The sequence below is a fragment of the Streptomyces sp. NPDC020965 genome, assembly GCF_044333555.1.
In the GTDB taxonomy this organism is placed as follows: domain Bacteria; phylum Actinomycetota; class Actinomycetes; order Streptomycetales; family Streptomycetaceae; genus Streptomyces.
Genome location: NZ_JBIRRE010000001.1, coordinates 343,318 through 400,988, shown reverse-complemented (window position 1 = coordinate 400,988; position 57,671 = coordinate 343,318). Strand labels below are relative to the sequence as shown.

Sequence of the window (57,671 nt, the reverse complement as noted above, 5' to 3'; positions counted from 1 at the left end):
TGTACGTCGGGCGGGGCGTCGGCGGCGGATCGCTGGTCAACGGGGGGATGGCGGTCACTCCGCCCCGTACGTACTTCACCGAGGTCCTCCCCGGGGTCGACGCCGACGCGATGTACGGGACCTACTTCCCGCGCGCCCGCCGGATGCTCGGCGTCAATGACATCGACCCCGCCTGGTTCGAGTCGACCGAGTGGTACCGCTTCTCCCGGATCTCCCGCAAGCACGCCCACAAGGCCGGGCTGCGCACCGTCTTCGTCCCCAATGTCTACGACTTCGGCCATATGCGGCGCGAGGCCGCCGGGCAGGCGCCCAAGTCGGCGCTGGCCGGGGAGGTCATCTACGGCAACAACCACGGCAAGCTCAGCCTCGACCGGACCTATCTCGCCGCCGCGCTCGCCACCGGCCATGTCACCATCGAGACGATGAGCCGGGCCCGCGCCATCCGGCGGGACGCCGACGGCTATGTCGTCACCGTCGACCGCTCCGACCTCAGCGGCCGGATCACCGACACCCGGGAGATCGGCTGCGCCCGGCTCTTCCTCGGCGCGGGCAGCCTCGGCAGCACCGAACTCCTGCTGCGCGCCCGGGAGACGGGCACCCTGCCCGAGCTGCACCCCGAGGTCGGCCGGGGCTGGGGCCCCAACGGCAATGTGATGACCGCCCGCGCCAACCACCTCTGGGACACGGTCGGCGCCCGCCAGTCGACCATGCCGGTGCTGGGGATCGACGACTGGAACAACCGCGACCACCCCGTCTTCGCCGAGATAGCGCCGCTGCCGATGGGGCTTGAGCACTGGATCAGCCTCTATCTGGCGATCACCAAGAACCCGGAGCGGGGCACCTTCCGCTATGACGCCGCCACCGACTCCGCGCGGCTGAACTGGACCCGCTCGCAGAACCGGCCGTCCGTCACCGCGGCGAAGTCCCTCTTTGACCGGATCAACCGGGCCAACGCCACCATCTACCGCTACGACCTCTTCGGCGGCAACCGGACCTTCGCCGACGACTTCACCTACCACCCGCTGGGCGGCTGTGTCCTGGGCCGCGCGACCGACGACTTCGGCCGGGCCAAGGGGTATGCGGGGCTGTATGTGGTCGACGGCTCGCTGGTGCCCGGCTCGATCGGGGTCAATCCGTTCGTCACCATCACGGCGCTCGCCGAGCGCTCCCTGGAGCGGATCATCCAGCAGGACATCATCGGCAACGCCGATACCGCCGGCATCGCCGGTTGACCGGGCACCCCGTCCGGCCCGCGGTCTCCGACCGGGCGGGGGACGCCCCCGAAGCGCCGTGCCCGGCCGGAAATCCGGGGCGGGCGTGATCACGCTCGCGTAGGGTGGCGGGATGATTTGATGCCTGCCCGCGAGCCGGGCACCGCCGTGCGCTCCGCCGTTCCCCGTCGAACCCGGAGCCCACGAAGGAGACACCCGAATTGAATCCGTCGATTCCCCCGCACCCCGCCGGCGTACCCGCCGCGTCCGCTGTTCCCGCCCCTCCTGCCGTACCCGCCGCGTCCGCTGTCCCCGCCGTACCCGAGGCGTTCGCCGCTTCCTGCCGCGAGCACCACGCGTCCGGCCCCGCCTGGATCGCCGCGCTGCCGCAACTGGTCGCGGAGTTCCTGGACCGCTGGGCACTGCGGCCGGACGGCCCCCCGGGACACGGCATGGCCGCGCTCGTGCTACCGGTGACCCGGGCGGACGGCACCCCCGCCGTCCTCAGGCTCCAGCAGGCCGCCCCGGAGAACGCCGGCACCGTGCTCGGTCTGCGGACCTGGCGCGGCCACGGCGTGGTGCGGCTGCTCGAACACGACCCGGAATCCGGCACCACCCTCCTGGAGCGGCTGGCGGCGGACCGGCCGCTGTCGTCGGTGGCCGATGACACCGCCGCCACCCAGATCCTCGCGGAACTGCTGGCCCGGCTGGTCGCGGTCCCCGCCCCCGAGGGTCTGCGCCGCCTGTCCGATATCGCCGCCGCCATGCTGGACGAGGTGCCGCGCGCCCTGCCGTCCCTGCGCGACCCGGCCGAACGACGACTCGTGCGCACCTGCGCCTCCGCCGTGGCCGAGCTGATCGGCGAATCCGGCGACCGGCTGCTCCACTGGGACCTGCACTACGACAACGTCCTCGCCGGGCAGCGGGAGCCCTGGCTGGCCATCGACCCCGAACCGCTCGCCGGTGACCCCGGGTTCGACCTGTGGCCCGCGCTGGACAGCCGCTGGGCCGACGTGGTGGCGACCGGCGATCCGACCCGTACGGTGCTCCGCCGCTTCGACCAGCTGACCGAAGTGGTCGGCGTGGACCGGGGGCGGGCGACCGGCTGGACGCTCGGCCGGGTGCTACAGAACGCCCTCTGGGACATCGAGGACGGCAAGACCGCGCTGGAACCCGCCCAGGTCACGCTGGCCGGGATCCTACTGCGGCGCGAAGCGATCACCCCGTAAGCCAGGTGCACCAGATGGCCGGCACCCCGGCCATCTGGTGCACCCGCCCGTTCGGGGCGTGCGATCAGCCGCGGTAGATCGCCTCGATCTCATCGGCGAAGTCCTTCGCCACCACATTCCGCTTCAGCTTCATCGACGGCGTGATGTGCCCCGCCGCCTCGGTGAACTGGGCGCCGAGGATACGGAACTTCCGTACCGACTCCGCCTTGGAGACGGCGGCGTTGCCGTCGTCCACGGCGCCCTGGATCTCGGCCAACAGCTCCGGGTCGTCGCGCAGCGAGACCGCCGTCGAATCGGCCGGCTTGCCGTGCTCCACGGCCCACCGGCTGACGAAGTCCTCGTCCAGGGTGATCAACGCGCCCACGAAGGGCCGTCCGTCACCCACCACCATGCACTCCGCGACCAGGGCGTGGGCGCGGATGCGGTCCTCGATGACCGCGGGCGCGACGTTCTTGCCGCCCGCCGTGACCAGGATCTCCTTCTTGCGGCCCGTGATGGTGAGGAAGCCGTCCTCGTCCAGGGCGCCGATATCGCCCGTGTGGAACCAGCCGTCGGCCAGCGCCTCCGCCGTCGCCGCCTCGTTGTTCCAGTAGCCCTGGAAGAGGTGCTCACCGTAGAGCAGCACCTCGCCGTCGTCGGCGATCCGTACGACCGAGCCGGGCAGCGGCTGGCCGACCGTGCCGATCTTCTGCCGGTCCGGGGGGTTGAAGGTGGTGGCGGCGCAGGACTCGGTGAGGCCGTACCCCTCCAGCACCGTGAAGCCGGTGCCCCGGAAGAAGTGCCCCAGCCGCTCGCCGAGCGGCGCGCCGCCGGAGATGGCGTGCTCGACCCGGCCGCCCAGCACCGCCCGCAGCTTGGCGTAGACGAGCTTGTCGAAGATCGTGTGCTTCAGCCGCAGCCCCAGGGACGGGCCCTGCGGGGTGTCCAGCGCACGGCTGTAGCTGATCGCCGTCTGCGCGGCCCGGTCGAAGATCTTGCCCTTGCCATCGGCCTGCGCCTTGGCGCGTGCGCCGTTGTACACCTTCTCGAAGACCCGGGGCACCCCGAGGATCAGGGTCGGGCGGAAGGCGGCCATCTCGTCGGTGAGGTTCTTGATGTCGGCGACACAGCCCAGCTTGATCGGCGCCATGATGGCGGCGACCTCGACCAGCCGCCCGAAGACATGCGCGGCGGGCAGGAACAACAGGACGGAGCACTCGCCGGTACGGAAGAGGGGCTTCAGCCGCTCGACCGCGTTCCCGCACTCCGCGAAGAAGCTGCGGTGCGTCAGCACACAGCCCTTGGGGCGGCCGGTGGTGCCGGAGGTGTAGACGATCGTCGCCGGGTCGTCCGCCTTCGCCGTGGCGCTGCGCTCGTCCACGGTGCTGTCGGGGATGTCGGCACCCGATGTGACCAGCTCGTCGACGGCCCCCGCCTCGATCTGCCACAGCTCGCGGAGGGCCGGCAGCCGGTCCCGTACGGACGCCACGGCGGCGACGTGCGCCGCGCTCTCCACGATCGCTGCGACGGCGCCCGAGTCGGAGAGGATCCAGGAGACCTGCTCGGCCGAACTGGTCTCGTACACCGGAACGGTCACCGCGCCCGCGCTCCAGATCGCGAAGTCCAGCAGCACCCACTCGTACCGGGTGCGCGACATCAGGGCGACCCGGTCACCGGGGTTGACCCCGGCGGCGATCAGGCCCTTGGCGGCGGCCCGCACCTCGGCGAGGAACTGGGTGGCGGTGACGTCCGCCCAGGCGTCCCCCACCTTTCTGCCCATCACGACGACATCGGGGTGCTGCGCGGCGTTGCGGCGGATCAGATCCGTCAGGTTGCCGTCCGCGGGGACCTCGTACAGGGCCGGAAGGCTGAACTCGCGCAAGACTGCTGCTCCTCATCGGGCGCCGGTACCACGGCTCTGTGGGAATACCGGCTGCGGTCCAAGATCGGGCAGGTGCTCCCGGGGGTGAGCACGACTGGACTGCCCGGACGTTACCGATCGGTACGCTGATCCGGATAGGGGGTTCCAGCCAGATGTTCCCTGCGTCACACATGCATGACAGTGCTCCGCGCAGAGTAGTCCACCCTCCCGCCCCGTCGGAAGAACGACTGGTCCGACCCCTCTGTCCAGCCCGCAAGGGTTCGCCCTAGGGTTGATGACCATGGGTGGCGTCCGGGTCAATGTGGTCAGTGATGTGCACGGCAACGCGAGGGATCTCGCCAAGGCGGGGGACGGCGCGGACGCGCTGATCTGCCTCGGCGACCTCGTGCTCTTCCTTGACTACGCCGATCACTCGCGCGGCATCTTCCCCGATCTCTTCGGTGTCGAGAACGCCGATCTGATCGTCTCCCTGCGCACCGCCCGCCGCTTCGAGGAGGCTCGTGAGCTGGGACGGAGGCTCTGGTCCGAGCTGGCCGTCGACCGGGACAGCGCCATCGAGGGGGCCGTGCGCCGTCAGTACGCCGAGCTGTTCGCCGCCTTCCCCAGCCCCACGTACGCCACCTACGGGAATGTCGACATCCCGGCCCTCTGGCCGGAGTACGCCCGGCCGGGCACCACCGTCCTGGACGGCGAACGCGTCGAGATCGGCGGCCGGGTCTTCGGGTTCGTCGGCGGCGGACTGCGCACCCCCATGCGCACGCCGTACGAGATCTCGGACGACGAGTACGCGGCCAAGGTCGAGGCGCTCGGCGAGGTCGACGTGCTCTGCTCGCACATCCCGCCCGAGGTGCCCGAGCTGATGTACGACACCGTCGCGCGGCGCTTCGAGCGCGGCAGCCGGGCCCTGCTGGACGCGATCCGCCGCACCCGGCCCCGGTACGCCCTCTTCGGCCACGTCCACCAGCCGTTGGCGTCCCGGATGCGGGTCGGCGCGACGGAGTGCGTGAATGTCGGGCACTTCGCCTCGACGGGCCGGCCCTGGACCCTGACCTGGTGACCTGGTGACCTGGTGACCTGGTGGCCTGGTGGCCTGGTGGCCTGGTGACTCCGGCGCCCGGTTCGTCACCCGGTGATCGGGCCGTTCCCCATCCGGTGATCACCCGGGCCACGGGCGGCCCGCCGGCGTGGGCGCGATAGCCTGCACAGCGACCACCCCAGGCCCGTACCGCATGTTGAGGAGCCGCAGCGATGGCGGAACACACCAGCTCAAGCATCACCATCGAGGCGGCACCGGACGAGGTGATGGCGGTGATCTCCGACTTCGACCGTTACCCCGAGTGGACCGGCGAGGTGAAGCAGGCCGAGGTCATCTCCCGCGACGAGCAGGGCCGCGCCGAACAGGTCCGGCTCGTCCTGGACGCCGGGGCGATCAAGGACGATCACACTCTCGCGTACACCTGGACCGGCCCGGACCAGGTCAGTTGGACCCTCGTGAAGTCCCAGATGCTGCGCGCCATCGACGGCTCGTACACCCTCGCGCCCGTCGGCGGCGGCGAGCGCACCGAGGTGACCTACCGGCTCACCGTGGACGTCAAGATCCCCATGCTCGGCATGATCAAGCGCAAGGCCGAGAAGGTCATCATCGACCGCGCACTGGACGGACTGAAGAAGCGCGTCGAGAGCGGACCCACCGTCTGATGCGTACGGTCCTCGTCACCGGCCTGGGCGGCGCGGGCCGTACGACCGTCGCGGTGGCGACCGCGCTCGCCGCCGCCCGCACCGCCCCGGGGCGGGTCCTCCTCCTCTCCGCCGAACCCGGGGACGTCCTCGGCACCGCGCTCACCACCACCCCGGCGCCGGTCGCCGACGGGCTCTCGGCCGCCCGGATCGACACCGCGGCCGACTTCCGGGCCGAGTTCCTCAACCTCCAGGACCGCGCCGGGACCGTGCTCGACCTGCTGGGGGCCGCCCGGCTCGCGGCGGAGGAACTGACCGAACTCCCCGGTAGCTCGGACTTCGCCCTGCTCAAGGCGGTCACCACCGCCCAGGCCGGTGACTGGGACCTGGTCGTCGTCGATATGCCCCCGGTCCGCGAGGCGATCGCCCTGCTCGCCCTGCCCGAGCAGCTCCGCCGCTATCTGCGCCGGCTGCTGCCCCCCGAACGGCAGGCCGCCCGCGCCCTGCGGCCCGTACTCGCCCAGCTCGCCGGCGTCCCGATGCCCGCGCACTGGCTGTACGAGGCGGTCGCGCGCTGGGACACGGAGCTGGCGGCCGTCCAGAGCCTGCTGGAATCCCCGGGACTGACCGTGCGCGTGGTGGCCGAACCCGGGCCGTCCGCCGCCGACGCCCTGCGCACCGCACGGACCGGACTCGCGCTGCACGAGGTCCGCGTCGACACCCTGATCGCCAACCGCGTCCTGCCCCGGCACTCCGCCGACACCTGGCTCGCGGGTCTCGCCGCACAGCAGGAGAAGACCCTGCACGAGTGGTACGGGGAGTGGGCGCCCGCCACCACCGTCCGCGAGATCCCCCACGCGGGCCGCGACCCGCAGACCCTCGCCGACCTGGCCCCGCTCGGTGTCGACGCCGAAGTCGACGCTGGTGTCGGTGTCGGTGTCGGTGTCGGGGGCACCGAACCGCCGCGGGCGGCGACACCCTGGCCGATCGAGGACCTGCGCGCGGTGGACGGCACCTTCACCTGGGCGATTCCGTTGCCGGGCGCGGTCAAGGAGGAGACCGGTCTGGTGCGCCGGGGCGACGAGCTGCTGCTCACGGTGGGACCGTTCCGCAGGATCGTTCCGCTGCCGTCCGCGCTGCGCCGCTGTTCGGTCTCCGGCGCGGCGCTCACGGAGGGGACGCTACGGGTCCGCTTCACCCCCGACCCCGGCCTGTGGCCCCGCGAGGACTGAAACCGGACTCCGGGGCCTCCGGACCTCGGTGGCCGACGAGGCCGGAGCGTGTCTGACGGATCACGCGAGCCCAGCAAGATCCATCAGACATGGCCTCAACGGTTCGCGTCCGTTCGGGTACCTTCGAGAGTGCGAGACCACCCGCCGACCAACGCCCCCGTGCAGGAGTACGCCATGAGCGATGCCACCCAGCGCCCCGACGCGGACGCCGACGCCTGGGCCGACGCCTGCGCCGAGGACCTCGCTGAGGAGAAGGCCCGACGCCGCGCCGAGTACGGCGTACCGCCCGGCTCCGCCGCCGATGAGCTGCGCAAGCTGTTCGGTGCGGTCGCGGACAAGGTCTCCGAGTTCCAGACGTCCCTGCCCGGGATGGCCGCGCAGAGCGCCGTACAGCAGTTGGTGAACCAGGCGAAGTCCGCGGTGGAGCCGGTCATCGAGCGCAACCCCCAGGTCTTCGACCACCTCGCCGCCGCGGGCGGGGAGCTGCTCGCCGCCTACCGGTCCGCCGTCGAGGACCAGGAGCGGCGCTGGACCCAGCGGCCCACCACGTCTTCCGGTACCGGGACCGGGAAGCCCGCGTCCCCCGCTTCGGGCACCCCGGACGACCCGCGTGACGAGGGGCCGGGGCCGGGCGAGCGCATCGATCTGGACTGACCTGCACTGATCAATAAGGTGCCCCCCTCGGGTACGGTTGGCCCCAGGGCTTGACCGAAAATCGAGGGACAAATGGGATTCACCATCGGTGTCGACATTGGCGGTACCAAGATCGCGGCGGGCGTGGTCGACGAAGCGGGCGCCATCCTGGAGACACACACCGTGCCCACGCCGTCGACCCCCGAGGGCATCGTCGACGCGATCTGTGCCGCCGTCGGCGGAGCCGGCAAGGGCCACGACATCGAGGCCGTCGGCATCGGTGCGGCCGGCTACGTCGACGACAAGCGCGCGACCGTGCTGTTCGCACCGAACATCGACTGGCGCCACGAGCCCCTCAAGGACAAGGTCGAGCAGCGCGTCGGCCTGCCGGTGGTCGTCGAGAACGACGCCAACGCCGCCGCCTGGGGCGAATACCGCTTCGGCGCGGGCCAGGGTCATGAGGACGTCATCTGCATCACCCTCGGCACCGGACTCGGCGGCGGCATCATCATCGGCAACAAGCTGCGCCGTGGCCGCTTCGGTGTGGCGGCGGAATTCGGCCATATTCGGGTGGTTCCGGACGGCCTGCTCTGCGGCTGCGGCAGCCAGGGCTGCTGGGAGCAGTACGCCTCCGGCCGCGCCCTCGTCCGCTACGCCCGCCAGCGCGCCAACGCCACCCCGGAGAACGCGGAGATCCTGCTGAGCTTCGGCGACGGCACCCCGGACGGCATCGAGGGCAAGCACATCAGCGCGGCGGCCCGGCAGGGCGACCCGGTGGCGATCGACTCCTTCCGTGAACTGGCCCGCTGGGCGGGTGCCGGTCTGGCGGACCTGGCTTCGCTGTTCGACCCATCGGCGTTCATCGTCGGCGGTGGCGTCTCCGACGAGGGCGAGCTGGTGCTCGACCCGATCCGCAAGTCCTTCCGCCGCTGGCTGATCGGCGGCCAGTGGCGTCCGCACGCGCAGGTCCTCGCCGCGCAGTTGGGCAACAGGGCCGGTCTGGTGGGCGCGGCCGACCTGGCCCGCCAGGGCTGACGGCTCCGCCCGGGGCCACCGCTGCTTCCGCCCGGACCCTTACCCATGAGCCCAGTGGCTCCGGCCGACCGGCCGACCGGCCAACTGACTGACCGACCACCGTCCGCCGCCGCCCACGCCTTGAGCCGGGCGGCGAAGGGGCGGTGGTCGTTGCGGGTGCGGGTGCGGGTGCGGGTGCGGGTGCGGTTGGCGTTGCGGGTGCCGGGGAGGGGCCGGGCCGGGCGCCGATGCGGTGCTACGGGGTGACCCTCGCGCCTGATTCGGCCGGGAGTCCGCCTTCGACGGGCGCGGTACCCGGGTCCGAGCCCCCGGGAAACCGTAGGCTGCGGGCATGGTGACCCCGCTCCCCAACTCCCGTACCGAAGGCGACGGTTCCGTCGTCGTCCGCGCCCTCAGCTACAACGTCCGTTCCCTGCGGGACGACGAATCCGCCCTGGTCCGCGTCATCCGCGCCTGCGAACCGGATCTCGTCTTCATCCAGGAGGCCCCGCGCTTCTTCCGCTGGCGCAAGCACGCCGCCCGGCTCGCCGCCAAGACCGATCTCGTCGTCCTGAGCGGCGGCGCCACGGCTGCTGGCCCGCTGCTGCTCTGCTCGCTGCGCGCGACGGTCGAACGCACGGAGGACGTGTTGCTGCCCCTCACCCCCGGTCTCCACCGCCGTGGGTTCGCGACGGCGGTCGTACGGTTCGGGGCAGCCCGGATCGGTGTGCTCAGCTGTCATCTGAGCCTCCGGTCGGACGAGCGGTACGCCCAGGCCGGGATGGCCCTCGACCGGCTGTCGGCGCTGGACGCCCCGTACACCATCGCGGCCGGCGACCTCAACGACCGACCCACCGGGCGGGCATTCCAGCGGCTGGCGGGGGAGCTTCAGGACTGCTGGGCGGTCGCGCCGTGGGGCGGCGAACACACCTTCCCGCCGGGGGAGCCACGCAGCCGCATCGACGCGATCTTCGCGGGCAAGGGGGTCGAGGTGCTGGGCTGCGGGGTGCCGTGGGACCTGCCCGGGATCACCCGGGCGGACCTGAGCGCGGCCACCGACCATCTTCCGGTGCTGGCCGCGCTCCGCATGCCCGCCCTTCGGGACGACGCGCTCCGGGGCGAGGTCTAGGGCGTTTCTGACGGCGGGGCCTTTGATCACCGGGCCCTCAGACCACCGCGCCGCGCCCCGGGTCGTCGTTCTCCTCGTCGTCCCCGGTCGCCATCCGCGCGACCAGGGTCGCGAAACCGCCCAGGAAGCCGCCGACGCAGAGCGTCGTGAGCCACCAGGTCATCTCCCACTGCAACAGCACCGCGATCAGCATCAGCACGGGGCCGCCGACCACCGCGAGCCAGGCGAACTTGGCCGTCACATCCGCCTCCGGCAGCGGCGGCGGCTCCGGTGGCACGAAGTGGCCCTCGTCACTCTCGTCGAGGTCCTCCTCCTTGGGCTCCGCAAGGCCGTAGTCCCGGGGCCCGGCGCCGCCGACGCCCGGTGCGAAAGTGATGGAGCTGCCCAGCGCGGGTCTGTCCCCGTCGGGCTTCGGCTCTGGCTCCGACTCGGGCTCCGCTTCTGGTCCCGGCGTGGTCTCGGCGGACCGCTTCTTCGGCGACTCGTTGAGATCGCCTTCGAGCAGGGCCAGATCCTCGACCGATTTGAACGGTTTGGCGCCCGGCGGGTCGGCCGGCTCCTCCCCGTACCCCGCGACGATGGCGGCCCAGGCAGCCTCCTCGTCGATGGGCTGCGGTTCACGTTCCGCGTCGTGCTCAGCCACCGGTGGTACTCCCTCCCCTGGTCGTGACAGTCGGAGCGAGGCGATCCACAAACGCGTGACTCTCTTCGAAGATCCGCTCCGCGTCATGGTCCAACGTCGCGACGTGGTAGCTCTGTTCCAGCAGAACCTCCCGGACATCGGTGGAGGAGACCCGGCTGAGCACCCGGGCCGAGTCTGCCGGCGGCACCACATGGTCCTGCGGGCTGTGCATCAGCAGCAACGGCTGGGTGACCTGCGGCAGCTCGCCGTCGACCAGCCGGAGGAACTTCCGCAGCGAGTGCGCGGCGTGCAGGGGGACCCGGTCGTACCCCAGCTCCGTCACACCCTCCTTGGCGATGTCGTCGGTCAGCCCCCGGGTGGTGCGGACGAGGTGGCGGACGACGGGGAGGGCGGGCGCCGCGGCGCCGTGGACCTTGTTGGCGGGGTTGACCACGACGATGCCCCGCACCGCGTCCCCGTGCTTCGCGGCGAGCCGGAGGGTGAGCGCCCCGCCCATCGAGAGGCCGAAGACGAAGACGTGCTCACAGCGCGCGATCAGCTCGCGCAGCTCGCGGTCGACCTCGGCGTACCAGTCCTGCCAGCCGGTGATCTGCATGTCCTGCCACCGGGTGCCGTGTCCGGGCAGCAGCGGCAGCGACACGGTCAGTCCGCGCGCCGCCAGGTACTCGGCCCAGGGGCGCAGGGACTGGGGGGAGCCGGTGAAGCCGTGACAGAGAAGGACGCCGACCTCTCCGCCCTCATGGCGGTACGGCTCGGCTCCGGGAAGGACCGGCACCGGGGTCTCCTGTTCTGTTCATGAAGCGCGAGGCTGTTGACGAGGGTGTACCTCACGGTACGCGACCGGACTGACACCGACCAGATCCGTAGGTCCCTCGGGGCGGGGATGGCAGGTCACCTCGGGTTAAGGTCTGTTCGACAGTAATAGGAGGCATTCGAGTTGATCTACGGCGCAATGAAGTTCTCCATCGGAGGCTCGCTGAAGCTTGCCTTCAGGCCCTGGGTGGAGGGTCTGGAGAACGTTCCCGCCGCCGGGCCGGCGATCCTCGCGAGCAACCACCTCTCGTTCTCCGACTCGTTCTTCCTCCCCGCGGTCCTCGACCGCAAGGTCACCTTTATCGCCAAGGCGGAGTACTTCACCTCCCCGGGCGTCAAGGGCAGGCTCACGGCCGCCTTCTTCAAGGGCGTCGGGCAGCTTCCGGTGGACCGCTCGGGGGCGCGCGGTGCCGGTGAGGCGGCGATCAAGGCCGGTATCGACGTGGTGGAGCGCGGCGGTCTCTTCGGGATCTACCCCGAGGGCACCCGCTCCCCGGACGGCCGGCTCTACCGGGGCAAGCCGGGCGGTCTCGCCCGGGTGGCGCTCTCCACGGGCGCTCCAGTGATCCCGGTCGCCATGATCGACACCGAGAAGATCCAGCCGCCCGGCAAGGTGGTGCCCAGGCTGATGCGTCCCGGCATCCGGATCGGCAGGCCGCTCGACTTCAGCCGCTACCACGGCATGGAGAACGACCGTTACATCCTGCGCGCGGTGACCGACGAGGTCATGTACGAGATCATGAAGCTCTCCGGCCAGGAGTACGTCGACATCTACGCCACGGTCGCCAAGCGGGAGATCGCCGACGCGGAGAAGGCGGCCAAGGCGGCGGCGAAGGCGGACCCGGCCGCGCGGGCGGACAGCGGTCCCGACGCGGTGAGCGGTACGGACAAGGCGGGCGACGCGAGCGGTACGGACAAGGCGGGCGACGCGAGCGGTAAGGACGAGGCGAGCGGTACGGACGAGGCAGGCGAGACGGGCACGAGCCGCCGGTCGGCCGCTTAGCCGCACATCGGTCGTCGTCTCGGTCGTCGTCTCGGTCATCGCGTCGTGTGGCACAGCGTTCGTCGCGTCGGTCGTCGCGTCGTTCGTCGGGGGAGCAGGGTCGTTTCGGGGGTGGGGGACATGGCGAAACGCGAACGGGTCGTACGGATGTCGGTGGAGCTGCCGCTGTGGCGCGCGCTCACCGCCTACCGGGTCCTGACCATGGTCTACGCGCTCCTTCTCTTCGGCTACACCTCGGAGAAGTTCGAGCGCCCCTGGGTGGCCATCGGTTTTCTCGCCGTGATGGCGGTCTGGACCCTGGCCACCCTGCCCCGGGTGGCCAACGCCGCCCGCTGCACCAAGCCGTTCCTCGGCGCCGATCTCACGATCGCGCTGACCGGCATCCTGCTGACACCGCTCGCCGACATCCATGCCCAGGAGGTCAACGGCGCGACCCTGCCGACCATATGGACGGCGGGCTCCGTGCTCGCGTTCGCCATCAAGGGCGGCTGGCGCTGGGCCGCCTTCGCCTCCTCCCTCGTCGCGATAGCCCACATCATCGAACGCGGCGAGCCCAACCGGGACACCTTCCACAATGTGCTGCTGGTGTGGATCGCCTCCATCGCCATCGGTTACGTGGTCGAGGTCGCCCGCGCCTCTGAACGCACCCTCGCCCGCGCCCTGGAGATCGATGCGGCGACCCGGGAGCGGGAGCGGCTGGCCCGCGATATCCATGACAGCGTCCTCCAGGTGCTGGCGATGGTGCAGCGGCGCGGCACCGCGATCGGCGGTGAGGCGGCGGAGCTGGGACGGCTGGCGGGGGAGCAGGAGATCGCGCTGCGGACCCTGGTCTCAAGCGGTCTCGTGCCCACCACCCGTACCTCCGAGGACACCGCGCTGGGCGCGGTGGTCCGCGCGGTCGACGACGACGAACCGGACGGCGGGGCCGGTCCCTGCGATCTCCGGTCGCTGCTGGCCCGGCACGCCGGCCCCACCGTGACGTTCTCGGAGCCGGGCGCGCCCGTACTGCTGCCGCCCGCCGCCGCAACCGAGCTGGCCGCCGCCGTCAGTGCCGCCCTGGACAATGTGGCCCGGCACGCCGGGAGTGGGGCGCGGGCGTGGATTCTGGTCGAGGAGTGGCCCGAGGAGGTCATCGTGACGGTCCGGGACGACGGCCCCGGCATTCCGGACGGCCGGCTCGCCCAGGCGGAGGGGGAGGGCAGGCTCGGGGTCGCGCTCTCGATCCGGGGCCGGCTGCGGGAGCTGGGCGGCACGGCCGAGCTGATCTCGGTGCCGGGTCAGGGGACCGAGGTCGAGCTGAAGGTTCCCCGCGTCCCGTCCACATCATGAGCACCCCCCGCGTCACCGGCGCCGGCGCGAGCGGTGGGAACGGCGCGAACACCACCCGCGTCACCGTCACTGAGACCACCGGCACCCCGGGCGGCCCGGTCACCACAGCGGTCACCGGCACCGGCACCGGCACCGGCACCGGCACCGGCGCAGGCACAGAGACAGACACCGACACCGACACAGGGACAGGCACCATGAGTTCAACGGGGCTCAGCGGCCCTCGGGGGGAAGGCGGACAGCAGATGACGGACCAGCAGACGATCACCGTGATGGTCGTGGACGACCATCCGATGTGGCGGGACGCGGTCGCCCGCGATCTGACCGCCGCCGGTTTCGACGTGGTGGCGACGGCGGGCGACGGCCAGCAGGCCGTGCGCCGCGCCAAGGCGGTCACACCGGACGTCCTCGTCCTCGACCTCAACCTGCCCGCGCTGCCGGGCGTCCAGGTCTGCAAGGAACTGGTCGGCACGCTGCCCGGACTGCGGGTCCTGGTGCTCTCCGCCAGTGGTGAGCACGCCGATGTGCTGGAGGCGGTGAAATCCGGCGCGACCGGATATCTCCTCAAGTCCGCGAGCACGGAGGAGTTGACCGACGCCGTCCGCCGCACCGCCGTCGGTGATCCGGTCTTCACCCCCGGCCTCGCCGGACTGGTGCTGGGGGAGTACCGCAGACTCGCCTCCGAGCCCACCCCCGTCGCCGGGGGCGCGGAGCCGAAGGCGCCGCGGCTGACCGAGCGGGAGACCGAGGTGCTGCGCCTGGTCGCCAAGGGGCTGTCGTACAAGCAGATCGCCGAGCGGCTGGTGATATCGCACCGCACCGTCCAGAACCATGTCCAGAACACCCTCGGCAAGCTCCAACTGCACAACCGGGTGGAGCTGGTGCGCTACGCGATAGAGCGCGGTCTGGACGACGACGGCTGAGTGCTCTTACACCCGAAGGGGTACCGGTGGTCTCACGCCACCCCGCTCGTACGGGTGAATTCGCTCCGTCGCAAGGGAGTCAAAGGCCGCTTCTCGCACAGGAATTGACCTTCCCCGCCATCCCGGAGTGACCTGGATCACCATTAGCGTGACGGTCACAGGGCCCATTAGGCGAAGGGAAGTATCCATGCGCGTCGGAGTACTGACCGGGGGCGGCGACTGCCCCGGCCTCAACGCTGTCATCCGCGGCGTCGTCCGCAAGGGCGTCCAGGAGTACGCGTACGATTTCGTCGGCTACCGCGACGGATGGCGCGGACCGCTCGAAGGTGACACGGTCCCGCTCGACATCCCGGCCGTCCGCGGCATCCTGCCCCGCGGCGGCACCATCCTCGGCTCATCGCGCACCAACCCCCTCAAGGTTGAGGACGGCATCCGCCGCATCAAGGAGAACCTCGCCAAGGGCGAGGTCGACGCGCTGATCGCGATCGGCGGCGAGGACACCCTCGGGGTCGCCGCGCGCCTGCACGACGAGTACGGCGTCAAATGCGTCGGCGTCCCCAAGACCATCGACAACGACCTCTCCGCCACCGACTACACCTTCGGCTTCGACACGGCCGTCGGCATCGCCACCGAGGCGATCGACCGGCTGCACACCACCGCCGAATCGCATATGCGGGTCCTGGTCGTGGAGGTGATGGGGCGGCACGCGGGCTGGATCGCCCTGCACTCGGGCCTCGCCGGCGGTGCCAATGTCATCCTCATCCCGGAGCAGCGCTTCGACGTCGACCAGGTATGCGCCTGGGTGACCTCGCGTTTCAAAGCCACCTACGCGCCGATCGTCGTGGTCGCCGAGGGCGCGATGCCCAAGGACGGCGACGCGGTGCTCAAGGACGGCACCCTCGACTCGTTCGGGCACGTCCGGCTCTCCGGCGTCGGCGAGTGGCTGGCGAAGGAGATCGAGCGCCGCACCGGCAAGGAGGCCCGCACCACGGTCCTCGGCCATGTCCAGCGCGGCGGGACACCGAGCGCCTTCGACCGCTGGCTGGCGACCCGCTTCGGGCTGCACGCGATCGACGCGGTACGGGACGGCGACTTCGGCAAGATGGTCTCCCTGAAGGGCACCGACATCGTGCGGGTGCCGATCTCGGAGGCGACGGCCCGGCTGAAGACCGTCGACCCCGCGCTCTACGACGAGGTCGGGGTGTTCTTCGGCTGACGGGTCGCACCCCGGCCGGGGGAAGCTCCCGACCGGCGCACCCGGGCCGCGGGCCGTATATTCGCGATGTCCGGTATCTGTGATCTCCGGTCCGTCCGCGACATCCGGCCCGCGGCCCGCTGCTCCCGGCCGACCGGGACCGTCCGGGGTGCGCCTGGACGGACCAGCGGATCCAACAGCCTCGGGAGACGGTGTGGAGATCCTTGCCTTCGGCGTCCAGGCCGATGAGAGGCCGCTGATCGAGCGGGCCTTCGCGGGGCTCCACGACATCCACTGTGTGCATGTCTTCCTGACCGAGGACACCGCGCCCATGGCGGCCGGCTACGAGGCGATCTCCACCAGCGTGAACGCCAATCTGAGCGGGCGGGTGCTCCAGACCCTGGCCGTCGGCGGGACCTCGATGATCGCCCAGCGCTCGACCGGCTTCAACAACATCGATCTCGACGTGGCCGAGCGGCTCGGCATCAGCATCGCCCGGGTCTCGTACTACTCGCCCTACTCGGTGGCGGAGTTCGCCTGGACCCTGGCGATGGCCGTCAACCGCCGGATCGTCCGTGCCTCCGCCCGCACCCGTGACTTCGACTTCCGGCTCGACGGGCTGATGGGCCGCGATCTGCGGGGCCGTACGGTCGGGGTGCTCGGCACCGGCAAGATCGGCGAGGCGTTCACCCGGATCGCCCACGGCTTCGGTATGCGGTTGCTGGGCTGGGACGTCGCCGAGAACCCCGCCTGCGCCGCGCTGGGCATGACCTATGTCGACAAGGACGAACTGCTCGCCGCGGCCGATCTGGTCAGCCTCCATGTGCCGCTGCTGCCCGCGACCCACCATCTGATCGGTGCGGCCGAACTACGGGCCATGAAGGACGACGCCATTCTGGTGAACTCCAGCCGTGGCGGGCTGATCGATACGGACGCGCTGGTCACGGAGTTGCGTCGGGGCCGGTTCAGCGGGGTGGGGCTCGATGTGTACGAGGCGGAGGCCGGGCTCTTCTTCCTCGACAAGTCCCTGGAGGCGATCCAGGACGACACCCTGGCCCGGCTGGTCACCTTCCCCCATGTGCTGGTCACTTCGCACCAGGCGTACTACACGGAGGACGCGGTCGGCCAGATCGTCGCGGCGACCGTCCAGAACGTCGACGACTACGTGGCCGGCCGCCGCACCGAGAACTTCCTGGTGTCGCCGGCCGGCCCCGCCTCCTGACGTACGCGCTCACCAAGCCCCGGGCCGCACGGTCACGGAGCTACGCCCCGCTCACGGTCACCGAGCTACGCCCCGCGCGGCCCACCAAGGGGCCCCGCCCCCTTCCGCGCCGCCCCCGGTCCCGCGCCGCCGTGCCCTCAGGACCGGCTGAGCAGTGCGCCGGCGAGCAGTTCGGCGACCACTCCCGGGCCGTCCAGCGTCAGCACCGACTCCGGATGGAACTGCACCGAGGCGAAGCCCGCGGCCCGCAGGGCGTGCACTTCACCCGTCGCCGGATCGCGCGCCACCTCCACTCCCCGCGCCGCCAGCCCGGTCAGCGCCCCGTCGTCGCAGCGCGCGGTGAAGCTGTTGTAGAAGCCGACCGTCTCCGGCCGCCCGAAGAAGTCGATCCGCTCCTGCGCCCCCTGGTACGGCGTCGCCTTCCGTACGATCTCCAGCCCCAGCTCCGCCGCCAGCAGCTCATGGCCCAGGCAGATCCCCAGCACTCCGTGACGGTGCCCACGCAGGAGATCGTGGGCGAGCCCGCGCAGCAGGCGCATCTTGGGATCGGTGGCGTCGGAGGGATCGCCGGGCCCCGGCCCCAGCACCACCGGACCCGGGTGCGCCAGTGCCGCGTCCCGCAGGCCCGGCTCGTCGAAGCGCCGTACCGTCACCGCCAGACCCGTCGACCGCAGCAGATGCGCCAGCATCGCGGTGAAGGTGTCCTCCCCGTCGACCATCAGCGCGTGGCCCGAGAGCGTGCTGGACCGCTCCTGCATCCGCAGCCAGAACGGCGCGAGGCCCGCCCGGCGCGCGTCCAGCGCGGCCCGCACCCGGGGGTCGTCGCCGAGCCGGGGCCGCTCGGCCTGCCCGGCCGGCCGGCCGGGCCGTACTCCCAGCGCGGCCAGTACCCCGGCCGCCTTGGCGTGGGTCTCGGCGACCTCGCTCGCGGGGTCGGAGTGCCGCACCAAGGTGGCACCGACCGGTACCCGCAGCCCGCCGTCGGCGTCGATGTCCGCGGTACGGATCAGAATGGGCGAGTCCAGGGTCTGCGCGCCGTCCGCGTCCGTGCCGAGCAGCGCGAGCGCGCCCCCGTAGTAGCCGCGCCCGGAGGATTCGTACCGCTCGATCACCCGGCACGCGTTCTGTACGGGGGATCCGGTGACCGTCGCCGCGAACATGGTCTCCCGCAGCACCTCCCGCACGTCGAGGGAGGAACGGCCCCGCAGCTCGTACTCGGTGTGCGCGAGGTGGGCCATCTCCTTCAGCCGGGGACCGACGACGACGCCCCCCATGTCACCGACGGTGCACATCATCTTCAGCTCCTCGTCCACGACCATGGAGAGCTCGTCGCGCTCCTTGGGGTCGGCGAGGAAGCCGAGCAGCGCCTCCGGGGTCGGGCCGTCGGGCGGATAGCGGAAGGTCCCGCTGATGGGGTTCATCACGACCGTCCCCGAGCGACTCCCCGTACTGCTGGATCCCGGTGCGGCCCCAGGTGCGGATCCCGGTGCGGACCCGGGTGCAGGTGGGGAGACGGCGTGGGAGGCGGGGACACCGCCGCTCATCCGGACGTGCACCTCGGGGCTGGCGCCGACCAGGGTGCGCTCACCGGTGTGCACCACGAAGGTCCAGTAGGCGCCCCGCTCGCTCGCCAGCAGCCGTCGGAACAGGGCGAGCGCGTCCGCACGGCCGAAGCCGGGGATGCGGCCGGTGTAGGTGCGACGGACGACGAAGTTCGCGCCCTCGCCCCGGCCGATCTCGTCCTCGATGACGCGTCGGACGACGTCGGCGTACTCCTCGTCCCCGACGTCGAAGGCCCCGGCCTCGACCCGTACGTCATGGGCGGGCAGCGCGGCCAGGGCGTCCGCCAGCGGCAGGGTGGCGGTCTCCTCCGCGACCAGCACGCTCAGGGGGGTGGCGTCGTCGCGGACGTCGAATCCGCGCTCCCTGATCTGCCGGAACGGGATCAGGGCCAGCGAGGGGCGGTCCAGGACGGGCAGCTCGGCGAGGGTCGCGACCTCCCGGACCGGGCCGGTCAGCACCTCGACGGTGTCGTGATCACGGCCGGGGGTGCGTCTGCGCAGCAGGGCGAAGGGGCGATCGTCGTGGAGAAGCCGGGCGATGGGCATCCGGTGGGTTCCTTCCAGGGGTCCATGGAGGCCATGGAGTACGGGGGAGGAACGGCCGGTTTCCCTGCGGAAACACCGAAGGCCGCCCCTCGGGGCGGCCTTCGCGTGTCAGTGGGTACGCGCAGTCAGTGGGCCGCCGAGTGAGCGGTCCACCACCAGTTCTGGGTCGGCTGAGGCCGACGTGAGTGCGCGATCATGCCGCGAACCCTACCCCACGGCCGGCCCGTGGGCGCTGACCGTCGGTCCGGAATGATGGACAGACTGTCTCATTCAGTGGGCGGCCGAAGGTGTGTGCGGAGTGACCCCGTACTGTTGGCGATGTGACCGTGAACGCTAAGACCACCCCCGCCGGTGGCAACACCTGGCGAGACCTGCCCGCGGCGCAGCAGCCCGAGTACCCGGATGCCGAGGCTCTGCGCGATGTGATCGCGGAGCTGGAGAGCTATCCGCCACTCGTCTTCGCGGGCGAGTGCGACCAGCTGCGCGCCCGGATGGGAGCCGTCGCCAGGGGCGAGGCGTTCCTGCTCCAGGGCGGCGACTGCGCCGAGTCCTTCGACGCCGTCGGCGCCGACGACATCCGCGCCAAGCTCAAGACCCTGCTCCAGATGGGCGCCGTCCTCACCTACGCGGCGTCCGTGCCCGTGGTGAAGGTCGGCCGGATCGCCGGCCAGTACTCCAAGCCGCGCTCCAAGCCGACCGAGACCCGTGACGGACTGACCCTCCCCACCTACCGGGGCGACTCCGTCAACGGCTTCGACTTCACCGAGAAGGCCCGGATCCCGGACCCCGAGCGGCTGAAGCGGATGTACAACGCCTCCGCGGCGACGCTCAACCTGGTGCGCGCCTTCACCACCGGTGGCTACGCCGACCTGCGCCAGGTGCACGCCTGGAACCAGGACTTCGTGAAGTCGTCGCCCTCCGGCCAGCGCTACGAGCAGCTCGCCCGCGAGATCGACAACGCGCTGAACTTCATGGAGGCATGCGGCACCGACCCCGCGGAGTTCCGTACGGTCGAGTTCTTCGCCTCCCACGAGGCCCTGCTGCTCGACTACGAGTCGGCGCTCACCCGCGTCGACTCCCGTACGGGCCATCTGTACGACGTCTCGGGCCATATGGTCTGGATCGGCGAGCGCACCCGCCAGCTCGACGGGGCGCACATCGAGTTCGCCTCGAAGATCCGCAACCCGATCGGCATCAAGCTGGGCCCGACGACCACGGTCGACGAGGCGCTGACGTACATCGACCGGCTGGACCCGGACCGCGAGCCCGGCCGGCTCACCTTCGTCGTCCGGATGGGCGCCGACAAGGTCCGGGACAAGCTCCCGGAGCTGGTCGAGAAGGTCACCGCCTCCGGCGCGACCGTGGCGTGGGTGACCGACCCGATGCACGGCAACACCTTCGAGGCGGCATCGGGGCACAAGACCCGTCGCTTCGACGACGTCCTGGACGAGGTCAAGGGCTTCTTCGAGGTCCACAAGGCGCTCGGCACGCACCCCGGCGGCATCCATGTGGAGCTGACCGGCGACGATGTCACCGAGTGTGTGGGCGGCGGCGACGAGATCTTCGTCGACGATCTCCACCAGCGCTACGAGACGGCCTGTGACCCCAGGCTGAACCGCAGCCAGTCGCTGGACCTGGCGTTCCTGGTCGCCGAGATGTACCGCGACCAGTGATCTTCTGACGTACGGCTCAGGGGGCGCGGATCCATGTGATCCGCGCCCCCTTTGTCATGCGAAGGCTTTTACCGTCGCCGGTTGCCGGGTAAGGTTAGGTTTGCCTCACCGATTAATCGGGGCGATCCGCCGGATCGGCCGCGATGATGAAGCGCACCGGATGACGGACCACCACGGTGATCCACCGTCCGGGTGATCGATCGGCACGGGCAGGACCTGTTGATCCCGGTCGGGGAGGTGAACCCGCGTGTACGTCTGCTCTTGCTTCGGCATCACTGAGCAGCAGGTGAAGGACCACGCGGACGCCGGTGCCTGCACCCCCCGCCAGATCGCTTCCGTCAGCAAGGCGGGCACGGACTGCGGGTCGTGCGTCCGGCAGATCCAGTCCCTCTTGGGCCGGGGCGGCTGCCCCCGCCGCGAGCTGCTCGACCAGGGCAGGCCCGCGCTGGCGAGCGCCACCGTCCCGGAGCCGCGCGAGCGCGCCGTGACGGACCGTCGCGAGGCCGCCTTCGCGGATCGCGGTGAGACGGCCATCGGCGATCGTGGCGCGGTGACCGGCATCGACCGCGGCCAGGCCGCCGTCCCGGGCTTGAGCGAAGCGGCCTAGGGTCTTTCCTTCGGCGTCACCCCGTTGTCACCCCTCCGTGCCCGGCTTCCCATCGGTGGGTCAGGCGTTGGGCTGTTTGATCTGCTGCGCGAGGTACAGCGGCTCGGTGAGCTGCTCGATCAGATCGAGCTGTGTGTCGAGATAGTCGATGTGGTGCTCCTCGTCCGCGAGGATCTCCTCGAAGAGGTTCGCCGAGGTCACATCGTGCTTGGCGCGCATGAGGTCGATACCGCGCCGGAGGCGGTCGATGGCCTCCACCTCGACCTGCCGGTCCGCCTTGAACATCTCGGTCACCGTCTGGCCGATCCGGACGTGGAACAGCCGCTGGTAGTTCGGCAGCGCGTCGAGGAACAGAATGCGTTCCGTCAGTTTGTCCGCGTGCTTCATCTCGTCGATGGACTCGGCACGGGTGTACTCGGCCAGCTTCGTCCAGCCCTTGTTCTCCTGGATGCGGTAGTGGAGCCAGTACTGATTGATCGCGGTCAGCTCGCCGGTCAGCTGCTCATTCAGAAATTCGATGACCTCGGGGTCGCCCTGCATCGCAGAGGCTCCTTCCACGCGTGGTGCTCGGGGAACAGGTGCGCGCATCCTCGCATCGCGACCGGGGGCCGTCCAGTAAGTGCCTCCTTAGTAGGAGTTGCCCGAATCGGGCCAGACCTGGTCATGACCACCCCTCCCGGTCTGTCACCATGGAAGACATGGGTCAGCCGGAGAGCCGGGAATACCGCGCACCAGAGGAGTCGGCGCTTCCACCGGGACAGCGGTTGCAGCGTGGCTGGCCCGTCACCCATTACGGACCGGTGCCCAAGTTCAAACCGGAGCGCTGGGAGTTCAGGGTTTTCGGTGCCACCGCCGACGGGGACAAGCACTGCTGGAACCACGAGGAGTTCTCGGCGCTGCCCTACTCCACGGTCGTCGCGGATCTGCACTGCGTGACGAAGTTCAGCATGTTGGGGGCCGAATGGGGCGGGGTGCCCGCCCGGACGATCGTCGATCTCGCGCCGCCCGCGCCGTCGGTCACCCATGTCATGGTCTGGGCGGAGTACGGATTCAGCGCCAATATGCGGCTCGCCGACTTCGCCTCCGAACGCGCGATCTTCGCCACCCACAAGGACGGTGAACTGCTCACCGCCGAGCACGGTTTCCCGCTGCGTCTGGTGGTGCCCGGGCTGTACGCCTGGAAGGGGCCCAAGTGGGTCCGGGGCGTGGAGTACATGACCGCCGACCGCCGCGGCTTCTGGGAGGAGCGCGGCTACCATAATCTCGGCGATCCCTGGCGGGAGCAGCGGTACTCGTACCAGGAGGAGCCCGGGGACGGCCCCGAGCTCTGAAGCCACCGCGCCGGCTCCCTCGTGGCCGTGTGCTCCCCGGCGGGGCTCAGTGGAACCGGTGCATCACCGCGTGGCCCTTGCCCCGGCCGATCAGCCACTTGTTCACCGGCGTGGTGATCACGAAGGCGACCGCGAAGGCGATGGCGAGGGCGTACCAGAAGAGCCCGTCCGACAGTTCGGCGTGCAGGGCGCCCGGCCAGAGCGCCAGCACGCTGTTGTCGGTGATCTCCATGACGGTGATGGAGAGGGTGTCGGCGGCGAGCGCCACCTTGACCGCGGCCTTGAAGGCGAGACCGGCCCGCAGGACGGTGACCATGGTGAACGAGTAGCCGAAGATAAAGGCGAGGAAGATCGCCAGAGCCATCGTGGGCACGTTGTGCCAGCCGAGGGCGGTGCCGATCGCCATGCCCAGGACCTCGCCGATGGCGCAGCCGATGAGACAGTGCAGGGTCGCCCTGGCCGCCATGGACCAGCTCACCCCGCCGCCGTGCTCCCCTGCGTGTTCGCCGGAGCCCTTGCCGTGTCCCGGGTGGCCGCCGTCGGCCGTGCCGCCGTGGTGGCTGTGGCTGTCCGCGCCTCCCGGATGACCGGCCTGCCCCGCCTGACCGTCGTGACCGGCCTGACGGTTGTGACCCGGCTGACCGTCATGGCCGTCGTGGTTCGTATGAGTGCCGTGCCCGGCGGGTGTGCCGTGGTTCTCGTCCGGATGCTGGGCGCCGTGCCGCATGAGAGATCCCCAAGGTCAGGTGTACGGTTCCTGCCAACAGCGGAACCATATACCCCCCTAGGGTACTAGGCTATATGCGCAGGTCCTTCAGGCGCGCCACATCCGCCGCATGGCCGTCGGGGCCCCCGGGGGTCTCGATGATCAGCGGTATACCGTCCGTCGCCGGATGGCGCAGTAGTTCGCCGAACGCCTCCGTACCGATGTGACCGGCGCCGATGTTCTCGTGCCGGTCCTTGTGCGCGCCCACGGTCTCCTTGGAGTCATTGGCGTGGATCAGCCCGAGCCGCCCCTCGCCGACCGTCTCCACCAGCAGGTCCAGGGCCTCCGTCATCCCTCCGGGCGCGGCGAGATCATGACCGGCCGCGTAGACATGACAGGTGTCCAGACAGATGCCGAGCCCGGGGTGGGAGTCCAGCGCCGCGAAGTACGGCCCGAAGTCCTCGACCCGGGAGCAGAGCGAGGAGCCCTGTCCGGCCGTCGACTCCAGCAGCAGCGTCGGATCGTCGTCCCGGGTCAGCTCGTCCAGCAGGGGCAGCACCAGCTCCCGCAACTGCGCGAGCGCCACCTCACGGGGCCGGCCCCCGGTCGCCGAACCGGTGTGGACGACCACGCCCAGGGCCCCGATCTCCCGGCCCCGGCGCAGTGAGTGCCGGAGCGACTCCACCGACCTCTCGGCGGTCGCCTCCGTGTGCGAGCCGAAGTTGATCAGATACGGGGCGTGGACGTACACGGGCAGCCCGGCCTCGGCACAGCCGGCGCGGAACGCCTCGTCCTGTGCGGGGTTTCCCGGGGGCGTCGCCCAGCCGCGCGGGTTGGCGACGAAGACCTGGAGGGTCTCCGCCTTCAGCTCACGGGCGTAGCCGAGACCGGTCCTGGCGAGGCCACCCGCCACGGGTACATGGCCGCCGACGGGGTTGCGCATAGGTGTTCACGGTTCCTTGGGTGTGCTGGTGCGTGCGGGCCGGCGCCGCTCACAGTCTCTTGATCCTGATGGTGATCGTGCTGTCCTCCGGGGCCCGGTCGTCCGCCGCGGGGGACTGGCTCTCCACCGTGTTGCCCAGGAACGGGAACGCCTGCTCGACCTTCACCCGGAAGCCCGCCGCCTCCAGCTCACTCTTGGCCTCGGCCTCGGAGCCGCCGACGACATCGGGGACCGCGACCATCCGCGGGCCCTTGGAGACCGTCAGGGTGATCGTGTCGCCGGTGGCCAGCCGGGCGTCCTCGGCGGCCGACTGTCGGGCGACCGTGCCCGCGTCCTGCGGGGAGTTGATCCGCTCGGCCGCGATCCGGACCCGGAAACCGGCGCCCTCCAGCTCCTCGGTCGCGTCCTCCGCCGAGTCCCCGAGCACTCCGGGGACCTCGATCGGGGCACCCTTGCTCACCACCACGGCCACCGCGGAGTCCGGACTGCGCCCGGTGCCCGCCGCCGGATCCGTACTGATGACCGAGCCCTGTGGGACCTCCGCGCTGAACGCCCGGGTGACCACTCCGGGCGCGAGGCCGAGGTCGGTCAGTCTGCGCTCGGCGGTGGCGAGCGGATCGCCCCGCACATCGGGCACCCGCACGATCTCCGGGCCGCGCGACACGATCAGCGTCACCGAACCATTGCCGCGGATGCGCTCCCGGGGCGCCGGATCGCTGGTGACGACCGTCCCGCGGGTCACCGACTCGCTGAACTCCCGCCGTACCTCCCTGACGTCGAGACCGGCGCCGTCCAGAGCGCGCCCGGCCTCGCTCTCGGTCTTCCCGATCAGCGCCGGCACCCGGGTGAACTGGCCGGAGTTGATGTACCAGACACCGGCGCCCACGCCGAGCGCGATCAGGACGGCCGCCAGGATCGCGAGCATCCCCCGCCTGGGCAGCGCCGGAGGTCGGGGCAGCCGGGAGGTGCGGGACGGCGGGGCGGGCGGCATGGTCAGCCGGGCCGTGGGGTTCGCCTCCTCGCGCGGGAGGGGGCGCGCGAGCACGTCCGTACGCTCGTCGCTCCCGTCGGTCCGGCCCCTGGCGTCCGCCTCGCCCTCGGCGATCGCGCCCGGAGGCACCAGGTCGAGCTGCTCGGCCGTGAGGGCCGCGCGGGCCAGGCGCGCCCGGGCCAGCAACGCGACCGCGTCATGCGGGCGGACCTCGGGATTGCGGGCGGTGGCGCTCGCCACCAGCTCGTCCAGCTCGACGGCGAGCCCCGGCACCAGGGCGGAGGGCGGCGGGACGTCGTCGTGCAGATGCCGGTAGAGGATCTGCGCCGGGGTGTCCCCGGAGTGCGGTTTGGCGCCGGTCAGCATCTCGTGGAGGACCACTCCGCAGGCGTACACATCGGTACGGGTGTCGGATGTGCCGTCCTCGATCTGCTCCGGCGCGAGGTAGGAGATGGTGCCGAGGACGGTGCCGGTGGTGTTGGTGACCGAGCCGACCGCCCGCACCAGGCCGAAGTCGGCGACCTTCACCCGGCCGTCGTCCCCGATGAGCACATTCTCCGGCTTGATGTCCCGGTGGACGAAACCGGCCCGGTGCGCCGCCCCGAGCGCGGCGAGCACCGGCTCCAGGATGTCGAGCGCCGCTCTCGGCCGGAGCGCGCCGCGCTCGCGCAGCACATCACGCAGGGTGACGCCGGCGACGTACTCCATGGCGAGATAGACATAGGCGCCCTCGGCGCCCTGGTCGAAGACGCCCACCACATTGGGGTGGGCCAGCCGGGCCACGGATTTGGCCTCGCGGATGAAGCGCTCCACGAAGGAGACGTCGGTGGCGAGGGCCGGATGCATCACCTTGAGCGCCAGCTCGCGGTCGAGACGGGTGTCGACGGCCCGGTAGACCGTGGCCATACCGCCGACGGCGATGAGCGCCTCGACGCGGTAGCGGCCGTCGAGCACATGCCCGACGAGAGGGTCCTGGAGGGTGTCCACAGAGCGATTCTACGAGCCGCCACCGACAGACCCGCCGCGCCGGGGCGGGACCGGGTCCGGATCGGAGCCGTCCTGTGACAGCGCCGACCTCCCCCGCCCTCCGGGCGGACGACGCTACTTTGAAGACACTCCCTAGGCCCTGTCCGGTCGGCGGGCGCTCACCGGAAGGCCGGGCGCTCCGGGTCCAGTGCCGCCCGGCCCGCGAACGGGGAGGACGCCTCGGCGAAGTGCCTGCGCGGGATCCGGCCGGCCCGGTGCGCGAGCCGGCCCGCCTCGACCGCGTGCCGCATCGCCTCCGCCATCAGCACCGGCTCCTGGGCGCGGGTCACCGCGGAGGCCAGCATCACGGCCGCGCACCCCAGCTCCATGGCGAGCGCGGCGTCGGACGCGGTGCCCGCGCCGGCGTCCAGCACCACCGGTACGTTCGCGTGCTCCACGATCAGTTGGAAATTGTGCGGATTGCGGATGCCGAGCCCCGAGCCGATCGGTGAGCCCAGGGGCATGATCGCCGCGCAGCCCACGTCCTCCAGCTTCCGCGCCAGCACCGGATCGTCACTGGTGTACGGGAGGACCGTGAAACCGTCGTCCACCAGGGTCTCCGCCGCGTCCAGCAGCTCGATCGGGTCGGGCAGCAGGGTCCGCTCGTCCGCGACGACCTCCACCTTGATCCAGTCGGTGCCCAGGGCCTCCCGCGCCAGCCGGGCGGTGAGCACCGCCTCCCCGGCCGTGAAGCAGCCCGCCGTGTTGGGCAGGACGCGGATGCCGAGCCGCTTCAGGACGGAGAGCACCGAGCCCTGGACGCTCGGGTCGAGGCGGCGCATCGCGACGGTGGTGAGTTCGGTACCGCTGGCGACGAGGGCGCGCTCCAGCGCGTCGAGGCTCGCCGCACCCCCCGTACCCATGATCAATCGGGAGTCGAAGGAGGTGTCGCCGATGGTGAGCCGGTCGTCGGACATAGCGGTTCAGCCTCCCTGGACGGCGGTGAGGACTTCCACCCGGTCGCCGTCACCGAGCTGGGTGCCTGCCCACTGACTGCGCGGTACGACCGCCTCGTTGACGGCGGCGGCGACTCCGGACGGTGCGGTGGAGAGATCCGCGACCAGGCGGTCCAGGGTCGTTCCGGTGGCGAGTTCACGCCGTTCGCCGTTGACGGAGACCACCATGGGAAGAGTGTTCATACGGGCTGCTCCTGGGGGGCCTGGGAGAGGAGGTCTGGGGCGGCCGGCGAGCCTGCTGAGGCCGGTGTGACCGGTGTGACCGGAGCGAGGGGCGAGCCTGCCGCGACCGGGGCGAGGGGCGGGAAGCGGCGTGGGCTGAAGGGGCGGGCCTCCTCCGGCAAGGCGCCTTCGGTCAGCGCGGTCGCCATGGCGTCGCCGGTGACCGGGGTCAGCAGCACTCCGTTGCGATGGTGTCCGGTGGCCAGTTGCAGCCCCGGCAGGGCGGTCGGTCCGAGCAGCGGGGCGTTGTCGGGAGAGGCGGGGCGCAGCCCCGCGCGCGTCTCGGTCAGCGGGAGTTCGGTGATGCCCGGCACCAGTTCATGGGCGTCGCGCAGCAGCTCGTACACCCCGCCAGCGGTGACGGTGGTGTCCCAGCCCATCTCCTCGCTGGTCGCGCCGATGACCAGCTCGCCGTTCTCGCGCGGCACCAGATACACATGACCGCCGCGCACCACGGCGCGGACGGTCCGGGAGAGGAAGGGGGCGTACGCCGTGGGCACGGCCAGCCGCAGTACCTGGCCCTTCACCGGGCGCACCGGGGGCAGCACCTCATCGGGCACTCCGCCGAGCCGTCCGCTCAGACTGCCGCCCGCGAGCACCACCTGGTCCGCGCCGAGTGCGGTTCCGTCCGCGAGGACGGCTCCGACCGCCCGGCCGCGCGCGACCGACAGCCGTTCCACCCAGTCGCGGCGGAACGCCACCCCGGCCCGCTCGCAGGCCGTGACCAGGGCGGACGCCAGTCGTCTGGGGTCGACCTGGTGGTCACCGTCGACCCGTAGCCCGCCACGGACACCCGGGGCGAGCATCGGCTCCAGTCGGCGGCACTCCCGGCCCGTCAGCCACTCCGAGTCCAGTCCGCAGCGCTGGTGGAGGGCGTGGAGTTCGCGGAGATGGGCCCGGTCGTCGGCGTCGAGGGCGACGGCGAGGGTGCCACAGGCCCGATAGCCGACGCCCGCACCGCTCGTCTCCTCCAGTTCGGCGACGAAGTCGGCGTAGCGGCGGGCGGATTCGAGGCCGAGGGCGAGCAGGGTCTCCTCGCCGTAGTGCAGTTCGGTGACGGCCGCGAGCATTCCAGCGGCGACCTGCGCGGCCCCGCCGCCCGGTGCCGGATCGGCGACGGTGACGGTCAGTCCGCGCTGCGCCGCGCGCCAGGCCGTGACCAGACCGATGACACCACCGCCGATGACGAGCACGTCCGACGACCGACCGGTCGTGGTCGGCGGACCGGCGCCGGTGTCGGGCGGCCAGGGATCGGCCGGACGGGTTGTCCGGCGCGCCGTGGGGAGTGTCTCGGGGGTGCGCTTCTCGGGAATCGGCGGCATGGGCGGTCGGCCCCTCCCTTCGCCGGCATGACCCGGATCAGGTTCGTACGGTCGGAGGCCGTCCAGCCTCCCTCTCAGCCCGGTGCGTCCGGGCTCCCGCGAGTGTTTTACGGTGGCCACCCTAACCCCAGGCCCCACAGCGCGGTAAGGCGCGGTGGGAGCCGACGGGACTTCGGCGCAAGGGAGCAGTGCCATGGCAAGGTCACTCGACGGGCTCGTCCTCTCACCGGTGGCGGATCAGGCCCCGGGGCAGGTGGGTACCCTCACCCGTTTCCGGTACCACGAGCGGCACGGCCAGATCTGGGCCGAGTACGAGGGCGGCGATGTCGCCCGCGGTCATCTGGTGGGCACCCGGGCCGGCGACCGGCTGGACTTCCGCTACGTGCAGTTGAGGACGGACGGCAGCACCGCGTCGGGGCACTGTGTCTCGGTCGTGGTGGAACTGCCCGACGGCCGGCTGCGGCTGGAGGAGTCCTGGGAGTGGGAGTCCAGCGAGGGCAGCGGGACGAGTGTGGTCGAGGAGGTGCCCCGGGAGCCCGGTGACCCGTCCTGGTCGGGACTCTTTTCTGACGGTTCGTCAGATGCGTAAGGTGGGCATGTGAGCGAGCAGCGGAACGAGCAGCGGACGCGGCGCGTGGTCGTCGCCGGAGCGGGGATGGCCGGCGTGCAGACCGCCGTCGCCCTGCGCGAACAGGGCTTCACCGGTTCCATCACCCTGATCGGCGCCGAACCCCATCAGCCGTACGACCGGCCACCCCTCTCCAAGGCGATCCTCCTCGGTGCGGCCGAGGGGTCCGCCTTCGAGATCGACTTCGAGGCCCTCGATATCGACCTCCACCTCGGCCGTGAGGTGACCGGCGTACGCCCCGCGGAGCATCTGCTGGACACCGAGGCCGGGCCCGTCCCGTACGACACCCTCGTGATCGCCACCGGGGCGGAGCCGCTCCACCTCCCCGGCACCGGGACCGTCCCCGGCGTCCATCTGCTGCGCACCCTGGACGACGCCGCCCGGCTGCGGCCCGTCCTCGCCGAGCGGCACGACATCGTCGTCATCGGCGCGGGCTGGATCGGCGCCGAATTCGCGACGGCCGCCCGCGAGGCGGGCTGTGCCGTCACCGTCGTCGAGGCCGCCGACCGCCCCCTGGCCGGCGCGCTGCCCGCCGAGGTCACCGCCCCGATGGCCGATTGGTACGCGGCGCTCGGTGTCGAACTGATCACCCATGCGCGCGTGGCGGGCATCGAAGCGGGAGCCGTCCTGCTCGCCGGGGGGCGGCGGATCGCGGCGGACGCCGTCGTCGTCGGCATCGGCGCACGCCCCGCCACCGACTGGCTCGCGGGCTCGGGCATCGAGACCGATGCCGCGGGCGCCGTCGTCGCCGACGCGAGTCTGCGCACCTCGCGGCCCGATGTGTACGCCGTCGGCGACTGCGCGTCCTTCCCCTCCGCCCGCTACGGCCGGCGCCTGCTCGTGCACCACTGGGACAACGCCCTCCAGGGCCCTCGGACGATCGCCGCCAACGTGCTCGCCGAGGAGCGGGGCGAACCACCGCTGAGTTACGACCCGGTCCCGTACTTCTGGTCCGAGCAGTTCGGGCGGTTCGTCCAGTACGCCGGGGACCACGCGGACGCGGACACCACCCTGTGGCGCGGCGGCCCGGCGGACGACGCCTGGTCGGTGCTGTGGCTGCGGGACGGCGCCCTCGTCGCGCTGCTTGCCGTCGGCAGGCCCCGCGATCTGGCCCAGGGCCGCAAGCTCATCCTGTCGGGCGCGCGACTGGATCCGGGGCGGGCCGCCGATGCCTCGGTCCCCCTGAAGGCCGCGTCGGGCTGAGCCGTCCCGGAGCCGGTCAAACGCCTCTGACCAGGAATCCCGCCCCGATTCCGACCGTGGGGGACGCGCTGGACCGAGGGCCCGACTACCGACTGTCAGTCCCAGATGGCAGGCTTGTCCCGTGACCGAGATTGACGCAAAGATCGATGCACTCGTCCCCGACTGGCTCACCCTCCCCGATATCGCCGAAATGTTCGATGTCCAGGTGACGCGCGTCCGGCAGTTGGTGAAGGACGGCCAGCTCATCGCCGTGCGCCGGGGGGAGAACCGGGTGCTGATGGTTCCCGCCGCCTTCATCAGCGATGACCGGGTGGTCAAGGGCCTCGCCGGCACCTTGACGCTCCTGCGGGACGACGGCTTCTCCGACGCGGAGATGCTGGAGTGGCTCTTCACTCCCGACCCGAGCCTGCCGGGCACCCCCGCGCAGGCCCTCAGCGAGAACCGCGGCACGGAAGTGAAGCGCCGCGCCCAGGCGCTCGCTGTCTGACGCACCCGCTCGCCCGACCGACGCCCCCGGCGGGCGTCACCGACCCCGGAGTCCACCGGCGGACGGTGGCGCCGGCCGCGGCCGACTCAGCGCTGCGCGGGCGACGGGACCCTGTTCCCCCGCCCGCGCACCGTCGTACCCACAGGGGGGATTCACCATGTCCACGATCCGTGCGCGGTTGTCCGACGCCCGGCTCTATCTCTGCACGGACGCCCGCGACGCCCAGGGTGACCTCCCCGAGTTCCTGGACGCCGTCCTCGGCTCCGGGGTGGACATCGTGCAGTTGCGCGACAAGGGCATGGAGGCCGCCGATGAGCTGGACCGGCTCCGGATATTCGCCGACGCCTGCCGGCGCCACGGCGCCCTGCTCGCCGTGAATGACCGCGCGGACGTCGCCCACGCCATCGGCGCGGACGTGCTCCATCTGGGCCAGGGCGATCTGCCGGTGCCCGCCGCCCGCGCCATCCTCGGCGACGACGTCCTGGTCGGCCGCTCCACCCACGCCGAGTCCGAGGTGGCCACCGCCGCCGTCGCCCCCGGCGTCGACTACTTCTGTACGGGGCCCTGCTGGCCCACCCCCACCAAGCCCGGACGGCACGCCCCCGGGCTCGATCTGGTGCGGTACGCGGCTGCGCTGGGGACCGCCCGGCCCTGGTTCGCGATCGGCGGCATCGACGCGGCCAACCTCGACCAGGTGCTGGACGCGGGCGCGCGGCGGGTCGTCGTCGTCCGGGCGATCACCGAGGCCGATGATCCGGCCGCGGCGGCGGCCGACCTCGCCCGGCGGATCCGCGAGCGCGCCGAGTGACCCGTCCCGTCGGTGGCTGAGCGCGCCAGGCCCCCGGCCGGGGGTGACCGTCCCCGACGGCGGTGCCCCCGGCCGGTGACGTCCCCGATGAGGGGCCGGCGTTTCCGGGCGGCGGATGTGGTCCCGGCGGGAAGGTGATGTTCCGCACCGGACGCGAGGGCGTTCCCGGTTCCTGCGCCGGTGTCGGCCATCCGTTCGGGTCGCGGAATCGCGCCGCGGAACGCTGGGTTCCGAGGGCATCGTGCCTGGTCCCGGGGGTGTTCGGGCTGTCTGGTGGGGAGCGGGTGGGCCATGCCCCCGGCGGTCTCCCACCAGGTTTCGGCCACAGGTGTGGTGATCAAGCCGATTGCGGACAGTCCGTGTCCGATTGCTGGACTCCGGTTGGGTGACCCTCTGGCCACGATTAACCTGCCAGTATGGCCCTCGGAACAGCTTCGACCAGGACGGATCGCGCACGGACGGTGCGCGAGATGCTGGCGACAGGTAGAACGACCTACTCCTTCGAGTTCTGGGCGCCCAAGACCGAGAAGGGCGAGCGGAATCTCTGGAACGCCCTCCGCCGCGTCGAGGCGGTGGCCCCCAGCTTCGTCTCCGTGACCTACGGCGCCGGGGGATCGACCCGCGCGGGCACGGTCAGGGCCACCGAACAGATCGCCGCCGACACCACGCTCACCCCGGTCGCGCATCTCACCGCGGTCAACCACTCCATCGCCGAACTGCGCAATATGGTCGGCCAGTACGCGGACGCCGGTATCCGCAACATCCTCGCCGTCCGGGGCGACCCGCCGGGTGACCCCATGGCCGAGTGGGTCGAGCACCCCGAAGGCGTACGGTATGCGGCCGATCTCGTCCGACTGATCAAGGAGTCCGGGGACTTCTGCGTCGGGGTCGCCGCCTTCCCCGAGATGCATCCGCGTTCCGAGGACTGGGACACGGACATCCGGCACTTCGTCGACAAGTGCCGGGCCGGGGCCGACTACGCCATCACGCAGATGTTCTTCCGGCCCGAGGACTATCTGCGGCTGCGGGACCGGGTGGTGGCGGCGGGCTGTGACACCCCGATCATCCCGGAGATCATGCCGATCACCAGTGTCAAACAGCTCGAACGCTTTGCCCAGCTCAGCAACGCGGTCATCCCGTCGGAGTTGAAAGAGCGGATCCTCTCCGTCAAGGACGACCCCGCCGCTGTACGCTCCATGGGAATCGAGTTCGCGACGGAGTTCTGCGCGGAACTGCTCTCCGAGGATGTCCCCGGACTGCACTTCATCACGCTCAACAACTCGACCGCGACACTGGAGATCTACGAGAATCTCGGACTGCACGAGCAGTCGTGATCGGCCGTACCCGCCCTCAGCCGGGGCGGCGGCCGAAGGAGAGGGGCGGGCATGGGCTGGACGGTCCTCTATATCGCTTTCGGAGTCGTCGCGCTGTGGCTGCTGGGTGAGGTGCTGCTGCAGTACAAGGCGCGCCTGCAATGGCGCCTGCTCGCCTTCGGCGGCTTCCTGGGCGTCGTCCTCGGTGTGCTGATCCCTTCCGTGGTGGTGATCGCGATCGGTGCCATCGCCTTCGCGACCGGGCAGACCTATGTGACGCTCTCCTTCCGCCGGGGGTACGCCACCGGCTGGGCGATCGGCGGGCGCGCGGACGCCGACAGCGGTGCCGCCGAGGCCGGTGCCACCGAGGCCGGCGCCGCCCCCAGCGCGAGCCGTCGCCGCAAGGCGGGCGCCAAGAAGGCCGGGCGGGAACCCGCCCTGGAGGTCTCCGCCCTGGAGGAGAACGCTCCCGCGTACGACCCCGTCCCCGCTTACGACAACGCTCCCGCGTACGACACCGCCGCCTTCCCGGCGATGGATCCCCAGGCCCGGGAGACCGACGCCGATCCCGTCTACGCCCCGCTGCCGATGCCGGACGACACCGCCGGATACGGCGTCTACAGCGATACCGCCTATGACGCCCTGCACCAGGGACAGCACCCCGGCCCGGACCACGACCGCGAGCGGGTCCAGGCCGAGGGCGACCCGAACCACGTCGCCTACGACGGCCCGTACGACCCGTACTACGGCGACCGGCAGCCGGCCGGCCAGGACGGCGCGTACGACTACAACGACGGCCAGCAGTACGCGGCGTACTCCGACCCCTATGTCGGCGGCCACGGCCAGCAGTACGAGCCGTACGGCGGATACGACAACACCACCGACCGCGACGGCCACGACAGCTTCGGAAATCAGCAGCAGTACAACCCGGATCCGTACTACGCGCAGCAGCCGTACACCGACACACCGCCCGGCGGTGTCTGGGTGCCGCAGCAGCGGGACGACGAGCGGCCCCCGGACCCCGCCGCCGAACAGCCACCGTACGGCTACGACACCGGCTACAACGAACAGCAGCACTACCGCTACTGACACCCCCGGCCCCGCCACGCCCCGCACCGGGCGGCGGGGCCGCCCCATGTCCCGGGGCGCTCGTGGCGGAGGCCCCGCACCGCACGGGCGGCCCCAGACGGGGGCCTCACCGCGAGCCGCGGAACTCCGCCCCCTCCACAATCAGACCCGCCACCAGCGCACCCGACATCCCCACCTGGGCCAGCCCGCCGCCGGGGTGCGCGTGGGCACCCACCAGGAAGAGCCCCGGCAGCCGGGTGCTGTTGGCCGGATGGAGCTGCCGGCCACCGGCACCGGCCAGTGCGGGTGCGGTGAGGGGTCCCGTCTCCGCCGGCGTCAGGATCTCGCGCCGGAGTAGACGCTCCCGTATCCCTTCCGCGCCGCCGACCGCCGCGCCCGCGGCGGCTATCAGGGTCTCCGCGCAGCGTTCGCGCAACACCGGGTCGGTCCAGTCGAGCGGACCGCCGTGGCCCGCGACCGTCGCCGACAGGGTGATCGCCTCATGCTCATCGTCGGGCCGGGTCCGGGGGTCGTCCGGCCGCAGCACGGTGACGGTGGGACGCTCGGCGATCCGACCGCCGAAGACATCGGCCGCCTCCGCCCCGGCATCGGGGGAGTGCACGACGGTCCGGTGGACGGTGGACGGCCGCCGTCCGCGCAGCGCCAGTAGCACGGTGAACCTGCCGGGCGACGGCCCGCCGCCGGGGGGCCGCTGGGGCGGTACCTCCCCGTCCCGCCACAGCTCACCGGTGATCAGCGGTCCGGCCGCCACACCCGCCACCACATGGTCGGCCTCGACCACCTCACCCCCGGCCAACTCCACGCCCGCGGCCCGGCCGTCCTTCTCCACGACCGCCGTCACCTCGGACCCGAAGGAGAACTCCACCCTCCGGGCCAGACAGCGTTCGTACACCGCGCGGGCCAGCTCCCGCATCCCGCCGGTGACATACCAACTGCCGAAGGTCTGCTCCATGTACGGCAGCAGGGCCGCGCTCGCCGGGGCGTGCCGGGGGTCCAGGCCGTACCCCAGGGCGTAGCCCGCGAGGAGGGCCGAGAGTCGGGGGTCGGCCAGCTCCCACTGCCCGACCTCCGCGATCGTGGCCGCCTGTCGGGAACGCAGCAGTCTGCGCTGTCGCGGTGCCGGATAGGGATCGCGCTCCAGGATCCGCCAGTCGGGCCGGAGCGGCTCCTCCAGCAGCGGCCGGCGCGAACGGTCCCAGGCGTCCCTGGCGCGGCCCAGGAAATCGCCCCAGCGCTCCCCCGCCCCCGCGCCCAGCGACGCCTCCAGCGCGGAGACCACGCCCGCCCGGGAGGCGTTGGGCAGTGACACCTCGGTGCCGTCGGCGAAGAGATGCCGGCTCGCGGGGTCCACCTGGACCAGCTCGACACACCGCTCCAGCGGCTCCTTGCCCGTCTTCACGAACAGGTCGCGCCACACGGCGGGCAGATGCAGCAGACCGGGGCCCGTGTCGAAGACGAAGCCCTCGCGCTCCACCGAGCCCACCGCGCCGCCGTACGTCGCCGAGCGCTCGTAGACCACCACCCGGTGGCCTGCCACGGCGAGCCGGGCAGCCGCCGCCATGGCGCCCATCCCGGCGCCGATCACCGCAATCCGTGCCATGTCGAGGACTCTACCGAGCCCCACTGACAATCCCCCGGGCAGGCCGCTGGCCAGGCGTTCTCTACGGGAAAGACCCAGAAGACCCAGAAGATCCGGTGGACCCCGGCGGCGGGCCCGCCGCCAGCCGTCTCTCCTCCCGGCGCTGTGCCCTGCGCCGCAGGAACCGGCGGATCCGGGAGGCGAGCAGGGCCAGTACCACGATGCCCAACACCAGCAGGGTTCCGGCGATGATCGCGGCCGGCAGCGGGTGGAAGATCGCGAAGGTGAGGATCCCGGCGACGCCCAGACCTCCGCCACACTCGCCGCGACATTGCTGAACGGCTCCGGGGAGGTGTTGATCGCCATCCGGGTGCCGGCCTTGACGGCATGGCTGGCCAGCGCGGTCGAACCGCCCACCGCGCCCGCCGCGATCTCCGGGAGTGAACCGCTCTGACCGGCCAGCAGCGCCGCCACCACCGCGCCCGTCACGGGACGGATCACGGTGTGCACCGAGTCCCACACCGAGTCGACGTACGGGATCTTGTCCGCCACCGCCTCACAGAGGAAGAGCACACCGGCGACGATCAGGACGTCCGTCCGCTGGAGCGCCTCGGGGACGTCGTCGGTGAGCCCGGTGGCCCCGAACAGGCCCAGCAGCAGGACCACCGCGTAGGCGTTGATGCCGCTGGCCCAACCGCTGGTGAAGACAAGAGGGAGTACGGACACGGGGGCGATCGTAACCAGTGGCGGCACCCCCGCGCTGGTGTCGAACGCGGAGTGCTGAGTACGGATACCTAGTGAGCGAGTTGAGTACCCGGGCGGATGGGTTCTCACCCGCGGAGACGGAAGAGTGGGCACCACGGAGGGGGACGCGGCACCGGCACCGCCGACACGGGGCGGCGGAACGGCGTGGCTCCCCCGACGGAACGAGGGTGCGAGACGGAGGGCCGCTGTGATCGGGCCCTCCGGCACCCACGGGGGAAGTACGGGGGACACGGTGAGGTCGCCGTTCCGGTGGGACTCGGGGGGATCGAGTCGTGCCGGACGGCGCCTCGTCCGTATGTCCGGCCGGCCCCGCGTAAACCCTCCGCCGCTGCCTCCGGTCACCGTGTGCGTGGCTGGCCCATCGCCCCCGGAGGGGTTCAGCGACCGCTCACCCTCCCGTGCAGCAGCCGCGACAGCGCCGCGTGCACATCGTCGAGCGACCGCTCCCGCTGGAACGACTGCCAGTCCAGCGCCGCCACCAGCACCATCCCGACCAGCGCCGCCGCCGTGAGCGGCCCGTCGATCTCCTCGCTCAGCTCGCCGTTCTCGACGGCCTCCCGCAGCACCGTCTCGACCACGGCCACCGCCTGCTGACGCACCACCAGAAGGGTCGACTGCCAGGCCCGGTTGGTGCGCCACAGTTCGGCCACGTAGAGCTGGGTGAAGGCGGGATAGCGGTCGATGAAGACCAGACCGGCCCGGATCATCGCGTCCAGCGCCTCGACCTTGGTGCCGCCGCGCGCCGCCGTCTCGTCGGCGGCGGTCTGGAGCGACACGGTCAGCAGGCCCACGCCGTACCGCAGCAGCTCCTCGAACAGCTCGGTCTTGCTCTTGAAGTTGTAGTAGACCGTGCCCTTGGCGACCCCGGCGCGCTCGGCGATCTCATCCACCGTGGTGGCGGAGAAACCCTGCTCGGCTATGAGAGTCACCGCCGCCTCGTAGAGCTTCGCCCGGGTCGCCCGGCGTCTGGTGCTGCTGCTGTCCGTCGCGTCCATGGTGCCGATTCTCACAGGTCCTACGGGATTCACCGGTCTCCTTCACGCTGGTCGAACGCTGCCCGGGGGGTCACAGCGTCAGCTCGGGGTGGAGCCGGTCCAGCGTCCACACCTGCTTGCGGCGCGCCGTGAGCGCGGTGAGCGCGAGGGCGGCGACGGTGAAGGCGAGCAGGACGAGGCTCCCCTGCCAGACCGGTTCGAGCGGGCCGCCGGTGATGAGTCTGCGCAGCGCCTCCACCACGTAACTCATCGGGAGGAACGGGTGGATCGCGTTGAAGAAGCCGGGGCTGGTCTGGACCGGGTAGGTGCCGCCCGCCGAGGTGAGCTGGAGCATCAGCACGGCCAGCACGAGAATCCGGCCGGCCGCTCCGAAGCGGGCGTTCAGCCATTGGATGATCGCGGCGAAGCAGCAGATGACGAGTGCGAGGAAGCCGACCGTGCCGGCCGCGTGCGTCATCTGGAGCCCGAGCGACCAGTGCAGAACCGCCATCAGCGCGCCGACCTGCACCAGACCGATGGCCACCACCGGCAGCCAGCCCGCCAACGCGATCCGCCAGGCGGACGCGCCGGTCGCGAGGGCGCGCCGGTTGAGCGGCTGAATGATCATGTACGCGACCATGGCGCCGACCCAGAGGGAGAGCGGGATGAAGTAGGGCGCGAATCCGGTGCCGTAGTTGGGCGCCTGGTGCAGGGACTGGCTGGCCAGCTTCACCGGATCGGCCATCACCTCCGTCCGCCGGTCGCGGTCCTTCTCGTCGTAGTCGGGGATCTTCGCCACCCCGTCGTGGAGCCCCCCGGCCAGCTCGGCCGAGCCGTCGGTGAGCTTGAACAGCCCGCCGTCCAGGTTCCCGGCGCCCTTGCGCAGCTCGCCGACACCGCTGTCGATCTCCTGGGAGCCCGAGGCGGCGCCGGTCAGTCCGGTGTGCAGCTCGGCGGCGCCCCGGGCGACGTTCCGCGCGCCTGTGTTGAGCGCGTCGATCCGGCCGACGGCGGATTCAAGACGCTCCTTCAGTCGCGGCGAACCGTCGGCCAGGTCGTCCGCCTTCTTCTCCAGATCGATGAGTCGGGCGTCCAGATTCCGCAGTGCGCCCTTGTTCTCCCCGACCAATGCGCTCACCCGGCCGGCCGCTTCGGCGGCGTCGTCCGCGGCCGTCGTGGCGCGCTTCAGCGCCGGACAGGCGGTGGCGTCGGGGTCCGCCGCGTCCTCGCACAATTCGCGGTGGACGCCGGCCAGTGTCTCGGCCGACTTCTCGGCGCGGGCCGCCGCCGCGGGGGCCGAGGCCGCCATGGCGTCGAGATCGCCCCGTATTGCCCGGGTCGCGTCGGCGGTGAGCCGGGCCACGGCGCCGAGCGACTTCCCGTCGTCCCGGAGGTAGGGGCGGAGGTCGGCGGCGACCCCGTCGATCTTGGCGGCGAGCGTCCGGGTGCCGTCCGCGACCTTCCGGGAGCCGGTTTCGAGCGCGTCCGCGCCCCGGGTCAGCTCGGACAGCCCCCCGGCCAGTCTGCCGGTGTTGTCCTTGGCGTTCTTGAGGCCGTCGGCGAGGTCCTTGGAGCCCTTCTTGGCCTCTCCGATACCGCCCTTCAGCTCGTCCGCGCCCTTCGCGGCCCGCTGGGTCGCGTCGTGGATGTCCGAGAACGAGATGAAGATGCGGTCCAGGAACGAGCGGGACGCCTTCGTGGACGCGGCCGTCCGGACCTCGGAGAACACCGTCCGGGAGATCTGCCCGACGATGTAGTTGTTGGCGTCGTTCGTACGGACCTGGAGGGCGCCGGTCTCCGGCGCGTCGCCCGAACCGGACGCCACCCGCCGGCTGAGGTCCTCCGGCATGGTCAGCGACAGGTAGTACCTGCCGTCCTCGACGCCGTCGCGGGCCTCGGCCGCGCTCACCTCGTGCCAGCTGAAGACCTCGCTGTCCAGGAGGTTCTTGGTGATCTCCGCGCCGGCCGCGACCTTCTCGCCGTCGGCGGTCGCCCCCTTGTCCTCGTTGACGAGGGCGACGGGGATGCGGTCGAGCTGTTTGTACGGGTCCCAGAACGACCACAGGTACAGCGCGCCGTACAGCAGCGGCAGCAGCACGATGGCGACGATCGCCGCGCGCGGGAGCCTGCCCCTGCCGAAACGCTTCAGCTCAAGCGCGGCCAGTCTCGGCGAACGCATCGGCCGTCCCCTCCTCGTCGGTGCCCGCGGGGTCGGCGTCGGTGGTGCCGGTGAAGTCCGCTGTGTCTGTGTTCGTAGCCATGGGCGCTCCAGCGCCTGTGACCGGGCCGGTTCCGCTGAGGTCCGCGGTACGGACGACCGTCGCCTCGCCGGGCGCCCGGCTGCACACGGCCAGCACGGTGGTGCCCGAGTCCGCGACGGACCGCAGCAGCCGCCACGCCTCCGCGCGGTCGGCGTCGGGCAGCTTCAGATCGGTGTCGTCCACCGCGAGCAGCCGGGGCCGGCCGATGAGGGCGAGGGCGACCGACAGCCGCAGCGCCTCCAGCCGCTCCAGATCCCGTACGGGGGTGCGCCCCTCCTTGGCGAGCGAGGCGGTCTCCAGACCGGCCGTCTCCAGCGCGTCCGCGACCCGGCGCCGCGCCTCTGCGGCGCGGACGGCGCGCGGGCGCAGCAGCTTCCGCGCCGAGCCGTCGAAACGCCGCTGCAACAGGGCTCGCTCCCGTAGGTGCTCGTCGACGGTGAGCGCCGGATCCAGCTCACTCACGGCCGGTACGGGGCCGAGCGCGCTGATCCGGCGTACGGCGGACATCCCGCGCGGCAGCGCCAGCCCGCCCACCTCGGCACGTCCCTCGGTGGTGCGCATCCGGCCGGTGAGCGCGAGCAGCAGACAGGTGCGCCCCGACCCCGAGGGTCCCTCGACGGCGATGAGCGAGCCGGGCCCGGCCTCGATGTCCACCGGGCTGAAGGCCCAGCCGCGCGGCCCCTTGAGTCCGAAGCCCTCGGCGACGACGGCCGCCCCATGCGGACTGTCCACGCACCCTCCCCTTTTTGCACTGACCAGTCAGTGCAAAAACTATCCAGAGTCGATGCGTTGAGGCAAAAGCGCAGTTCGGAGGGTGATTGCCAGGCCGATTGTCAGTGAATGACGGTCACTGTCAGTGAATGTCAGTGGGGTGCCTCACGATGGACACATACGGCCACAGGGCCGTCACACGACGACAGGAGGTTCGTCATGGCCGACTCCCGCCCGGCAGCCGCCCACCGGCGCCGCGCCACCGGCCCTGTCCCCTCACTGACCGGGCCCGCGAGCGATGTGCACCCCGTCCCACGGCGCGCCTCGGCGCCACCCGCCGCCCTCGACCTGCTCGCCCAGGCCCGCTCCGGGCTCGATGAGGCCGCCAGCCTCGAAATCCCCAACGACCGGTACGCCATCGCCCATCTCGCCGCCCTGCGCACCGCCGCGGCCGTCCTCGCCGCCCGCGGATATCCGGACACCCCGCCATCCGGCCGTCGAGGATCGGGCACCCCGGCGCGGCGCGGGCGCCGGGCGGGCATCCGCAGCGCCTGGGAGCTGCTGCCCGAGACCGCGCCCGAACTCGCTGAGTGGAGCGCCCTCTTCGCCGCGGGTGCCCAGCGCAGGGAGCGCGCCCAGGCCGGCATACCGGGCGCGGCGAGCAGCCGCGACGCCGAGGACCTGCTGCGGCACGCCGCGATGTTCCTGCGCCTGGTGGAGCGGATGCTGGTGCTTCAGCCGGCGTTGCCACGGCCGCGCGCGGAGCCGTCGGAGGCGGGCGACGCCGTGGGATGAGACGGGGCGTCGGGGCGCCCGGCACAGGCAATAAGGTGGGTGATGTTCTTCCGCCGCATGACCGGGTCCCTCGGGTCGACACCCTGAAGTCCCTGGTCATCGCCCACCGTCGACGACCCTGGTCATCGCCCACCGTCCGAGGAGTCAACCGCCGTGCCGGACCCGTCCCCCCGTGGGGAGACCCCACCGCGCCCGCCCCGCGCCTCCGTCCGTACATCCGTGGTGTGGGAGGTCCTCAGTGACGCCCTCGACCGCCGGGTCAAGGCCGCCGGGACGGACGCCCTGGACGTTCTCGACACCGGGGGCGGCAGCGGCTCCTTCGCGGTGCCCGTCGCCCAGCTCGGCCACCGGGTCACCGTGGTCGACCCCAGCCCGAACGCCCTCTTCGCGCTGGAGCGCCGGGCCGCCGAGGCCGGCGTCGCCGACCGCGTCCGGGGGGTCCAGGGCGATGTCCACGGCCTCTTCGACGTCGTCGAGCGCGAGGCGTACGACGCGGTGCTCTGCCACGGCGTCCTGGAGTACGTGGACGACCCCACCGAGGGCGTACGGAACGCGGCCGCCGCGCTCCGCCCCTCGGGCGCCCTGAGCCTGCTCGTGGCCGGGCTCGGCGGCGCCGTCCTGGCACGGGCGCTCGCCGGGCACTTCACCGAGGCCCGGCAGGCCCTCACCGACCCCGCGGGCCGCTGGGGCGACGGCGACCCGGTGCCCCGGCGCTTCACCGCCGATCAGCTCACCGAGCTGGTGCGGGAGGCCGGGGTGGCGGTCGGCGCGGTCCACGGCGTACGGGTCTTCGCCGACCTGGTCCCGGGTGTTCTGGTGGACACCGAGCCGGGTGCGCTGGAGGCGCTCCTCAAGCTGGAGGCCGCCGCCGCCGAGCTGCCGGCCTTCCATTCCGTCGCCACCCAGCTCCACGTACTGGGCGAGAAGCAGGGCTGATCAGCGACGCAGCGGCAGATGGAGTAGGCCACACACCCCCCGATCGTGTCGTTCGCCCCGTATGATCGAGGGACACCATCCGGCATGACGGATCGGAGGTTGGGGAATCTACGCCTCAGCAGCCAAGCCGCCGTGGCGGCCCAAACTGGCGATTTGGCGTAGAGGGCGGGTTTCACGGGGGCGATTCCCTGCCTATCCTGAAAGGGCCGCAAACGGTCGCCCCCCGCGGCCGACGACTAGGAGGACTCCGTGCCGCTCTCGGAGCACGAGCAGCGAATGCTCGAGCAGATGGAGCGAGCGCTGTACGCCGAAGATCCCAAGTTCGCTACAGCGCTTGAGGGAAGCGGGCTGCGTACGTACACCCGGCGACGGGTCTACCAAGCGGTCTTCGGCTTCCTGCTGGGTATCGCGCTCCTCATGGCCGGAATGGTCGCGCAGCAGATCTGGATCAGCGTGGTGGGATTCCTCGTCATGCTGGGCTGTGCGGTCCTGGCCGTCACCGGATGGCGCAAAGCGCCCAAGCCGGGTGAGCAGCAGACTCTGGGGGACGCCGCCGCAGGTGGTCGTCGTCAGCCCCGGCAGTCACGTCAGCGCAGGTCGATGATGGACCGGATCGAGCAGCGGTGGCAGCGCCGCCGCGACGAACAGGGCCACTGACCCACCGACGCCCCTCGCCGGCCCGGATGACCGGGCCGGCTCTGTGGCGTACGGACCTGGCGTACGGTCCACTTCTGGCGCCGCTTTCCGGGTGTGTATCCGCGAAGGCGTGGCCTCCTGGCCGCTGGTGCAGCCGTGCCGCGCGTGTCGCGGGCTCCCTTCGGTCTCCGGCCGCCCACGCCCGTCGGAGCCCGCGGTGTCGCCCGAGCCCAGCCGGCGTACCGGGGCACCCCGGCCCGCCGCACATACGACCGCTGACAGCACGGACCGTCCGGTACGGACCACCGGCCCCCCGGTCCGACGCGCCGCACGGCCCCCTTGCGCACCCGGCCCCTGGCGTCCCGGACACCGTGCGCGGACCGCTCGTGTCTCCCCGTGGCTCGCCCGTGTCTCCCCGACACCGTCCCGGGACCTCCCGCTGTCCGGCAGCCCCTGAGCCCGCTGTCCGCCCGCTGTCCGGTGCTGTGTCCGGCCCTCCGGCAGGCGCAGGCTCCCTGCCGGGTCCTCCGCCTGGGGGCCCACATCCGTCCCGCAACGAGGCGAGGGCCGGCACCCGAAGATGCCGGCCCCGACTCACCTCGTTACAGCGGCGCGCCAGGAGGCCGGTTCCGTTGGCGGGACGGGCGGCGCAGCAGGCTCTCCCGACGCTCCCGCCCCCAGCGCCGGCAGCGGTCCGCGAGCGAGCCCCACCGCGCCGAGGCGGCCCAGATCACCCGAACGGCCGAGTGGGGCAGCAGTACCGCCCGCAGCCGTGCCCCCCTGCCCACCCCGGCCCGCAGACCGGCCCGGACGCTGCGTGCGTCCTCGGCGAGGCCGGTGACCGGCCGCGGCCGGGGCGCGTACAGCACCTGTTCGACCGCGTCGGCGACCCGGTGCACCGCATCCGCCGCCGTGCCCTCCAGCCGTCCCAGCAGGACGATCCGGACGGCGGTCTTGCGTGGTGTCTGGGAGTCGTCGGGCGGGAAGCCGTGGTCCCAGGCCGTGTCGGTGATCTCCCGCCAGACCGCCAGCGTCCGGTCGGCCCCGTCCGCGGTCGGCTCCGCCGCGTCGCCCCGTCGCTTTTTGGTGCCCAGCCGTCGCCGGGTGGTACTCAGCCGCCACAGCATGGGCAGCAGCGGTACGACGAGTGCCGCCAGCACACCCGACCCGATCAGCACCGCGGTCCCCACCGAGGTGCCCGAGTCGGTGGGTGCGGCCGGGTCGCCCGGGGCCGCCGCCCCGCACTCGCCGAGCCTCCGCAGCTCGGCCGGGCAGCTCTCCGACGGCGAGGGGAGTGCGGACGGCTCCTCCGCCGCGGGCGCCTCCGGCTCGGCCGGGCCGGTTGGGGCTCCGGCCGGTGTCTCCGCCCGGGTGTAGTCGGGGGTGCTGCCCCGGCTGGGGGTCGGCTCGAACCGGGTCCACCCCACGCCCTCGAAGTACAGCTCGGGCCAGGCGTGCGCGTCCCGCAGTCCGACCGACATCGTGCCGTCGGCCTGCGGTGTGCCTGGAGTGAAGCCCACCGCGACCCGCGCCGGTATGCCCAGCGTCCGGGCCATCGAGGCCATCGCGAACGCGAAGTGGACGCAGAAGCCCTGCTTCTGCCGGAGGAAGCGGGCGATCGCCGCCGGTCCGGAACCGGAGTCCACGGAGGTGTCGTAGGTGAAGCCGCCGTCGGCGGCGAACCAGTTCTGGAGCAGCACCGCGCGCTGGTAGTCGTTGGCCGCGCCCCGGGTGATCCGCTCGGCGGTCTCTCCGACCACGGCGGGAAGGTTGCCGGGCACCTCGGTGTACTCCCGCACCAGCTCGGCCGGGGCCGGCGGCGCCGACGCGAGCTGTGCCGCGGTGGGTTGCAGCAGCAGGCTCTCGACGGAGTACCGTGCGCCGCCGGAGTCCTCGCCACCGTCCCCGATCAGGGTGCGGCCGGCCTCCTCGTACCGCCAGCGGCCGTCGATCTTCACATCGGTCGCCGGGTAGGGGAGTGGCAGCCAGCTCTGCCGGTAGTAGTCGGCGGCCGAGATGTTGGTACGGATGGTGATGTAGGGGACCGAGTCGCTCAGCCCCTGTGGGCGGGGCAGCCGGTCCGGCACGCCCTTGAGCTTGCGCTTCGACGACCTCCACTCCGTCCCGTCGAACTCGTCGAGCGCCACGATCCGCAGATAGAGGTCCTTGGTGTCCTTCGCGTTGGTGCGGTAGAGCAGGACCTCACGGTTGTCGGACTGGTTCAGATTGTCCTGGAGCGAGAGGAGGGGGTTCACCGCCGAGATGGTGCCTCCGCCGCCGGAGCCGCCGCCCTCGCCCTCACCGAGCCCGGCGAGTAGTCCGCCGTTCAGCGTCGGCAGCGCGGCGGGGACCACGAGCGCCACCCCCAGCGCGAGCACGCCGATGCGCCGGCCGGTGCGCAGGGGCGCCAGCGGAGTGCCGCCCGCTGATTCGAAGGCCCGCGCGCCCCGGGGCGCGGGAGTCCCCCCGCCGGCGAAGACCCGCCCCCACTGGGAGAGCCGTTCGCGGCCCTCGGCCAGGAGGAGAAGCAGATAGCCGGAGGCGGCGAGCACGAACCACAGCCAGTTCGCGCCGCCTTCCGAGAGGCCGGCGGCGACCGAGTAGAGCGCGAGCAGCGGCAGTCCGGCCGGGGCGGGACTGCGGAACGTCACCGCGATGGTGTCCACCGCGAGCCCGATCACCAGCACCCCGCCGAGCACCATCAGCTTGATGCCGTCCGTCGCCGGAGCCGGGATGGCGTACCGCCCGATGTCGTCACCGGCCGCCTTCAGCAGCTCGGCGAACCGCTGTAGGCTCTCCGGCCCCGGCAGCAGCCCGAACAGGGCCTGTCCCCGGGCGAAGAGCAGGGTGAGCAGCAGCACTCCGGTGAGCGCCTGGACGAGCAGGGTCAGCGGCGGGGCGAGCTGCACCCGTCGGGCCAGCACCCCCGCCCCGCTCTGGATCGCCAGCAGCAGCATCGCCTGCGCGAGCCAGCCGGCCGAGTCGAGCAGCGGCAGTATCGCGCTCGCCGCCATCAGCGTGGCCGCGTACGAGCACAGCGCCAGTCGTCCGCCACCGGTCATGACCAACCCCCAGGAACGCCGTTCGTACCGCTGCCGAGGGAGTCGGCGCGCCGCTGCCCCGCCTGCTGCCAGAGTGCCGGGAGCGAGGCCCCCGGCGCTACGGGCAGCGCGGTCCACCCCGCCTCGCGCAGCAGCCTCAGCCGGTCCTCCAGCGGGCCGGTCTCCGCGCCGCCCGTCACCCATGTCTCACTGTCCAGCACGAACGCCACCGCGGCTCCGCTGCCCCGGCTCATCCGCGCGGCCAGCGCCGCCTGTTCCTCGTCGAGATCGCCGAAGAAGGCGATCAGCAGCCCCTCGCTCCCGCCGCGCAGCACGTCGTGACAGCCGGTGAGCCCTTCGCCGGTGGAGTGGTCGACGACGGCCAGGGTGTCCATCATCAGACCCGCGGCGTCCGCCGAATCCTGGGTCGAACCGGCGAACCCGTCGGCGCTCTCCCCCGGCACGGTGTCCCCGGTGTCCGTCAGCAGCCGGACCGCGAAACCCCGCTCCAGCACATGGACCAGCGAGGAGGCCGCGCCCGACACCGCCCACTCGAACGCCGAGTCGGGGCCGACGCCCTGGTAGGCGATGGCCCGGGTGTCGAGCAGGACCGTGCAGCGGGCCCGCTGCGGCTGTTCCTCGCGGCGCACCATCAGCTCGCCGTAACGCGCGGTGGAGCGCCAGTGGACCCGGCGCAGATCGTCGCCGTGCCGGTAGGCGCGGGGGATCACGTCGTCGTCACCGGCGAGTGCCAGCGAGCGCTGGCGGCCGTCGCCGTACCCGGAGGTCTCGCCGACGAGCCGCACGGGTGGCAGCGACTCGGTGCGCGGTATGACGGTCAGGGTGTCGAAGGCGCTGAAGGAGCGGGTCAGTTCGCACATCCCGAACGGGTCGCTCAGCCGCAGTTGGAGCGGGCCGAGCGGATAGCGTCCGCGCAGATCCGAGCGGACCCGGTACGACACCTCACGCCGCCCGCCCGCCTCCATCCGGTCCAGCACGAACCGGGGCCTGGGGCCCAGCACATACGGCACCCGGTCCTGGAGCATCAGCAGTCCGGTGGGCAGCCGCGAGACATTGTCCATCCGGAGGTGCACCCGGGCCTCGGATCCGGCCGGCACCCGGGCGGGCGAGAGCCGTCGGCTGCCCGCCACCCGGTAGCGGGTGCGGTGGAGGACGGTCACACAGAGCAGTGGCAGCACGGCGAGCAGCAGTCCGACCCGCAGCAGATCCCCCTGGCCCAGGACGTAGGCGCAGCCCGCCGCCGCCACTCCGGCGGCGAGGAAGGAACGGCCCCGGGTGGTCAGCCCGCCGAGCGAGGCCCGCAGCCCGGCCGGGTCCCCGCCCCGCGCGTCGTCGTCGCCGTGATCGTCGTCCTCGATCCGGCCGCCCTCCGGGCCTGCCGTCCCCCCGCCCGACATCACAGCCGCCGGGCGCCGGGCGGCTGGCTGTGGAGCGCGGGACGGCCCGGGACATAGGCGGTCTCGGCCCCCTCGGCCGTCGGTACCGGGGTGCGCTGCAGGATCTCCAGCACGACCTGCTCAGCCGTGCGTCGGTTGAGCTGGGCCTGCGCGGTGGGCAGCAGCCGGTGCGCCAGCACCTGCACCACCAGCGACTGGACGTCGTCCGGCAGGGCGTAGTCCCGGCCGGCGAGCGCGGCGGTCGCCCGGGCGGCACGCACCAGGTGCAGGGTGGCGCGCGGGGAGGCGCCGAGCCGCAGATCCGGGTGGTTGCGGGTGGCGGCCACCAGCTCCACGGCATACCGCCGGACGGGGTCGGCGACGTGGACGTTCCGTACGGCTTCGATGAGCTTCAGGATGTCGTGGGCGTGTGCCACCGGCTGGAGGTCGTCCAGCGGGGAGGCCCCGCCGTGCACATCGAGCATCTGGAGCTCGGCCGCCGCGCTCGGGTAGCCGATGGAGACCCGGGCCATGAAGCGGTCGCGCTGGGCCTCCGGGAGCGGATAGGTGCCCTCCATCTCCACCGGGTTCTGGGTGGCCACCACCATGAACGGACTGGGCAGCTCATAGGTGTTGCCGTCGATCGTGACCTGGCGCTCCTCCATCGACTCCAGCAGCGCCGACTGGGTCTTGGGCGAGGCGCGGTTGATCTCGTCGCCGATCACGATCTGGGCGAAGATCGCGCCCGGTTTGAACTCGAAGTCCCGCTGTTGCTGATCGAAGATCGACACACCGGTGATGTCGGACGGCAGCAGATCCGGTGTGAACTGGATGCGCCGCACCGAACAGTCGATGGATTTCGCCAGCGCCTTGGCCAGCATCGTCTTGCCCACGCCCGGTACGTCCTCGATGAGGAGGTGTCCCTCAGCGAGCAGCACGGTCAGCGAAAGCCGTACGACCTCAGGCTTGCCCTCGATCACACCCTCCACCGATCTGCGGACACGATCCGCTGCGGTGGTCAGATCTGTGAGGCTCGCTCGATCGTCATAGGTCGTCACCCGGCCCTCCTCGGCCCGTTACCCGAGCCGAGTCATCGGACGGCCCGGCCCACCCCAAAGCACGAACACCGGGCCCGGGAAGTTCCGGACGGTGCCGCATACGCATTCTTGTTGCCCTTGACGGGCCGTGTCACTCGCCTGTGGATAACCAGGGGTGATTCGCCGGTTTGGCGGGGTTTTATCCGGGCCGACCGATGGTAATTCGCCCCGGGCGGAGGTCATTCTCCGCCAGGGGCGTCGGTCAGCCGGTGGACTCGATCAGTCGGTGGGGTCGATCTCCCGGAGCAGGCCCTGCTGCACGTCGAACACGAAACCGCGCACATCGTCGGTGTGTCGCAGGAACGGTGAGGTCCGTACCCGCTGCATCGACTGCCGCACGTCCTGGTCGACGTCGCGGAACGCCTCCACCGCCCACGGCGGGCGCTGCCCGACCTCGTCCTCCAGCTCGTGCCGGAAGTCCTCGGTCAGCGACTCCAGGCCGCAGCCGGTGTGGTGGATCAGGATGACACTGCGCGTGCCGAGCGCGCGCTGGCTGATGGTGAGCGAACGGATCACATCGTCCGTGACCACACCACCGGCGTTGCGGATGGTGTGGCAGTCGCCCAGCTCCAGGCCGAGCGCGTCGTGGAGGTCGAGACGGGCGTCCATGCAGGCGACGACGGCGACCCGCAGCACGGGGCGCGCGTCCATCCCGGGGTCCCGGAATCCGGCGGCGTAACGCTGGTTCGCCTCGATGAGGCGATCGGTGACCGAGCCGCCCGTACGCACGGCGTCGGCGGGTGGGTGCGCGGAAGTGGTCATGCTGACGACGGTAATGGCCACGGCCCCGGGAAGCCTGCTGTGAGACGGGACAAAGAACATCAACAATGCTTGTTGTGAGGTAACCCACAAGGGTGCGGCCACCACGCCCGTTCGAGTGAATCGGATGATTCCCCGACCTCGCCGCCACGCCGCCAGCCGGTTGATTGACCGGCAAGTACGGTGGACTAAAGTGACGCGGAGTTCACCGATACATCCCGCACATTTCCAAGATTTTCCCGCGTGTGCGGCGTACGCACGGCTCGGCCTCCCCGCTCGCCGGCCGATCGACCCCCGCGCCGGACCTGAGAGGGCGCTTTGAGCAATACCCGACACGTCCCGGTAATGCTCCAGCGGTGCCTGGACCTGTTGGCCCCGGCCCTGGAGACGCCCGGAGCGGTCGTCGTCGACTGCACCCTCGGCCTCGGCGGACACAGTGAGGCACTGCTCACCCGATTCCCCGGGGCACGGCTGATCGCGCTCGACCGGGACACCGAGGCCCTCCGGCTCTCCGCCGAACGTCTTGCCCCCTTCGGCGACCGTGCCACCCTGGTCCACGCCGTCTACGACGAACTGCCCGAGGTCCTCGACCGACTGGGGGTCCCGCGCGTCGACGGCATCCTCTTCGACCTCGGCGTCTCCTCCATGCAGTTGGACGAGGCCGACCGCGGCTTCGCGTACGCCCAGGACGCCCCGCTCGACATGCGGATGGACCAGACGACCGGTATCGGCGCCGCCGAGGTCCTCAACACCTACGCGCCCGGTGAGCTGGTCCGTATCCTGCGGATGTACGGCGAGGAGAAGCAGGCCAAGCGGATCGTCTCGGCCGTCGTACGGGAACGCGACAAGCAGCCCTTCACCAACAGCGCCCGGCTGGTCGAGCTGATCCGGGACGCACTGCCGCAGGCCGCCAAGCGCACCGGTGGCAATCCCGCCAAGCGCACGTTCCAGGCCCTGCGCATCGAGGTGAACGGCGAGCTGACCGTGTTGGAGCGCGCGATCCCGGCGGCGGTCGGGGCCCTCGCCCTCGGTGGTCGGATCGCCGTGCTTTCGTACCAGTCACTGGAGGACCGGCTGGTGAAGCAGGTCCTGGCGGCCGGCGCCGCCACCACCGCGCCACCCGGACTCCCCGTCGTACCGGAGCAGTACCAGCCGCGGCTGAAGCTGCTGACCCGGGGCGCGGAGCTGCCGACGGAGGAAGAGGTCGCGGAGAACCGCCGGGCCGCCCCTGCGCGTCTGAGGGGCGCACAGCGCATCCGGGAGGACGTGCGGTGAGCGGGGCGCGGACGGTGGCGGTACCCGGCCGCACCGGCCGGCCGCACCTGACCGCCCGGCCGGCGGCCCGGAACGCGGCGCCCGCCGGGAGCGTCTCACCGTCGGACAGCGCTCGGACGACGATCGGGAGGACGCGGTGAGCACAGCGGCCAAGCAGCTCAGGGGACGCGCCGCCCGGCTCGCCCGGCTGATGCCCGCAGGGCCCAGCAGCGCCGCCCGTACCCCCTTCGTCCTGCTGGTCGTGGTCCTTCTCGGCGGCGGGCTCATCATCCTGCTGCTGCTGAACTCCGCCCTCAACCAGGGCTCCTTCGAACTGCGCGAGCTCAAGGACAAGACCACCGAGCTGACCGACGAGCAGCAGGCGCTCCAGCGCGACGTCGACAGCCGGGTGGCACCCGACGCGCTGGAGCGCCGGGCCAGTGAACTCGGCATGGCCCCCGGGGGCAACCCCGCCTTCATCGAACCCGACGGCACCGTCCGCGGCCAGCCGGAAGAGGCCGCCGCGCCGTCACCCGACCCCTCCGCGACCCCGTCCGCCCCCGGCTCGGCGGGCTCCGCGCCCAGTGGGGGGACGGCGGCCGAAGAGCCGTCGGATCCGCCCGCGCAGCCGACCCCGACGCCCTCCGGCAGGTGACGCAGTGCCTCCCAAGGAACCACGCCCCCGGCCCTCGGGACGGCCCGCGCCAGGCCGCGTCCCCGGACCCGCCGGGCGACCGACACCGCGCTCCCTCAAGCTCGGCAGCCCCCGCCCCCGGCTGCGCCTGGTCGGCCTCGGTCTGACGCTGGTGATGCTGGCCTTCGTCGTCCGGCTGCTCCAGGTGCAGGCCGTGGACGCCGACACCTACGCCGCCAAGGCGGAGAAGCACCGCTACCTCAAGGTGGAGCTGGCGGCCGAGCGAGGCGAGATCACCGACCGCGCCGGTATCGCGCTGGCCAGCAGCGTCGACGCGTACGACATCACCGCCGACCCGAAGCTGTTCACGCCCGCCGAGAGCAAGTCCCCGAACGCGCCGGAGCAGGCGGCCGCGCTGCTCGCGCCGATCCTCGACGCGGACGCCGGGGTGCTCGCCGGGAAGCTGAAGACCCCGAAGTCCCGCTATACGGTGCTGGCCCGCCGGCAGACCCCCCAGGTGTGGAACCAGATCAAGGACCTCAGGAAGGTCTTCGCCGAGAAGGCGCGCGCGGACCGGGCCAAGGGCGGCCCCGGCGTCAATGTCCTGGCCGGCGTCCTCCAGGAGCCGAGCAGCAAGCGGGTCTACCCGAACGGCGATCTCGCGGCCGGGATACTCGGCTACGTCAACGCCGACGGCCGGGGCGGCGGCGGCATCGAGTCGATGCTCGACAAGGAACTCGCCGGCAAGGACGGGGAGATCACCTACGCCCAGTCGGGGGGCCGGCGGGTGCCCACCGCCGGGGGGACCCGGGAGACCCCCGCCGTCCCCGGTTCCGATATCGAGCTGACCATCGACCGCGACATCCAGTGGGCGGCCCAGCGCGCCATCTCGGAGCAGGTGACCAAGTCCAAGGCGGACCGGGGCTACGTGATAGTCCAGGACACCCGCACCGGCGAGGTCCTCGCCATGGCCAACGCGCCCGGCTTCGACCCCAACGACATCTCCCGCGCCGACCTGACCGCCCTGGGCAACGCCGCGCTCCAGGACGCGTTCGAGCCCGGCTCCACCGCCAAGGTGATGTCCATGGCCGCCGTACTGGAGGAGAAGGCCGCCACCCCCGGCACCCATGTCGTCGTGCCCAACCGGCTGCACCGGGGCGACCGGCTGTTCAAGGACGACATCGACCACCCCACCTGGTACCTCACGCTCAACGGGGTGCTCGCCAAGTCCAGCAACATCGGCACCATCCTGGCGACCGGGCAGCTCGGCGCGACCCAGCCGCAGGCCAACAAGGTGCTCCACTCCTATCTGCGGAAGTTCGGCATCGGCAGCCCCAGCGGGCTCGGCTACCCCGGCGAGACCCCGGGCATCCTCGCCGCACCGGGCAAGTGGTCGACCTCGCAGCAGTACACGATCCCGTTCGGCCAGGGGCTGTCCATCAACGCCATGCAGGCGGCCTCCGTCTACCAGACGATCGCCAACGGCGGGGTCCGGGTGGAACCCACCCTGGTCCGCGGCTCCAAGGGGTCCGACGGTCGGTTCACCCCGGCGCCCGCCCCGCGGAAGACCCGGGTGGTCAGCGAGGAGACCGCACGGACCGTCGCCACGATGCTGGAGTCCGTGGTCGGCAACGAGGAGGGCACCGGCACCAAGGCCCGGATCCCGGGCTACCGCGTCGCGGGCAAGACCGGCACCGCCAACCGCGTCGATCCGGAGCTGGGCCGCTACCGCGGCTACACCGCCTCCTTCGCCGGCTTCGCGCCCTCCGACAAACCCCGTATCGCCGTCTACTGCGCCATCCAGAACCCCACCAAGGGCAGTTACTTCGGCGGCCAGATCTGTGGCCCGGTCTACCAGAAGGTCATGGAGTTCGCGCTGAAGACCCTTCAGGTGCCGCCGACCGGCAACGCACCCGCCCGGATGCCCGTCACCTTCAGTCCCGGTGACCGGCCCGACGCGTGAGCGTGACGCATGAACGCGACACCCGAGACACCGAGACGCCTGAGACGCCCGAGATGCCTGAGACACCGAGATGCCTGAGACACCGAGACGCCTGAGACACCGAGACACCTGAGACGCCCGAGATGCCTGAGATGCCTGCAACGGATGCCGCGCCCGGCGCCCGGCCGGCGTACGGATCCAGCGCCCGGCCGGCGCGCCGACCCGGTGCCGAACCGAGGCATCGACCCGGTGCCGACCTGACGTATCGATCCGGCGCCGAGCCGACGCACCGACCCGCCACGGCGGGCCCGACGGCCGGCCGGCGTACCCGCTCCACGTCCCGCCCGGTGACCGGCGGACGTACCGACCCCACCTCCCCGCCGGGGCGACCGGCCGGGATCGACCGAGGAACCAATTCACGCCCGGTGACCGGCCGGCGCATGACCTGAGGAACCACCAGTGACCACCATCACCCCCGATTCCGGGAACCACGTGCCGGAGTCCCCCTCATTTCGCCCCGGACAGGGTGGGCCCGGTACGCTCACCGCCGTGCCACACGCTGATCAGTACCGAACCGCCCAGCAGGACGCATCCGTGAAGCAGCCCGGAGCGCCCCGCCCGGACCGGCGCCACCCGACCCCGCTCGGGGAGCTGGCCGCCCGACTGGGGGTGAAGGGCCCCGGATCGGGCGAGGTCACCGGCATCACCCATGACTCCCGCGCGGTCCGCCCCGGCGATGTGTACGCGGCCCTCCCCGGCGCCCGGCTGCACGGCGCCGACTTCGTGGCCCAGGCCGCCGACCTCGGTGCCGCCGCCGTCCTCACCGACCCGTCCGGCGCCGAGCGCGCCGCCGCGACCGGACTGCCGGTCCTGGTCACCGACGACCCGCGCGGCCGGATGGGCGAACTCGCCACCGAGATCTACGGACACCCCGGCGAGGCCCTGCTCCAGATCGGCATCACCGGCACCTCCGGCAAGACCACCACGGTCTATCTCATGGAAGGCGGCCTGCGGGCGGCCGGCCGCAGCACCGGGCTCATCGGTACGGTCGAGACCCGGATCGGCGACGAGGCCCTCAAGTCGGAACGTACGACTCCGGAGGCCACCGACCTCCAGGCCCTCTTCGCGGTGATGCGGGAGCGCGGTGTCGAGGCCGTCGCCATGGAGGTCTCCAGCCACGCCCTGGTACTCGGCCGGGTCGACGGCTGTGTCTTCGACGTCGCCGTCTTCAACAACCTCAGCCCGGAGCACATGGAGTTCCACTCCGATATGGAGGACTACTTCCAGGCGAAGGCGCGGCTCTTCACCCCGGAGCGCAGCAGGCGCGCGGTCGTCAACTTCGATGACGTGTACGGCCGCAGGCTGGTCAAGGAGGCGACCGTGCCGGTCACCACCTTCTCCGCCGAGGGCCACCCGGACGCCGACTGGCGGGCCGAGGACGTCGAGGTCGGCTCGCTGGGCTCCACCTTCACGATCGTCGGTCCCTCGGGCGAGCGGGTGCGCGCGAAGGCGCCGCTGCCGGGCCCGTTCAACGTCGCCAACAGCCTGGCCGCCGTCGTCACCCTCGCCGTCGCCGGGATCGACCCGCAGACGGCCGCCGACGGGGTCGCGGCCGTGCCGGGCGTCCCGGGCCGGCTGGAGCGGGTGGACGAGGGGCAGCCGTACCTCGCCGTCGTCGACTACGCGCACAAGACGGACGCCGTCGAATCGGTGCTGCGCTCGCTGCGCAAGGTCACCGAGGGCCGGGTGCACATCGTCCTCGGCTGCGGCGGCGACCGTGACAAGACCAAACGCGGGCCGATGGGCGCCGCCGCCGCCCGGCTCGCCGACACCGCCGTACTGACCTCCGACAACCCGCGTTCCGAGGACCCGCTCGCGATCCTCGCCGCCATGCTCGCCGGTGCCGCCGAGGTGCCGGTCCACGAGCGGGGCGACGTCCTGGTCGAAGCCGACCGGGCCGCCGCCGTCGCGGCGGCCGTCGCCCGCGCCGAGCCGGGCGACACCGTGCTGATCGCCGGCAAGGGCCATGAGCAGGGCCAGGACATCGCCGGAGTCGTCCGTCCCTTCGACGACCGCCAGGTACTCCGCGAAGCCGTCCGCGCCACCTTTCACGAGAAATCCCGGGGATGACCAAGTGATCGCCCTCTCCCTCGCCGAGATCGCCGCCATCGTCGGCGGGCAGTCCCACGACATACCGGATCCCGCCGTGCGGATCACCGGACCCGTCGTCATGGACTCCCGCCAGGTCCGGCCCGGCGCCCTCTTCACCGCCTTCGACGGCGAACGCGTCGACGGCCACGACTTCGCCGCGGGTGCCGTCGCCGCCGGTGCCGTCGCCGTGCTGGCCACCCGGCCCGTCGGCGTACCGGCGATCGTCGTGCCCGACGTCGTCGCCGCCCTCGGCGCCCTCGCCCGCCATGTGGTGCACCGCCTCGGCGCCACCACCGTCGCGCTCACCGGCTCGGCCGGAAAGACCAGCACGAAGGATCTGATCGCCCAACTTCTGGAGCGCAAGGGGCCCACGGTCTACCCGGAGGGCAACCTCAACAACGAGATCGGACTGCCGCTGACCGCGCTGCGGGCCGAGGAGTCCACCCGCCACCTCGTCCTGGAGATGGGCGCCCGGTACGTCGGGGACATCCGCTATCTGGCCGGCCTGGTGCCGCCCAGGATCGGACTCGTCCTGAACGTCGGCAGCGCCCACGTCGGCGAGTTCGGCGGCCGGGAGCGGATCGCCGAGGCCAAGGGCGAGCTGGTCGAGGCGCTGCCTTCGGCGGCGGACGGCGGGGTGGCGGTGCTCAACGCCGACGACCCGCTCGTCCGCGCCATGGCGTCCCGCACCAGAGCCCGGGTGATCACCTTCGGCGAGGGCGCGAACGCGGACGTACGGGCCGAGAACGTCCGACTCACCCCACAGGGCAGGCCCGCCTTCACGCTTCACACCCCCACCGGGTGCAGTGACGTGACCATGCGGCTGTACGGTGAGCACCACGTGTCGAACGCGCTCGCCGCGGCCGCCGTCGCCCATGAGCTGGGCATGTCCGTCGACGAGATCGCCACCGCGCTCTCGGAGGCCGGCACCCTCTCCCGCTGGCGCATGGAGGTCACCGAGCGTTCGGACGGCGTGACGATCGTCAACGACGCCTACAACGCGAACCCCGAATCCATGAGGGCGGCGCTGCGCGCGCTGGCCGCGATGGGCCAGGAAGCGCAGACCCGGGGGGGACGTACATGGGCGGTGCTCGGCCTGATGGCCGAACTCGGTGACGAAGCGCTCGCCGAGCACGACGCCGTCGGACGGCTCGCCGTCCGGCTCAACGTCAGCAAGCTCGTCGCAGTCGGGGGCAGGGAAGCGTCCTGGCTGAGACTGGGCGCTTATAACGAGGGTTCGTGGGGTGAGGAGTCGGTGCACGTGTCCGACGCACAGGCGGCGGTCGACCTGTTGCGCAGTGAGTTGCGCCCGGGAGACGTCGTGCTGGTGAAGGCTTCCAGATCGGTCGGTCTGGAGCGTCTCGCGCAGACGCTGCTCGAAGACACCGCCGAGGGCGAGGTTGCCGGCCGATGAGGCAGATCCTCTTCGCGGGGGCCATCGGGCTCTTCTTGACGCTCATCGGCACCCCGCTGCTGATCAAGCTGCTGGCCCGTAAGGGGTACGGGCAGTTCATCCGGGACGACGGCCCGCGTACGCACGGCAGTAAGAAGGGGACGCCCACCATGGGCGGCATCTCCTTCATCCTGGCCACCCTGATCGCGTACGCACTGGCCAAGGTGATCACGGGGGAGGACCCGACCATCTCGGGTCTGCTGGTCCTCTTCCTGATGGCCGGCATGGGTGTGGTCGGCTTCCTGGACGACTACATCAAGATCGTCAAGCAGCGTTCGCTGGGCCTGCGGGCCAAGGCGAAGATGACGGGGCAGTTGGTCGTCGGCATCGCCTTCGCTGTGCTCTCGCTGCAATTCGCCGACCAGCGCGATCTCACCCCCGCCTCGACCAAACTGTCCTTCATCACGGACTTCGGCTGGTCGATCGGCCCGGTGCTCTTCGTGATCTGGGCGCTCTTCATGATCCTCGCCATGTCCAACGGCGTGAATCTGACGGACGGTCTGGACGGCCTGGCCACCGGCGCGTCGGTGATGGTCTTCGGCGCGTACACGTTCATCGGGCTCTGGCAGTTCCAGGAGTCCTGTGCCAACGCGGTGTCACTGACCAACCCGGCCGCCTGTTTCGAGGTGCGCGATCCGCTCGACCTCGCGGTGGTGGCCTCCGCCCTGATGGGCTCCTGCTTCGGCTTCCTGTGGTGGAACACCTCACCCGCGAAGATCTTCATGGGTGACACCGGTTCGCTCGCCCTCGGCGGTGCGCTCG

General features: G+C 71.7%; 50 protein-coding genes, 1 pseudogene and 1 riboswitch (2 of these 52 only partly in view). Of the genes and pseudogenes, 31 read left to right on the top strand and 20 right to left on the bottom strand.

Annotation, left to right across the window (positions count from 1 at the left end):
* Positions 1-1,232: the 3' portion of a GMC oxidoreductase gene (locus ACH4S7_RS01755; RefSeq protein WP_398519050.1), read on the top strand. It extends 412 nt beyond the left edge of the window; 1,232 of the gene's 1,644 nt are visible here — the last part of the coding sequence; its start codon lies beyond the left edge, outside the window; its stop codon occupies positions 1,230-1,232.
* Positions 1,233-1,585: 353 nt separating this feature from the next.
* Positions 1,586-2,440, top strand: a complete 855-nt coding sequence (locus tag ACH4S7_RS01750) for an aminoglycoside phosphotransferase family protein (protein ID WP_398519995.1) — start codon at positions 1,586-1,588, stop codon at positions 2,438-2,440.
* A gap of 64 nt (positions 2,441-2,504) precedes the next feature.
* Here ACH4S7_RS01750 and ACH4S7_RS01745 read toward each other — a convergent pair whose 3' ends face one another.
* Positions 2,505-4,301 carry an AMP-dependent synthetase/ligase gene (locus tag ACH4S7_RS01745; RefSeq protein WP_398519049.1) on the bottom strand — a complete coding sequence of 599 codons (1,797 nt, stop codon included), beginning with the start codon at positions 4,299-4,301 and terminating at the stop codon, positions 2,505-2,507.
* 301 nt (positions 4,302-4,602) lie between these two features.
* On the opposite strand from ACH4S7_RS01745, the gene ACH4S7_RS01740 reads away from it, so the two are divergent.
* The 6 genes from ACH4S7_RS01740 (at position 4,603) to ACH4S7_RS01715 (ending at position 9,986) form a co-directional block, all read left to right on the top strand.
* Positions 4,603-5,358 (top strand): metallophosphoesterase, encoded by a 756-nt coding sequence (locus ACH4S7_RS01740; RefSeq protein WP_398519994.1) that lies wholly within the window; start codon positions 4,603-4,605, stop codon positions 5,356-5,358.
* A 191-nt stretch (positions 5,359-5,549) separates the two neighbouring features.
* Positions 5,550-5,999, top strand: coding sequence for an SRPBCC family protein (locus ACH4S7_RS01735; RefSeq protein ID WP_398519048.1), 450 nt, complete (start codon positions 5,550-5,552; stop codon positions 5,997-5,999).
* Complete coding sequence (locus tag ACH4S7_RS01730; RefSeq protein WP_398519047.1) at positions 5,999-7,210, top strand: ArsA family ATPase; 1,212 nt, start codon at positions 5,999-6,001, stop codon at positions 7,208-7,210. Before ACH4S7_RS01735 ends, ACH4S7_RS01730 begins: the two co-directional genes overlap by 1 nt.
* Before the next feature lie 174 nt (positions 7,211-7,384).
* Positions 7,385-7,864: a DUF5304 domain-containing protein gene (locus tag ACH4S7_RS01725; protein WP_398519046.1), complete on the top strand. Its 480-nt coding sequence runs from the start codon at positions 7,385-7,387 to the stop codon at positions 7,862-7,864.
* Positions 7,865-7,936: 72 nt separating this feature from the next.
* On the top strand, positions 7,937-8,878 hold the full coding sequence (locus ACH4S7_RS01720; protein ID WP_398519045.1) for an ROK family glucokinase: 942 nt from the start codon (positions 7,937-7,939) through the stop codon (positions 8,876-8,878).
* A 331-nt stretch (positions 8,879-9,209) separates the two neighbouring features.
* Positions 9,210-9,986: an endonuclease/exonuclease/phosphatase family protein gene (locus ACH4S7_RS01715; RefSeq protein ID WP_398519044.1), complete on the top strand. Its 777-nt coding sequence runs from the start codon at positions 9,210-9,212 to the stop codon at positions 9,984-9,986.
* Between the two features lie 37 nt (positions 9,987-10,023).
* On the opposite strand, the gene ACH4S7_RS01710 is transcribed toward ACH4S7_RS01715, so the two are convergent.
* A complete protein-coding gene (locus tag ACH4S7_RS01710; RefSeq protein ID WP_398519043.1) occupies positions 10,024-10,629 on the bottom strand; it encodes a hypothetical protein in 606 nt (201 codons plus the stop codon).
* Positions 10,622-11,404, bottom strand: a complete 783-nt coding sequence (locus tag ACH4S7_RS01705; RefSeq protein ID WP_398519042.1) for an alpha/beta hydrolase — start codon at positions 11,402-11,404, stop codon at positions 10,622-10,624. Before ACH4S7_RS01705 ends, ACH4S7_RS01710 begins: the two co-directional genes overlap by 8 nt.
* A 177-nt stretch (positions 11,405-11,581) precedes the next feature.
* On the opposite strand from ACH4S7_RS01705, the gene ACH4S7_RS01700 reads away from it, so the two are divergent.
* The 5 genes from ACH4S7_RS01700 (at position 11,582) to ACH4S7_RS01680 (ending at position 17,111) form a co-directional block, all read left to right on the top strand.
* Positions 11,582-12,445 (top strand): lysophospholipid acyltransferase family protein, encoded by an 864-nt coding sequence (locus tag ACH4S7_RS01700; RefSeq protein WP_398519993.1) that lies wholly within the window; start codon positions 11,582-11,584, stop codon positions 12,443-12,445.
* A gap of 120 nt (positions 12,446-12,565) precedes the next feature.
* Positions 12,566-13,774: a MacS family sensor histidine kinase gene (macS, locus tag ACH4S7_RS01695; protein ID WP_398519041.1), complete on the top strand. Its 1,209-nt coding sequence runs from the start codon at positions 12,566-12,568 to the stop codon at positions 13,772-13,774.
* 242 nt (positions 13,775-14,016) lie between these two features.
* Positions 14,017-14,694, top strand: a complete 678-nt coding sequence (locus ACH4S7_RS01690; RefSeq protein WP_398519992.1) for a response regulator — start codon at positions 14,017-14,019, stop codon at positions 14,692-14,694.
* 187 nt (positions 14,695-14,881) lie between these two features.
* Entirely contained in the window at positions 14,882-15,910 is a 1,029-nt protein-coding gene (locus ACH4S7_RS01685; protein ID WP_398519040.1) for a 6-phosphofructokinase, read from the top strand.
* Positions 15,911-16,103: 193 nt separating this feature from the next.
* Entirely contained in the window at positions 16,104-17,111 is a 1,008-nt protein-coding gene (locus ACH4S7_RS01680; protein ID WP_398519039.1) for a 2-hydroxyacid dehydrogenase, read from the top strand.
* A gap of 137 nt (positions 17,112-17,248) precedes the next feature.
* Here ACH4S7_RS01680 and ACH4S7_RS01675 read toward each other — a convergent pair whose 3' ends face one another.
* The gene (locus ACH4S7_RS01675; protein WP_398519038.1) at positions 17,249-19,219 is read right to left on the bottom strand and encodes an anthranilate synthase family protein; all 1,971 of its coding nucleotides are present in this window, start codon (positions 19,217-19,219) and stop codon (positions 17,249-17,251) included.
* Between the two features lie 320 nt (positions 19,220-19,539).
* On the opposite strand from ACH4S7_RS01675, the gene ACH4S7_RS01670 reads away from it, so the two are divergent.
* Positions 19,540-20,892, top strand: coding sequence for a class II 3-deoxy-7-phosphoheptulonate synthase (locus tag ACH4S7_RS01670; RefSeq protein ID WP_398519037.1), 1,353 nt, complete (start codon positions 19,540-19,542; stop codon positions 20,890-20,892).
* Between the two features lie 247 nt (positions 20,893-21,139).
* Entirely contained in the window at positions 21,140-21,499 is a 360-nt protein-coding gene (locus tag ACH4S7_RS01665) for a bacterioferritin-associated ferredoxin (RefSeq protein ID WP_398519036.1), read from the top strand.
* Between the two features lie 60 nt (positions 21,500-21,559).
* Here ACH4S7_RS01665 and bfr read toward each other — a convergent pair whose 3' ends face one another.
* Positions 21,560-22,039: a bacterioferritin gene (gene bfr, locus ACH4S7_RS01660; RefSeq protein WP_398519035.1), complete on the bottom strand. Its 480-nt coding sequence runs from the start codon at positions 22,037-22,039 to the stop codon at positions 21,560-21,562.
* Between the two features lie 158 nt (positions 22,040-22,197).
* Here bfr and ACH4S7_RS01655 point away from each other — a divergent pair, with 158 nt between their 5' ends.
* The gene (locus ACH4S7_RS01655; RefSeq protein WP_398519034.1) at positions 22,198-22,830 is read left to right on the top strand and encodes a sulfite oxidase-like oxidoreductase; all 633 of its coding nucleotides are present in this window, start codon (positions 22,198-22,200) and stop codon (positions 22,828-22,830) included.
* A gap of 46 nt (positions 22,831-22,876) precedes the next feature.
* Here ACH4S7_RS01655 and ACH4S7_RS01650 read toward each other — a convergent pair whose 3' ends face one another.
* From ACH4S7_RS01650 to thiO, 6 genes are all read right to left on the bottom strand, one after another.
* Complete coding sequence (locus tag ACH4S7_RS01650) at positions 22,877-23,557, bottom strand: DUF4396 domain-containing protein (RefSeq protein WP_398519033.1); 681 nt, start codon at positions 23,555-23,557, stop codon at positions 22,877-22,879.
* Between the two features lie 70 nt (positions 23,558-23,627).
* The gene (locus ACH4S7_RS01645) at positions 23,628-24,479 is read right to left on the bottom strand and encodes a deoxyribonuclease IV (protein WP_398519032.1); all 852 of its coding nucleotides are present in this window, start codon (positions 24,477-24,479) and stop codon (positions 23,628-23,630) included.
* 49 nt (positions 24,480-24,528) lie between these two features.
* A complete protein-coding gene (gene pknB / locus ACH4S7_RS01640) occupies positions 24,529-26,457 on the bottom strand; it encodes a Stk1 family PASTA domain-containing Ser/Thr kinase (protein ID WP_398519031.1) in 1,929 nt (642 codons plus the stop codon).
* Positions 26,458-26,615: 158 nt separating this feature from the next.
* On the bottom strand, positions 26,616-27,413 hold the full coding sequence (locus ACH4S7_RS01635; RefSeq protein WP_398519030.1) for a thiazole synthase: 798 nt from the start codon (positions 27,411-27,413) through the stop codon (positions 26,616-26,618).
* A 6-nt stretch (positions 27,414-27,419) separates the two neighbouring features.
* On the bottom strand, positions 27,420-27,635 hold the full coding sequence (thiS, locus tag ACH4S7_RS01630; RefSeq protein ID WP_398519029.1) for a sulfur carrier protein ThiS: 216 nt from the start codon (positions 27,633-27,635) through the stop codon (positions 27,420-27,422).
* Positions 27,632-28,996, bottom strand: a complete 1,365-nt coding sequence (gene thiO, locus ACH4S7_RS01625; protein ID WP_398519028.1) for a glycine oxidase ThiO — start codon at positions 28,994-28,996, stop codon at positions 27,632-27,634. The genes thiS and thiO overlap by 4 nt, the downstream gene beginning before the upstream one ends.
* Positions 28,994-29,106, bottom strand: a riboswitch (TPP riboswitch). (Overlaps the previous gene by 3 nt.)
* A gap of 83 nt (positions 29,107-29,189) precedes the next feature.
* Here thiO and ACH4S7_RS01620 point away from each other — a divergent pair.
* The 6 genes from ACH4S7_RS01620 (at position 29,190) to ACH4S7_RS01595 (ending at position 34,524) form a co-directional block, all read left to right on the top strand.
* Complete coding sequence (locus tag ACH4S7_RS01620; protein WP_398519027.1) at positions 29,190-29,585, top strand: hypothetical protein; 396 nt, start codon at positions 29,190-29,192, stop codon at positions 29,583-29,585.
* Positions 29,586-29,594: 9 nt separating this feature from the next.
* Complete coding sequence (locus tag ACH4S7_RS01615) at positions 29,595-30,827, top strand: NAD(P)/FAD-dependent oxidoreductase (protein ID WP_398519026.1); 1,233 nt, start codon at positions 29,595-29,597, stop codon at positions 30,825-30,827.
* A 121-nt stretch (positions 30,828-30,948) separates the two neighbouring features.
* The gene (locus tag ACH4S7_RS01610; RefSeq protein WP_398519025.1) at positions 30,949-31,314 is read left to right on the top strand and encodes an Rv2175c family DNA-binding protein; all 366 of its coding nucleotides are present in this window, start codon (positions 30,949-30,951) and stop codon (positions 31,312-31,314) included.
* Between the two features lie 157 nt (positions 31,315-31,471).
* Positions 31,472-32,122 (top strand): thiamine phosphate synthase, encoded by a 651-nt coding sequence (gene thiE, locus ACH4S7_RS01605; RefSeq protein WP_398519024.1) that lies wholly within the window; start codon positions 31,472-31,474, stop codon positions 32,120-32,122.
* A gap of 416 nt (positions 32,123-32,538) precedes the next feature.
* The gene (gene metF / locus ACH4S7_RS01600; protein ID WP_398519023.1) at positions 32,539-33,456 is read left to right on the top strand and encodes a methylenetetrahydrofolate reductase [NAD(P)H]; all 918 of its coding nucleotides are present in this window, start codon (positions 32,539-32,541) and stop codon (positions 33,454-33,456) included.
* 51 nt (positions 33,457-33,507) lie between these two features.
* Positions 33,508-34,524, top strand: a complete 1,017-nt coding sequence (locus ACH4S7_RS01595) for a hypothetical protein (RefSeq protein WP_398519022.1) — start codon at positions 33,508-33,510, stop codon at positions 34,522-34,524.
* A 106-nt stretch (positions 34,525-34,630) separates the two neighbouring features.
* Here ACH4S7_RS01595 and ACH4S7_RS01590 read toward each other — a convergent pair whose 3' ends face one another.
* The 5 genes and pseudogenes from ACH4S7_RS01590 to ACH4S7_RS01570 form a co-directional block, all read right to left on the bottom strand.
* Positions 34,631-36,109 (bottom strand): phytoene desaturase family protein, encoded by a 1,479-nt coding sequence (locus tag ACH4S7_RS01590; RefSeq protein WP_398519991.1) that lies wholly within the window; start codon positions 36,107-36,109, stop codon positions 34,631-34,633.
* A gap of 76 nt (positions 36,110-36,185) precedes the next feature.
* Positions 36,186-36,829 (bottom strand): annotated as a pseudogene (locus ACH4S7_RS01585) (DUF4126 domain-containing protein).
* Positions 36,830-37,245: 416 nt separating this feature from the next.
* Complete coding sequence (locus ACH4S7_RS01580) at positions 37,246-37,863, bottom strand: TetR/AcrR family transcriptional regulator (protein ID WP_398519021.1); 618 nt, start codon at positions 37,861-37,863, stop codon at positions 37,246-37,248.
* A gap of 70 nt (positions 37,864-37,933) precedes the next feature.
* On the bottom strand, positions 37,934-40,021 hold the full coding sequence (locus tag ACH4S7_RS01575) for a YhgE/Pip family protein (protein ID WP_398519020.1): 2,088 nt from the start codon (positions 40,019-40,021) through the stop codon (positions 37,934-37,936).
* Positions 39,993-40,835 carry an ATP-binding cassette domain-containing protein gene (locus ACH4S7_RS01570; protein ID WP_398519019.1) on the bottom strand — a complete coding sequence of 281 codons (843 nt, stop codon included), beginning with the start codon at positions 40,833-40,835 and terminating at the stop codon, positions 39,993-39,995. The genes ACH4S7_RS01575 and ACH4S7_RS01570 overlap by 29 nt, the downstream gene beginning before the upstream one ends.
* A gap of 198 nt (positions 40,836-41,033) precedes the next feature.
* Between ACH4S7_RS01570 and ACH4S7_RS01565 the strand changes: the two genes are divergently transcribed.
* The 3 genes from ACH4S7_RS01565 (at position 41,034) to ACH4S7_RS01555 (ending at position 43,202) form a co-directional block, all read left to right on the top strand.
* Entirely contained in the window at positions 41,034-41,609 is a 576-nt protein-coding gene (locus ACH4S7_RS01565; protein ID WP_398519018.1) for an SAV_6107 family HEPN domain-containing protein, read from the top strand.
* Between the two features lie 153 nt (positions 41,610-41,762).
* On the top strand, positions 41,763-42,545 hold the full coding sequence (locus ACH4S7_RS01560; protein ID WP_398519017.1) for a class I SAM-dependent methyltransferase: 783 nt from the start codon (positions 41,763-41,765) through the stop codon (positions 42,543-42,545).
* 249 nt (positions 42,546-42,794) lie between these two features.
* On the top strand, positions 42,795-43,202 hold the full coding sequence (locus ACH4S7_RS01555; RefSeq protein ID WP_398519016.1) for a DUF3040 domain-containing protein: 408 nt from the start codon (positions 42,795-42,797) through the stop codon (positions 43,200-43,202).
* 581 nt (positions 43,203-43,783) lie between these two features.
* Here the strand turns inward: ACH4S7_RS01555 and ACH4S7_RS01550 are convergent.
* The 4 genes from ACH4S7_RS01550 to ACH4S7_RS01535 form a co-directional block, all read right to left on the bottom strand.
* Positions 43,784-46,243, bottom strand: coding sequence for a DUF3488 and DUF4129 domain-containing transglutaminase family protein (locus tag ACH4S7_RS01550; RefSeq protein ID WP_398519015.1), 2,460 nt, complete (start codon positions 46,241-46,243; stop codon positions 43,784-43,786).
* Positions 46,240-47,640 (bottom strand): DUF58 domain-containing protein, encoded by a 1,401-nt coding sequence (locus ACH4S7_RS01545; protein ID WP_398519014.1) that lies wholly within the window; start codon positions 47,638-47,640, stop codon positions 46,240-46,242. The genes ACH4S7_RS01550 and ACH4S7_RS01545 overlap by 4 nt, the downstream gene beginning before the upstream one ends.
* The gene (locus ACH4S7_RS01540) at positions 47,640-48,677 is read right to left on the bottom strand and encodes an AAA family ATPase (protein ID WP_398519013.1); all 1,038 of its coding nucleotides are present in this window, start codon (positions 48,675-48,677) and stop codon (positions 47,640-47,642) included. The genes ACH4S7_RS01545 and ACH4S7_RS01540 overlap by 1 nt, the downstream gene beginning before the upstream one ends.
* Positions 48,678-48,935: 258 nt before the next feature.
* Positions 48,936-49,478: a beta-class carbonic anhydrase gene (locus tag ACH4S7_RS01535; RefSeq protein WP_398519012.1), complete on the bottom strand. Its 543-nt coding sequence runs from the start codon at positions 49,476-49,478 to the stop codon at positions 48,936-48,938.
* A gap of 315 nt (positions 49,479-49,793) precedes the next feature.
* On the opposite strand from ACH4S7_RS01535, the gene rsmH reads away from it, so the two are divergent.
* The 6 genes from rsmH to mraY all read left to right on the top strand — a co-directional run.
* Positions 49,794-50,750: a 16S rRNA (cytosine(1402)-N(4))-methyltransferase RsmH gene (rsmH, locus tag ACH4S7_RS01530; RefSeq protein WP_398519011.1), complete on the top strand. Its 957-nt coding sequence runs from the start codon at positions 49,794-49,796 to the stop codon at positions 50,748-50,750.
* Between the two features lie 136 nt (positions 50,751-50,886).
* On the top strand, positions 50,887-51,384 hold the full coding sequence (locus tag ACH4S7_RS01525) for a cell division protein FtsL (protein ID WP_398519010.1): 498 nt from the start codon (positions 50,887-50,889) through the stop codon (positions 51,382-51,384).
* 154 nt (positions 51,385-51,538) lie between these two features.
* A complete protein-coding gene (locus ACH4S7_RS01520; RefSeq protein ID WP_398519990.1) occupies positions 51,539-53,326 on the top strand; it encodes a peptidoglycan D,D-transpeptidase FtsI family protein in 1,788 nt (595 codons plus the stop codon).
* A gap of 438 nt (positions 53,327-53,764) precedes the next feature.
* Positions 53,765-55,435 carry a UDP-N-acetylmuramoyl-L-alanyl-D-glutamate--2,6-diaminopimelate ligase gene (locus ACH4S7_RS01515; protein WP_398519009.1) on the top strand — a complete coding sequence of 557 codons (1,671 nt, stop codon included), beginning with the start codon at positions 53,765-53,767 and terminating at the stop codon, positions 55,433-55,435.
* A gap of 4 nt (positions 55,436-55,439) precedes the next feature.
* Positions 55,440-56,870 carry a UDP-N-acetylmuramoyl-tripeptide--D-alanyl-D-alanine ligase gene (gene murF, locus ACH4S7_RS01510; RefSeq protein ID WP_398519008.1) on the top strand — a complete coding sequence of 477 codons (1,431 nt, stop codon included), beginning with the start codon at positions 55,440-55,442 and terminating at the stop codon, positions 56,868-56,870.
* Positions 56,867-57,671, top strand: the 5' portion of a protein-coding gene (gene mraY, locus ACH4S7_RS01505; protein WP_398519007.1) for a phospho-N-acetylmuramoyl-pentapeptide-transferase. The gene runs 266 nt beyond the window's last position; the window shows 805 of its 1,071 coding nt (coding positions 1-805); its start codon is at positions 56,867-56,869; its stop codon lies beyond the right edge, outside the window. Before murF ends, mraY begins: the two co-directional genes overlap by 4 nt.

Coding starts and splice junctions, on each gene's coding strand:
- ACH4S7_RS01535 (WP_398519012.1), bottom strand. CDS start 49,478: ATGACCACTTCCGCGCACCCACCCGCCGACGCCGTGCGTACGGGCGGC.
- ACH4S7_RS01725 (WP_398519046.1), top strand. CDS start 7,385: ATGAGCGATGCCACCCAGCGCCCCGACGCGGACGCCGACGCCTGGGCC.
- ACH4S7_RS01580 (WP_398519021.1), bottom strand. CDS start 37,863: ATGGACGCGACGGACAGCAGCAGCACCAGACGCCGGGCGACCCGGGCG.
- ACH4S7_RS01730 (WP_398519047.1), top strand. CDS start 5,999: ATGCGTACGGTCCTCGTCACCGGCCTGGGCGGCGCGGGCCGTACGACC.
- ACH4S7_RS01700 (WP_398519993.1), top strand. CDS start 11,582: ATGAAGTTCTCCATCGGAGGCTCGCTGAAGCTTGCCTTCAGGCCCTGG.
- ACH4S7_RS01735 (WP_398519048.1), top strand. CDS start 5,550: ATGGCGGAACACACCAGCTCAAGCATCACCATCGAGGCGGCACCGGAC.
- thiE (WP_398519024.1), top strand. CDS start 31,472: ATGTCCACGATCCGTGCGCGGTTGTCCGACGCCCGGCTCTATCTCTGC.
- thiS (WP_398519029.1), bottom strand. CDS start 27,635: ATGAACACTCTTCCCATGGTGGTCTCCGTCAACGGCGAACGGCGTGAA.
- ACH4S7_RS01575 (WP_398519020.1), bottom strand. CDS start 40,021: ATGCGTTCGCCGAGACTGGCCGCGCTTGAGCTGAAGCGTTTCGGCAGG.
- ACH4S7_RS01635 (WP_398519030.1), bottom strand. CDS start 27,413: ATGTCCGACGACCGGCTCACCATCGGCGACACCTCCTTCGACTCCCGA.
- ACH4S7_RS01645 (WP_398519032.1), bottom strand. CDS start 24,479: ATGCGCAACCCCGTCGGCGGCCATGTACCCGTGGCGGGTGGCCTCGCC.
- ACH4S7_RS01550 (WP_398519015.1), bottom strand. CDS start 46,243: ATGACCGGTGGCGGACGACTGGCGCTGTGCTCGTACGCGGCCACGCTG.
- bfr (WP_398519035.1), bottom strand. CDS start 22,039: ATGCAGGGCGACCCCGAGGTCATCGAATTTCTGAATGAGCAGCTGACC.
- ACH4S7_RS01520 (WP_398519990.1), top strand. CDS start 51,539: ATGCTGGCCTTCGTCGTCCGGCTGCTCCAGGTGCAGGCCGTGGACGCC.
- ACH4S7_RS01545 (WP_398519014.1), bottom strand. CDS start 47,640: ATGTCGGGCGGGGGGACGGCAGGCCCGGAGGGCGGCCGGATCGAGGAC.
- ACH4S7_RS01620 (WP_398519027.1), top strand. CDS start 29,190: ATGGCAAGGTCACTCGACGGGCTCGTCCTCTCACCGGTGGCGGATCAG.
- ACH4S7_RS01690 (WP_398519992.1), top strand. CDS start 14,017: ATGACGGACCAGCAGACGATCACCGTGATGGTCGTGGACGACCATCCG.
- ACH4S7_RS01565 (WP_398519018.1), top strand. CDS start 41,034: ATGGCCGACTCCCGCCCGGCAGCCGCCCACCGGCGCCGCGCCACCGGC.
- ACH4S7_RS01675 (WP_398519038.1), bottom strand. CDS start 19,219: ATGCCCATCGCCCGGCTTCTCCACGACGATCGCCCCTTCGCCCTGCTG.
- ACH4S7_RS01715 (WP_398519044.1), top strand. CDS start 9,210: ATGGTGACCCCGCTCCCCAACTCCCGTACCGAAGGCGACGGTTCCGTC.
- ACH4S7_RS01720 (WP_398519045.1), top strand. CDS start 7,937: ATGGGATTCACCATCGGTGTCGACATTGGCGGTACCAAGATCGCGGCG.
- ACH4S7_RS01655 (WP_398519034.1), top strand. CDS start 22,198: ATGGGTCAGCCGGAGAGCCGGGAATACCGCGCACCAGAGGAGTCGGCG.
- ACH4S7_RS01595 (WP_398519022.1), top strand. CDS start 33,508: ATGGGCTGGACGGTCCTCTATATCGCTTTCGGAGTCGTCGCGCTGTGG.
- ACH4S7_RS01685 (WP_398519040.1), top strand. CDS start 14,882: ATGCGCGTCGGAGTACTGACCGGGGGCGGCGACTGCCCCGGCCTCAAC.
- thiO (WP_398519028.1), bottom strand. CDS start 28,996: ATGCCGCCGATTCCCGAGAAGCGCACCCCCGAGACACTCCCCACGGCG.
- macS (WP_398519041.1), top strand. CDS start 12,566: ATGGCGAAACGCGAACGGGTCGTACGGATGTCGGTGGAGCTGCCGCTG.
- metF (WP_398519023.1), top strand. CDS start 32,539: ATGGCCCTCGGAACAGCTTCGACCAGGACGGATCGCGCACGGACGGTG.
- ACH4S7_RS01650 (WP_398519033.1), bottom strand. CDS start 23,557: ATGCGGCACGGCGCCCAGCATCCGGACGAGAACCACGGCACACCCGCC.